This is a genomic window from Micromonospora sp. NPDC005163 (assembly GCF_053599835.1).
On sequence record NZ_JBSFYP010000035.1, the window covers coordinates 1 to 55394 of the forward strand.

63 protein-coding genes, 4 tRNA genes and 1 pseudogene (1 of these 68 running past the window's edge) are annotated in these 55394 nt (G+C 69.7%); 63 read left to right on the plus strand and 5 right to left on the minus strand.

Features of this window, described 5'->3' with window-relative positions:
• Window positions 1-250 (plus strand): annotated as a pseudogene (locus ACWD6N_RS22780) (NADH-quinone oxidoreductase subunit C); the annotation flags it as partial.
• Entirely contained in the window at window positions 250-1212 is a 963-nt protein-coding gene (locus ACWD6N_RS22785) for a complex I subunit 1/NuoH family protein (protein WP_121656084.1), read from the plus strand. The pseudogene ACWD6N_RS22780 and the gene ACWD6N_RS22785, both read left to right, overlap by 1 nt.
• A gap of 90 nt (window positions 1213-1302) precedes the next feature.
• On the opposite strand, the gene ACWD6N_RS22790 is transcribed toward ACWD6N_RS22785, so the two are convergent.
• A complete protein-coding gene (locus ACWD6N_RS22790) occupies window positions 1303-2322 on the minus strand; it encodes a glutathione S-transferase family protein (RefSeq protein WP_354964826.1) in 1020 nt (339 codons plus the stop codon).
• A gap of 174 nt (window positions 2323-2496) precedes the next feature.
• Here ACWD6N_RS22790 and ACWD6N_RS22795 point away from each other — a divergent pair, with 174 nt between their 5' ends.
• Window positions 2497-2925 carry an ester cyclase gene (locus ACWD6N_RS22795; RefSeq protein WP_354964825.1) on the plus strand — a complete coding sequence of 143 codons (429 nt, stop codon included), beginning with the start codon at window positions 2497-2499 and terminating at the stop codon, window positions 2923-2925.
• Here the strand turns inward: ACWD6N_RS22795 and ACWD6N_RS22800 are convergent.
• Complete coding sequence (locus ACWD6N_RS22800) at window positions 2906-3481, minus strand: Uma2 family endonuclease (RefSeq protein ID WP_354964824.1); 576 nt, start codon at window positions 3479-3481, stop codon at window positions 2906-2908. The two genes, ACWD6N_RS22795 and ACWD6N_RS22800, sit on opposite strands and share 20 nt — an antisense overlap.
• 96 nt (window positions 3482-3577) lie before the next feature.
• Between ACWD6N_RS22800 and ACWD6N_RS22805 the strand changes: the two genes are divergently transcribed.
• The 8 genes from ACWD6N_RS22805 to ACWD6N_RS22840 all read left to right on the plus strand — a co-directional run bounded on the left by ACWD6N_RS22805 (window position 3578) and on the right by ACWD6N_RS22840 (window position 12606).
• Window positions 3578-4186: a NuoI/complex I 23 kDa subunit family protein gene (locus tag ACWD6N_RS22805; protein ID WP_354964823.1), complete on the plus strand. Its 609-nt coding sequence runs from the start codon at window positions 3578-3580 to the stop codon at window positions 4184-4186.
• A 40-nt stretch (window positions 4187-4226) separates the two neighbouring features.
• A complete protein-coding gene (locus tag ACWD6N_RS22810; protein WP_450005162.1) occupies window positions 4227-4790 on the plus strand; it encodes an NADH-quinone oxidoreductase subunit J family protein in 564 nt (187 codons plus the stop codon).
• Window positions 4787-5173 (plus strand): NADH-quinone oxidoreductase subunit NuoK, encoded by a 387-nt coding sequence (nuoK, locus tag ACWD6N_RS22815; protein ID WP_354964821.1) that lies wholly within the window; start codon window positions 4787-4789, stop codon window positions 5171-5173. Before ACWD6N_RS22810 ends, nuoK begins: the two co-directional genes overlap by 4 nt.
• Complete coding sequence (locus ACWD6N_RS22820) at window positions 5170-7107, plus strand: NADH-quinone oxidoreductase subunit 5 family protein (RefSeq protein WP_387324545.1); 1938 nt, start codon at window positions 5170-5172, stop codon at window positions 7105-7107. The genes nuoK and ACWD6N_RS22820 overlap by 4 nt, the downstream gene beginning before the upstream one ends.
• A gap of 114 nt (window positions 7108-7221) precedes the next feature.
• A complete protein-coding gene (locus ACWD6N_RS22825) occupies window positions 7222-8730 on the plus strand; it encodes a complex I subunit 4 family protein (RefSeq protein ID WP_354964819.1) in 1509 nt (502 codons plus the stop codon).
• Complete coding sequence (locus tag ACWD6N_RS22830; protein WP_354964818.1) at window positions 8727-10217, plus strand: NADH-quinone oxidoreductase subunit N; 1491 nt, start codon at window positions 8727-8729, stop codon at window positions 10215-10217. Before ACWD6N_RS22825 ends, ACWD6N_RS22830 begins: the two co-directional genes overlap by 4 nt.
• 112 nt (window positions 10218-10329) lie before the next feature.
• Window positions 10330-11205 (plus strand): zinc metalloprotease HtpX, encoded by an 876-nt coding sequence (htpX, locus tag ACWD6N_RS22835; protein WP_354964817.1) that lies wholly within the window; start codon window positions 10330-10332, stop codon window positions 11203-11205.
• A 141-nt stretch (window positions 11206-11346) separates the two neighbouring features.
• Window positions 11347-12606, plus strand: a complete 1260-nt coding sequence (locus ACWD6N_RS22840) for an MFS transporter (protein WP_354964816.1) — start codon at window positions 11347-11349, stop codon at window positions 12604-12606.
• Between the two features lie 19 nt (window positions 12607-12625).
• Here the strand turns inward: ACWD6N_RS22840 and ACWD6N_RS22845 are convergent, their stop codons facing one another.
• Window positions 12626-13393 carry a MerR family transcriptional regulator gene (locus ACWD6N_RS22845; protein WP_354964815.1) on the minus strand — a complete coding sequence of 256 codons (768 nt, stop codon included), beginning with the start codon at window positions 13391-13393 and terminating at the stop codon, window positions 12626-12628.
• 93 nt (window positions 13394-13486) lie between these two features.
• On the opposite strand from ACWD6N_RS22845, the gene ACWD6N_RS22850 reads away from it, so the two are divergent.
• Window positions 13487-14014 (plus strand): dihydrofolate reductase family protein, encoded by a 528-nt coding sequence (locus ACWD6N_RS22850; RefSeq protein WP_387324553.1) that lies wholly within the window; start codon window positions 13487-13489, stop codon window positions 14012-14014.
• Window positions 14015-14122: 108 nt separating this feature from the next.
• Here ACWD6N_RS22850 and ACWD6N_RS22855 read toward each other — a convergent pair whose 3' ends face one another.
• Complete coding sequence (locus tag ACWD6N_RS22855) at window positions 14123-14557, minus strand: hypothetical protein (RefSeq protein WP_354964813.1); 435 nt, start codon at window positions 14555-14557, stop codon at window positions 14123-14125.
• Between the two features lie 182 nt (window positions 14558-14739).
• Window positions 14740-15234, minus strand: a complete 495-nt coding sequence (locus ACWD6N_RS22860; protein WP_354964812.1) for a YajQ family cyclic di-GMP-binding protein — start codon at window positions 15232-15234, stop codon at window positions 14740-14742.
• A gap of 147 nt (window positions 15235-15381) precedes the next feature.
• Between ACWD6N_RS22860 and ACWD6N_RS22865 the strand changes: the two genes are divergently transcribed.
• From ACWD6N_RS22865 to ACWD6N_RS23115, 51 genes are all read left to right on the plus strand, one after another.
• Window positions 15382-15465: transfer RNA gene (locus ACWD6N_RS22865), tRNA-Tyr, on the plus strand.
• Window positions 15466-15648: 183 nt separating this feature from the next.
• The gene (locus ACWD6N_RS22870; protein WP_354964811.1) at window positions 15649-16845 is read left to right on the plus strand and encodes an epoxide hydrolase family protein; all 1197 of its coding nucleotides are present in this window, start codon (window positions 15649-15651) and stop codon (window positions 16843-16845) included.
• A gap of 573 nt (window positions 16846-17418) precedes the next feature.
• A complete protein-coding gene (locus ACWD6N_RS22875) occupies window positions 17419-17610 on the plus strand; it encodes a hypothetical protein (RefSeq protein ID WP_354964810.1) in 192 nt (63 codons plus the stop codon).
• A 115-nt stretch (window positions 17611-17725) separates the two neighbouring features.
• The gene (locus tag ACWD6N_RS22880) at window positions 17726-20254 is read left to right on the plus strand and encodes a putative bifunctional diguanylate cyclase/phosphodiesterase (protein WP_354964809.1); all 2529 of its coding nucleotides are present in this window, start codon (window positions 17726-17728) and stop codon (window positions 20252-20254) included.
• Between the two features lie 93 nt (window positions 20255-20347).
• Window positions 20348-20420 (plus strand) — tRNA-Thr (locus ACWD6N_RS22885).
• A gap of 24 nt (window positions 20421-20444) precedes the next feature.
• Window positions 20445-20517, plus strand: a tRNA-Met gene (locus tag ACWD6N_RS22890).
• 132 nt (window positions 20518-20649) lie between these two features.
• Entirely contained in the window at window positions 20650-20817 is a 168-nt protein-coding gene (rpmG, locus tag ACWD6N_RS22895) for a 50S ribosomal protein L33 (protein ID WP_007073056.1), read from the plus strand.
• 126 nt (window positions 20818-20943) lie between these two features.
• Window positions 20944-21390 carry a MaoC family dehydratase N-terminal domain-containing protein gene (locus ACWD6N_RS22900; RefSeq protein WP_074314636.1) on the plus strand — a complete coding sequence of 149 codons (447 nt, stop codon included), beginning with the start codon at window positions 20944-20946 and terminating at the stop codon, window positions 21388-21390.
• Window position 21391: 1 nt separating this feature from the next.
• Window positions 21392-21784 carry a MaoC family dehydratase gene (locus ACWD6N_RS22905; RefSeq protein ID WP_354964808.1) on the plus strand — a complete coding sequence of 131 codons (393 nt, stop codon included), beginning with the start codon at window positions 21392-21394 and terminating at the stop codon, window positions 21782-21784.
• Window positions 21785-21912: 128 nt separating this feature from the next.
• Window positions 21913-21985: transfer RNA gene (locus ACWD6N_RS22910), tRNA-Trp, on the plus strand.
• A gap of 210 nt (window positions 21986-22195) precedes the next feature.
• The gene (secE, locus tag ACWD6N_RS22915) at window positions 22196-22588 is read left to right on the plus strand and encodes a preprotein translocase subunit SecE (protein WP_089018931.1); all 393 of its coding nucleotides are present in this window, start codon (window positions 22196-22198) and stop codon (window positions 22586-22588) included.
• Window positions 22589-22629: 41 nt separating this feature from the next.
• Window positions 22630-23352 (plus strand): transcription termination/antitermination protein NusG, encoded by a 723-nt coding sequence (gene nusG / locus ACWD6N_RS22920; RefSeq protein WP_354964807.1) that lies wholly within the window; start codon window positions 22630-22632, stop codon window positions 23350-23352.
• Between the two features lie 187 nt (window positions 23353-23539).
• Window positions 23540-23971 (plus strand): 50S ribosomal protein L11, encoded by a 432-nt coding sequence (rplK, locus tag ACWD6N_RS22925; RefSeq protein ID WP_053653970.1) that lies wholly within the window; start codon window positions 23540-23542, stop codon window positions 23969-23971.
• 73 nt (window positions 23972-24044) lie between these two features.
• Window positions 24045-24761 carry a 50S ribosomal protein L1 gene (gene rplA / locus ACWD6N_RS22930; RefSeq protein ID WP_354964805.1) on the plus strand — a complete coding sequence of 239 codons (717 nt, stop codon included), beginning with the start codon at window positions 24045-24047 and terminating at the stop codon, window positions 24759-24761.
• 85 nt (window positions 24762-24846) lie between these two features.
• Complete coding sequence (locus ACWD6N_RS22935; RefSeq protein ID WP_387324561.1) at window positions 24847-25692, plus strand: ABC transporter ATP-binding protein; 846 nt, start codon at window positions 24847-24849, stop codon at window positions 25690-25692.
• Window positions 25689-26378, plus strand: a complete 690-nt coding sequence (locus ACWD6N_RS22940; protein ID WP_387324564.1) for a hypothetical protein — start codon at window positions 25689-25691, stop codon at window positions 26376-26378. Before ACWD6N_RS22935 ends, ACWD6N_RS22940 begins: the two co-directional genes overlap by 4 nt.
• 347 nt (window positions 26379-26725) lie before the next feature.
• Window positions 26726-27271, plus strand: coding sequence for a 50S ribosomal protein L10 (gene rplJ, locus ACWD6N_RS22945; protein WP_354964802.1), 546 nt, complete (start codon window positions 26726-26728; stop codon window positions 27269-27271).
• 54 nt (window positions 27272-27325) lie between these two features.
• Window positions 27326-27709, plus strand: coding sequence for a 50S ribosomal protein L7/L12 (gene rplL, locus ACWD6N_RS22950; protein WP_354964801.1), 384 nt, complete (start codon window positions 27326-27328; stop codon window positions 27707-27709).
• 571 nt (window positions 27710-28280) lie between these two features.
• Complete coding sequence (rpoB, locus tag ACWD6N_RS22955; protein ID WP_387324568.1) at window positions 28281-31712, plus strand: DNA-directed RNA polymerase subunit beta; 3432 nt, start codon at window positions 28281-28283, stop codon at window positions 31710-31712.
• Window positions 31713-31793: 81 nt separating this feature from the next.
• Complete coding sequence (locus ACWD6N_RS22960) at window positions 31794-35684, plus strand: DNA-directed RNA polymerase subunit beta' (RefSeq protein WP_387324571.1); 3891 nt, start codon at window positions 31794-31796, stop codon at window positions 35682-35684.
• Window positions 35685-35778: 94 nt separating this feature from the next.
• Window positions 35779-36147 carry a hypothetical protein gene (locus tag ACWD6N_RS22965; protein ID WP_387324573.1) on the plus strand — a complete coding sequence of 123 codons (369 nt, stop codon included), beginning with the start codon at window positions 35779-35781 and terminating at the stop codon, window positions 36145-36147.
• 551 nt (window positions 36148-36698) lie between these two features.
• Window positions 36699-37079 carry a hypothetical protein gene (locus ACWD6N_RS22970; RefSeq protein ID WP_387324650.1) on the plus strand — a complete coding sequence of 127 codons (381 nt, stop codon included), beginning with the start codon at window positions 36699-36701 and terminating at the stop codon, window positions 37077-37079.
• Between the two features lie 522 nt (window positions 37080-37601).
• Entirely contained in the window at window positions 37602-37976 is a 375-nt protein-coding gene (rpsL, locus tag ACWD6N_RS22975) for a 30S ribosomal protein S12 (RefSeq protein WP_014440718.1), read from the plus strand.
• Window position 37977: 1 nt separating this feature from the next.
• Window positions 37978-38448: a 30S ribosomal protein S7 gene (gene rpsG / locus ACWD6N_RS22980; protein ID WP_007465317.1), complete on the plus strand. Its 471-nt coding sequence runs from the start codon at window positions 37978-37980 to the stop codon at window positions 38446-38448.
• Window positions 38449-38522: 74 nt separating this feature from the next.
• A complete protein-coding gene (fusA, locus tag ACWD6N_RS22985; RefSeq protein ID WP_387324576.1) occupies window positions 38523-40619 on the plus strand; it encodes an elongation factor G in 2097 nt (698 codons plus the stop codon).
• Between the two features lie 213 nt (window positions 40620-40832).
• Window positions 40833-42026 (plus strand): elongation factor Tu, encoded by a 1194-nt coding sequence (tuf, locus tag ACWD6N_RS22990; RefSeq protein ID WP_354964796.1) that lies wholly within the window; start codon window positions 40833-40835, stop codon window positions 42024-42026.
• 351 nt (window positions 42027-42377) lie between these two features.
• Window positions 42378-42686: a 30S ribosomal protein S10 gene (gene rpsJ, locus ACWD6N_RS22995; protein WP_007073037.1), complete on the plus strand. Its 309-nt coding sequence runs from the start codon at window positions 42378-42380 to the stop codon at window positions 42684-42686.
• 11 nt (window positions 42687-42697) lie between these two features.
• Window positions 42698-43363, plus strand: a complete 666-nt coding sequence (rplC, locus tag ACWD6N_RS23000) for a 50S ribosomal protein L3 (RefSeq protein ID WP_354964795.1) — start codon at window positions 42698-42700, stop codon at window positions 43361-43363.
• Window positions 43360-44010, plus strand: coding sequence for a 50S ribosomal protein L4 (rplD, locus tag ACWD6N_RS23005; RefSeq protein ID WP_053653946.1), 651 nt, complete (start codon window positions 43360-43362; stop codon window positions 44008-44010). The genes rplC and rplD overlap by 4 nt, the downstream gene beginning before the upstream one ends.
• The gene (rplW, locus tag ACWD6N_RS23010) at window positions 44007-44309 is read left to right on the plus strand and encodes a 50S ribosomal protein L23 (RefSeq protein WP_007465304.1); all 303 of its coding nucleotides are present in this window, start codon (window positions 44007-44009) and stop codon (window positions 44307-44309) included. Before rplD ends, rplW begins: the two co-directional genes overlap by 4 nt.
• A gap of 12 nt (window positions 44310-44321) precedes the next feature.
• Complete coding sequence (gene rplB, locus ACWD6N_RS23015; protein ID WP_088950237.1) at window positions 44322-45161, plus strand: 50S ribosomal protein L2; 840 nt, start codon at window positions 44322-44324, stop codon at window positions 45159-45161.
• A 12-nt stretch (window positions 45162-45173) separates the two neighbouring features.
• Entirely contained in the window at window positions 45174-45455 is a 282-nt protein-coding gene (gene rpsS / locus ACWD6N_RS23020) for a 30S ribosomal protein S19 (protein WP_007465299.1), read from the plus strand.
• A 41-nt stretch (window positions 45456-45496) separates the two neighbouring features.
• On the plus strand, window positions 45497-45955 hold the full coding sequence (gene rplV / locus ACWD6N_RS23025) for a 50S ribosomal protein L22 (protein WP_007465297.1): 459 nt from the start codon (window positions 45497-45499) through the stop codon (window positions 45953-45955).
• Window positions 45955-46824 carry a 30S ribosomal protein S3 gene (gene rpsC, locus ACWD6N_RS23030; RefSeq protein WP_007465294.1) on the plus strand — a complete coding sequence of 290 codons (870 nt, stop codon included), beginning with the start codon at window positions 45955-45957 and terminating at the stop codon, window positions 46822-46824. Before rplV ends, rpsC begins: the two co-directional genes overlap by 1 nt.
• Window positions 46825-46827: 3 nt before the next feature.
• Entirely contained in the window at window positions 46828-47253 is a 426-nt protein-coding gene (rplP, locus tag ACWD6N_RS23035) for a 50S ribosomal protein L16 (RefSeq protein ID WP_007465292.1), read from the plus strand.
• Window positions 47253-47489, plus strand: a complete 237-nt coding sequence (rpmC, locus tag ACWD6N_RS23040) for a 50S ribosomal protein L29 (protein WP_007465283.1) — start codon at window positions 47253-47255, stop codon at window positions 47487-47489. Before rplP ends, rpmC begins: the two co-directional genes overlap by 1 nt.
• On the plus strand, window positions 47486-47764 hold the full coding sequence (gene rpsQ, locus ACWD6N_RS23045) for a 30S ribosomal protein S17 (RefSeq protein ID WP_089018945.1): 279 nt from the start codon (window positions 47486-47488) through the stop codon (window positions 47762-47764). Before rpmC ends, rpsQ begins: the two co-directional genes overlap by 4 nt.
• Before the next feature lie 98 nt (window positions 47765-47862).
• Complete coding sequence (rplN, locus tag ACWD6N_RS23050; protein WP_015619002.1) at window positions 47863-48231, plus strand: 50S ribosomal protein L14; 369 nt, start codon at window positions 47863-47865, stop codon at window positions 48229-48231.
• Window positions 48228-48548 (plus strand): 50S ribosomal protein L24, encoded by a 321-nt coding sequence (gene rplX / locus ACWD6N_RS23055; RefSeq protein ID WP_007465276.1) that lies wholly within the window; start codon window positions 48228-48230, stop codon window positions 48546-48548. Before rplN ends, rplX begins: the two co-directional genes overlap by 4 nt.
• A complete protein-coding gene (gene rplE / locus ACWD6N_RS23060; RefSeq protein ID WP_074314595.1) occupies window positions 48548-49114 on the plus strand; it encodes a 50S ribosomal protein L5 in 567 nt (188 codons plus the stop codon). The genes rplX and rplE overlap by 1 nt, the downstream gene beginning before the upstream one ends.
• Before the next feature lies 1 nt (window position 49115).
• Window positions 49116-49301 carry a type Z 30S ribosomal protein S14 gene (locus ACWD6N_RS23065; protein ID WP_074314593.1) on the plus strand — a complete coding sequence of 62 codons (186 nt, stop codon included), beginning with the start codon at window positions 49116-49118 and terminating at the stop codon, window positions 49299-49301.
• A gap of 116 nt (window positions 49302-49417) precedes the next feature.
• Complete coding sequence (gene rpsH, locus ACWD6N_RS23070) at window positions 49418-49825, plus strand: 30S ribosomal protein S8 (protein WP_007465270.1); 408 nt, start codon at window positions 49418-49420, stop codon at window positions 49823-49825.
• A gap of 16 nt (window positions 49826-49841) precedes the next feature.
• Window positions 49842-50384, plus strand: a complete 543-nt coding sequence (rplF, locus tag ACWD6N_RS23075) for a 50S ribosomal protein L6 (RefSeq protein ID WP_074314591.1) — start codon at window positions 49842-49844, stop codon at window positions 50382-50384.
• The gene (gene rplR, locus ACWD6N_RS23080; RefSeq protein ID WP_354964793.1) at window positions 50381-50770 is read left to right on the plus strand and encodes a 50S ribosomal protein L18; all 390 of its coding nucleotides are present in this window, start codon (window positions 50381-50383) and stop codon (window positions 50768-50770) included. Before rplF ends, rplR begins: the two co-directional genes overlap by 4 nt.
• A gap of 33 nt (window positions 50771-50803) precedes the next feature.
• Window positions 50804-51418: a 30S ribosomal protein S5 gene (rpsE, locus tag ACWD6N_RS23085; protein ID WP_354964792.1), complete on the plus strand. Its 615-nt coding sequence runs from the start codon at window positions 50804-50806 to the stop codon at window positions 51416-51418.
• A complete protein-coding gene (gene rpmD / locus ACWD6N_RS23090) occupies window positions 51418-51600 on the plus strand; it encodes a 50S ribosomal protein L30 (RefSeq protein ID WP_030329904.1) in 183 nt (60 codons plus the stop codon). Before rpsE ends, rpmD begins: the two co-directional genes overlap by 1 nt.
• Window positions 51600-52043: a 50S ribosomal protein L15 gene (gene rplO, locus ACWD6N_RS23095; RefSeq protein WP_030329906.1), complete on the plus strand. Its 444-nt coding sequence runs from the start codon at window positions 51600-51602 to the stop codon at window positions 52041-52043. Before rpmD ends, rplO begins: the two co-directional genes overlap by 1 nt.
• Before the next feature lie 233 nt (window positions 52044-52276).
• Window positions 52277-53605, plus strand: a complete 1329-nt coding sequence (secY, locus tag ACWD6N_RS23100; protein WP_354964791.1) for a preprotein translocase subunit SecY — start codon at window positions 52277-52279, stop codon at window positions 53603-53605.
• Entirely contained in the window at window positions 53606-54259 is a 654-nt protein-coding gene (locus tag ACWD6N_RS23105; RefSeq protein WP_007465256.1) for an adenylate kinase, read from the plus strand.
• Between the two features lie 87 nt (window positions 54260-54346).
• Window positions 54347-55198, plus strand: coding sequence for a type I methionyl aminopeptidase (gene map, locus ACWD6N_RS23110; protein ID WP_354964790.1), 852 nt, complete (start codon window positions 54347-54349; stop codon window positions 55196-55198).
• A 100-nt stretch (window positions 55199-55298) separates the two neighbouring features.
• Window positions 55299-55394, plus strand: partial view of a DUF1707 SHOCT-like domain-containing protein gene (locus tag ACWD6N_RS23115; RefSeq protein WP_354964789.1) — the 5' portion only. Its footprint extends 486 nt past the window's final position; the window shows 96 of its 582 coding nt (coding positions 1-96); it begins with the start codon at window positions 55299-55301; the stop codon falls past the right edge of the window.

Sequence of the window (55394 nt, forward strand, 5' to 3'; positions counted from 1 at the left end):
CTCCCCCGCCCCGCCCGCCCCGGCCGGGGCGGGGGAGGGTCCGCGCGGCGGCACCCCGGCCAGACCGGCCGGTGAGCGGCCGGCGCGGCCTGCCCCGGGGGCCCGTCCGGCGCGTACTCCCCGACCCGCCGGCACCGCCGACGGCCCGGCCGCGCCCGACCAGGCCGCGCCCGGCGGGAGCCCGGGCGGTCCGGTCGCGGACCCGCCGGCCCGCGGCGACCGGACCGACGACGACGGGGGTACGGCCTGATGCCGCTCTGGGTGGAGCTGGTGCTGCGGGTGGGCGGCGTGCTGGTCGCGTTCCTCACCCTGCCGTTGCTGGTGGGGCAGGCCGAACACAAGGTGATGGCGCACATGCAGGGCCGGCTCGGCCCGATGTACGCGGGCGGCTTCCACGGCTGGGCGCAGCTCGTGGCCGACGGGGTCAAGTTCGTGCAGAAGGAGGACATCACCCCGCGCGAGGCGGACCGGGCCGTGTTCCGGCTGGCGCCGGCGGTGGCCCTGGTGCCCTACCTGCTGGTGCTGCTGGTCATCCCGCTCGGCCCGAACGACCTGGTCGGGCAGCCACTGGACATCGGCCTGTTCTTCGTGCTGGCCGTGGTCGGCGTCGGGGTGGTGGCGGTGCTCATGTCGGCTTGGGCGTCGGCCAACAAGTACAGCCTGCTCGGCGGGCTGCGCGGGGCCGCCCAGCTGCTCGGCTACGAGCTGCCGCTGGTGCTGGCCGCCGCCTCGGTGGCGATGGCGGCGGGCACGCTCAGCCTCTCCGGCATCGTCGCGGCGTGGCAGCCGTGGTGGCTGCTCTGGCAGGCACCCGCGATGATCATTTTCTTCGTCGCCGGCCTGGCCGAGATCCGCCGGCCCCCGTTCGACATGCCGGTGGCCGACTCGGAGCTGGTCTTCGGGTACATGACCGAGTACACGGGCCTCCGCTTCGCGTTCTTCCTGCTCGCCGAGTACGTCGGCATCGTGGTGATCGCCGCGCTGACCACGGTGCTGTTCCTCGGCGGCTGGCAGGGCCCGTTCGCCGACGACCAGCTGGGCTGGCTCTGGACCCTGCTCAAGGTCTTCGCCGTGGCGTTCGTGATCATCTGGCTCCGGGTGTCCTACCCGCGGCTGCGCGAGGACCAGCTCCAGCGGCTCTGCTGGCTGGTGCTGGTGCCGGCCTCCCTCGCGCAGCTGGTCCTCACCGCGGCCGTCCGCATCGCCCTCTGACCGCGAAGGAAGGGCACCTTGTTAACGCCTGCGGTAGAGCAGGGGCCCCTTCTTAACGGTTGAGGAAGGGCCGCAGCTGAGGCAGAGCGGTCAGCGCAGCGGGGTGTGCGCGGGGTCGACGGGCTCGGCCGGCGGCGGTGGCGGCGTGCCGTCGCCGAAGGGACGGCCACCCAGCGCTTCCCGGCCGTGCGGGGTGATCCAGTTGGACAGGTCGGGGCCGAGGGGGACGATCCCGGTCGGGTTGATGTCCCGGTGCACCTCGTAGTAGTGCCGCTTGATGTGGTCGAAGTCGATGGTGTCCCCGAACCCCGGAGTCTGGAACAGGTCCCGGGCGTACGCCCAGAGCACCGGCATCTCGCTCAACTTCTGCCGGTTGCACTTGAAGTGGCCGTGGTAGACCGGGTCGAAGCGGACCAGCGTGGTGAAGAGCCGCACGTCGGCCTCGGTGATGGTGTCGCCGACCAGGTAGCGCTGGTTGGTCAGCCGCCCGGACAACCAGTCCAGCCGGTCGAACAGCCGGTGGTACGCCTTGTCGTACGCCTCCTGGCTGCCGGCGAAGCCGCACCGGTAGACGCCGTTGTTGACGTCCCGGAACACCACGTCGTTGACCTCGTCGATCTGCGCCCGGAGGTGGTCGGGGTAGAGCTGCGGCGCGCCCTCGCGGTGGTACGGGCCCCACTGCGTGGACAGGTCGAGGCTCATCTGCGCGTAGTCGTTGGTCACCACCTGCCCGGTCGGCACGTCGACGATCGCCGGCACGGTGATGCCCCGCTCGTAGCCGGGGAAGCGCTTGAAGTACGCCTCCTGGATGCGCTCGATGCCGAGCACCGGGTCCCGGCCGTCCGGGTCGAGGTCGAAGGTCCAGCTGCGAGCGTCGTGGGTGGGGCCGGCCACCGCCATCGAGATGGCGTCCTCCAGACCGAGCAGCCGCCGCACGATGATCAGGCGGTTGGCCCACGGGCAGGCGCGGCTGACCGCCAGCCGGTACCGGCCCGGCTCCACCGGGTAACCGTCCCGCCCGTCCGCCGTGATCCGGGTGGCTATGTACCGCTGGTCCCGGGTGAACTCACCGCCCGGCTCGACGTACTTCCCGCCTGTTTCCTCGCCCACGTCGCCCTCCCGGTCCGGAATCGTCTTCGGTTCCCATCCTCGCTGATCTCCGGCCCGCCGGCTCGCAGCTGCCCAACCTGACCGCCGGTCCCACGTCCCGATCCGACCGCGGCTGCGGTCCCGCGTCCCGGCCGGGACCGGGCCCGGTGCGACGGCGCCGGTTAACCTGCCGGCATGACGGATGTGGAGGCGGCGGCCCGGCGTTTCATCGCCGATGTGTGGAACGCCCGCCGGGAGGAGTCCGCGTACGAGCTGATCGCCGAGGAATGCCCAGGGCTGGGCGGCACCGGGCCGGAGGCGACGCTGGCCTGGCACCGGGAGCGGCGGGCGGCCTTCCCGGACCTGCGCTACAAGATCGTGGACGTGGTGGCCGCCGGCGAGCGGGTGGCCGTGCACTGGCGGGCGGCCGGCACCCAGGCGGGGCAGTTCGGGCCGGTGCCGCCGACCGGGCAGGTGGTCAGCTACTCCGGGGCGACGTTCCTGCGCTTCGACGCGGCGGGCCGGATCGTCGAGGTGTGGAGCTGCAACGAGCTGTTCCAGCTGCTCCAGCAGCTGGGCGTCGAGATGCTCCCACCGACCGTCGTCAGCGGGCCCGGGGCGTGATTCGCTCCAGCGGGATGTCCATCTCCCACGGCTCCGGCACCAGAATGCCGTCAGTGAGTTGTGCCTGCTCGACGTAGACCTGCTTCATCGCGTCGAGCTTGTGGGTGTGTACGACGATGCCGGCCTCGGTCTCTATCCGCCAGAGGTAGGGGATGTCCGCCTCGGCGTAGAGGGCCGGTTTGAGTACCCGATCGATGCTGCGGGACCCTTCCGAGACGATTTCAACCACCAGAAGAACCTGGTCCGGTAGATAGTGCGACGGATTCCGCTCTGCGGCGTCGAGGTAGGTGACCAGCAGATCAGGGATGAAGGAACGCTTCCGTGAGATGCGTACCTCGACGCCCTGGGTGACGTCGAAATCGCGTGGGCAGCTCTCCAGCATGGCCGAGCCCAGCATGAGCGCGATGGACTGATGGAGTCGCGTGGGGGAGGGCGACATGAGCAGGTTTCCGTCCAGAATCTCGGGGCGAGGCCTGCCGTCGTTGGGCAGGGCGTCCAAGGCGTCGGTTGTCCACTCGCCCGGCGGCGGAACGTCGTCGTGCAGCGCGGCGGTCATCGACGGGTCCTTTCCAGTGCGTTCGTTCTCCCCGCGACCACGGTACCGCCGCAGACCCACGGGTGGTGGTCGCGCGCGCGGGGGCCACAGGGCAGGATGGTCGACATGAGCGACCCCAGCGAGCACGGCGGCACCGAGCGTGGCCTCCCCGGCGCGGGCCTGGTGAAGGGGCTGGCGGTCACTCTCAAGACGATGACCAGCCGCTCGACCACCCAGCAGTACCCGGACGTCGCCCCCGAGCTGCCGCCCCGCTCGCGCGGCGTGATCGCGCTGTCCGAGGAGAACTGCACGGTCTGCATGCTGTGCGCCCGCGAGTGTCCGGACTGGTGCATCTACATCGACTCGCACAAGGAGGAGGTGGCGGTGCCCGGCGCCGCCCGCCCCCGCCAGCGCAACGTGCTCGACAAGTTCGACATCGACTTCTCGCTCTGCATGTACTGCGGCATCTGCATCGAGGTCTGCCCGTTCGACGCGCTCTACTGGTCGCCCGAGTTCGAGTACGCCGAGTACGACATCAAGGACCTGCTGCACGACAAGGACCACCTGGGCCAGTGGATGGCCACGGTTCCGCCGCCGCCGGCGCACGACCCGAACGGCGAGCCGGCCAAGGAGGAGACCGCCGCCGCGCGCAAGGCGGCCGCCGCACGTCCGACCCCGCCGGCGGTACGCCCCGAGCCCGGCGCCGACCCGGGTGCCGCGTCGTGACCGCGCGACAGTCGGCGCCCCGAGCCCGGAGGGCGGCCCGGTGACCGGCGCGGATCTGCTGCTGCTCGCCCTCGGCGCGGTGGCGGTCGGTGCCGGTGCGCTGGTGGTGACCACGAAACACCTGGTCCGGGCGGGGCTCTACCTGGTGGTCTGCCTGGGCGCGCTGGCCGGCGACTATCTCGTGCTCAGCGCTGAGCTGGTGGCCTGGGTGCAGGTGCTGATCTACGTGGGCGCGGTGGTGGTGCTGCTGCTGTTCGCGGTGATGCTGACCCGGGCGCCGATCGGCGCCTCCGACGACCTTGACCGGCCCGGCTGGCCGGCGGCGCTGATCGGCGGCGGCGCCGGGCTGGGGCTGACCGTCCTGCTGGTCGACGCCTACCGGTGGAGCACGGTCGCGCTGCCCGACGCGGGTACCGCGGAACGGTTGGGGGAGCAGATCTTCCGGTCGTGGGTGCTGCCGTTCGAGGTGCTCTCCGTACTGCTGCTGTCGGCGCTGGTGGGCGCGGTGGTGCTGTCCCGGCCGGATATCGGCCGGTCCGGCGCGGGAGCGGACGGCGCGGCAGCGCCGGACGGGGTGGACGTGATCTCCGGGGGGCGCCGGTGAGACCGGTCATCCCGTACGTGACCGCCGCGTTGCTGTTCGGCCTCGGCGTCTACGGCGTACTGCGCCGGCGTAACGCGGTGCTGGTGCTGATGGCGGTGGAGCTGATGCTCAACGCGGTGAACCTGATCCTGGTCACCGCGGACACCACCGCCCGCTCGGTGCTGCCGCACTCCGGTCAGGTCTTCGCGCTCTTCGTCATCGTCCTCGCCGCCGCCGAGATCGGGGTGGGGTTGGCGATCGTCCTTCAGCTCTACCGGCTGCGCGCCAGCGTGGCGGTGGACGAGGTGCAGTTGACCGAACCCGCCGAGTCGCCGCGGACCGCCGGTACGCCGGAGCCAGCCGCCGCCGGCACCGCCGGCCGGGACGCGGAGGCGGGCCGGTGACCGGGGTGCTGGGCGCGCTGCTGCCCGCCGTACCGCTGGCCGCCGGGCTCCTCGGCCTGCTGCTGCCGCCGGCCCCGCGTCACCCGACCACCGGTGTGGGCGGTGACGATCGGGCCCGGCGGGTGGCCGTCGCGCTCGGGGTGACCGGCGCGGCCGGCGCGCTCGCGCTGGCCGTCGCGCTGCTGGTCACGGTCGACGGACCCCGGGAGACGTCGACCACCTGGGTCGACCTCGGTGGGCTGACGGTGACCCTCGGCGTGCGGCTGGACGGCGCCGCCGCGCTGGTCGCGGTGGCGGTCGCCGCGGTCGCCCTGGCCGTGCAGGTCTACTCGATCGGCTACCTGCGGCGCGGCCCGCACGACGACGTCGACGTCGACCACCGCTACCCGCCGTACGCGGCGCAGATCAGTCTCTTCACCGCCGCGATGCTGCTGGTGGTGGTCGCCGGCGACCTGATCATGCTGCTGGTCGGCTGGGAGGTGATGGGCCTCTGCTCGTACCTGCTCATCGCCCATGACCGCCGGCTGCCCGGTGCGCCCGCCGCCGCGATGAAGGCGTTCCTGGTCACGCGGGTCGGCGACGTCGGGTTCCTGCTCGGCATCGCGCTGCTCGGCGTGTCGACGGGCAGCTTCCGGATCGCCGACGTGCTCGCCCACGACCACTCCACCGCGACCCTGACCGCGGCCGGTCTGCTGCTGCTGGCCGGGGTGGCCGGCAAGAGCGCGCAGTTCCCGCTGCACACCTGGCTGCCGGACGCGATGGCCGGCCCGACGCCGATCTCGGCGCTGATCCACGCCGCGACGATGGTCGCCGCCGGGGTGTACGCGGTGACCCGCCTCTATCCGCTGTTCACGGCCGCGCCGGTGACGCTGACCGTGCTCGGGGTGATCGGGTCGATCACCCTGCTGCTCGGTGCGCTCGCCGCCACCGCGCAGGACGACATCAAGCGTGTGCTGGCCTGGTCGACCGTGTCCCAACTGGGTTACATGACCGGCGCGCTGGCGGTCGGCTCGCCGTCGGCGGCGCTGTTCCACCTGTTGACCCACGCCGCGTTCAAGGCGTTGCTGTTCCTCGCCGCCGGCGCGGTGATCCACGCGGTGGGCACCACGCAGATGTCGGAGATGGGCGGGCTGCGCCGCAGCATGCCGGTGACCTTCTGGTGCACGGTGGTGGGCCTGGGCGCACTGGCCGGGGTGCCGCCGCTGGCTGGCTTCTGGAGCAAGGACGGCGTGCTGACGGTCGCCGAAGCCGCCGCCCGGGAGGGCACCGGCCCGGCGCCGTCCTGGGTGGGCTGGCTGGTCTGGCTGGCCGGGCTGGCCGGCGTCGCGATCACCGCCTGGTACGCCGGCCGGCTGCTGCTGCGGACCTTCTTCGGCGAGCCCCGGCTGCCGCTGCTCCGGCCGCACGATCCGCCGGCGGTGCTGCGCTGGCCGGTGCTGCTCCTGGCCGTGCCAGCCGCGCTGCTCGGCCTGGCCGGGTTCGTCGGGGCGTTCGCCGACCGGCTGCGGTTCGCCACCGTGCCGGTGGCGGGCGCGGAGGACGGCCTGGTCCACCTCGGGCCGGGGCTGCTGCTGCCGCTCGCGCTGCTGCTGGTCGGGGCGGGGCTGGTGCTGCTGGGCTGGCGCCAGGCCCCGGCCGCCGACCCGGCGGCCGCGCTGGGTCCGCTGCGGCCGGTCTTCGCCCGCGCGTTCCGGCTCGACGACGTCCAGCACGCCCTGGTGGTACGTCCCGTCCGCGCGCTGGCCCGGGCCGCGCGCACCGGCGACGAGGTGTTCGTGGACGGTGCTGTCGAGGGCAGCGGGCGGGCCGCGTCCGGCCTGGGCGCCGGGCTCGCCGCGCTGCACCGGGCGGCGCTGCCACGGGCCGCCGCCGGGGTGCTGGCCGGCGCGCTGTTGATCGGGCTGGCCGCCGCTCTGATCGGAGGGGTGCGGTGAGCGCGAGGAGTGAGCCGGTGTTGCGAGCCCCGCAGTCGCGAGCAGAGGCGGTCCGGTGAGCGCGAGGAGTGAGCCGGTGTTGCGAGCCCCGCAGTCGCGAACAGAGGCGGTCCGATGAGTGTCGGGCAGGTGTTGCTGGTCGCCGTCCTGGCGCTGCCGGCGCTCGGCGCGGTTGCGGTGGCGGCGACACCGCGGGACCGGACGGCCCGACTGGTCGGCACGGTGGCGGCGGCGTTGACCCTGCTGGCCGCGGTGCCGCTGGTGTTCGGCGGCCGGAGCTGGGTCGCCTGGTCGGCCGGCGCGCCGGCGGTGCGGCCCTGGCACCAACTGGACCTGCCCTGGGTGCCCGGCCTGGATCTGCGTTTCCACCTCGGCGTCGACGGCATCTCCTGGCCGCTGGTGGTGCTGACCGCGCTGCTCACGCTGTTGTGCTGCGGGTACACGCTGTGGCGGGTGCCGGCCGGCGGCAGTGGCCGAGCCCTGGTCGCGTTGCTGCTGGTGGTCGAGGTGGGCATCCTGGGCACCTTCCTCGCCCTGGACCTGGTGCTGTTCTTCCTCTTCTTCGAGGTCGTCCTGCTGCCGATGTACGCGATCATCGCCGGCTGGGGCGGCGCGGACCGGCGTCGGGCGGCCCGCAAGTTCGCGCTCTACACCCTGCTCGGCTCGGTGCTGCTGCTGGTCGGCGTGTACGTCGTGGTCGCCGCCGCGGGCACCGCCGACGTGGTGGCGCTGACCGGTGGCGGCGGATTGTCCCGGGGCACCCAGCTCGCCGCGTTCACCCTGCTCGCGCTCGCCTTCGCGGTGAAGAGCCCACTCTGGCCGCTGCACTCCTGGCTGCCCGACGCGCACACCCAGGCCCCCACGGTGGGCAGTGTGGTGCTGGCCGGGGTGCTGCTCAAGATGGGCACCTACGGCCTGATCCGGGTGGCGGTGGGGGTGGCGCCGGAGGGTGCCCGCTGGGCGGCGCCGGTGCTCGGCGTGCTGGCCGTCGCCGCGATCCTGGTCGGCTCGCTGGTCTGCCTCGCGCAGGACGAGGTCAAGCGGCTGATCGCGTACTCCAGCGTCGGCCACATGGGCTTCGTGCTGCTGGGCGTCGCCACGTTGACCACCACCGGCATCCAGGCGGCGCTGATCGGCAACGTCGCGCACGGCGTGATCACCGGCCTGCTGTTCTTCCTGGCCGGCGCGGTGAAGGACCGTACCGGCACGGGCAGCCTGTCCGAGCTGTCCGGGCTGCGGGAGACCGCGCCCCGGCTGGCCGGTCTGCTCGCGTTCGCGGCGATCGCGTCGCTCGGCCTGCCTGGGCTGGCCGGCTTCTGGGGGGAGGCGTTCGCGGTGATCGCGGCGATCCAGGTGGGCGGCCCGCTCTGGACCACCCTCGGTGTGCTGGCCGCGCTCGGCGGCGCGCTCACCGCCGCGTATTTCCTGCGGCTGCTGCGCCGTGTCACCCACGGCCGGCCGACCACCGCCGTCGGCGGGGTCGGTCCCACCCTGGCCGGGGCCGAGCTGACCGCGTGGGCGCCGCTGGTGCTGCTCGCCCTGGCCATCGGGCTGGCCCCGGCGCTGGTCCTCGGGGTCGCCGAGGCCCCGGTCGACGCCCTGGTGGGGGTGGTCCTCCGATGAACACGGTGCAGAGCGTGGACAGCGTGGCGCTGCTGCCGGCCTACCTGGCCGCCGGTACCGCCGTGCTCGTGCTGGTCACCGACCTGCTGCTGGCCCGCCCGCGGGCCACGGTCGTGGTGGCCGCGCTCGGGGCGCTCAGCACCGCCGTCGGTGCCGCCCTGGTCGGGGCGGGTGGCGAGCGGCGGACGTTCTGCGTCGGCGCCGACTGCTCCTGGATCTTCGGCGGCCGGGCCGCCCTGGTCGGCGCGGTGGTGGCGCTGCTCACCCTGGGCGTGCTCGGGTTGTCCGTGCCCGCGCTGCGGGCCGGGCGGTCACCGGTGGGGGAGTACTGCTTCCTGCTTGCCTGCTCGATGACCGGCGGCGTCGTGCTCGGCGCGGCCGGTGACCTCATCACCCTGATCGTCGCCCTGGAGACGCTTACCCTGCCGCTGTACGTGCTGGTCGGCCTGCGCCGGGGGAGTCTGGCCAGCGCCGAGGCGGCGGTCACCTTCTTCGTGGTCAGCGTCGTGGCCACCACGGTCGCCCTGCTCGGCGCGGCGCTGCTGTACGCGGTGACCGGCTCGCTGCACCTGGACCGGCTCGGCACGCTGCTCGCCGAGCGGCCGGAGCTGCGGGACCTGCCGCTGACCACCGCCGCGGTGGCGTTGCTGCTGCTCGGGCTGGCCTTCAAGGTGGCGGCGGTGCCGTTCCACGCCTGGGCCCCGGCCACCTACGACGGCGCACCCCTGCCGGTGGCCGCGTACCTGTCCACGGCGTCGAAGGTCGGCGGCGTGGTCGCGTTGCTCGCCGTGGTGCAGCGGTCGCTGCCGGCCGACCAGACCGGTCCGGTGCTGGCCCTGCTCGCGGTGCTCACCATGACCGTCGGCAACCTCGTGGCCCTGCGCCAACGGCGTACCGTCCGGCTGCTCGCCTGGTCCTCGGTCGCGCAGGCCGGTTACATCCTCGCCCCGCTGGGCGCGTTGGCGCTGGCCGCCGGCCGTACGGGCGAGGCACGGGATGCCGCGTACGCGGCCGCGGTGGCGTACACCGTCTTCTTCGTGGTCCTGGAGCTGGCCGCGTTCGCCGGGGTGACCGCCCTGCGCCCGACGGGTGCGGACGGCGGCACCCTGGACGACCTGCGCGGTGCGGCCCGCCGGCACCCGTGGCGGGGTGCGGCGCTCGGTCTCGCGCTGGTCGGCCTGGCCGGTCTGCCGCCCGGGTTGGCCGGGTTGTTCGCGAAGGTGACCGTGGTCCGGGCGCTGCTGGACGGTGGCGCCGCCTGGCTGGCGCTGGTGGTGGCGGTCAACGCGGTGATCGGGCTGGCCTACTACCTACGCATGACCGCCGCCCTGTGGGCGCCGACGGCGACGCCGGGCGTGGCGGTTCCCGGCGGTGCGGCGGCCGTACCTCTGGTGGGTGTGGTGGCGGTGGTGCTCGCGGTGGCCACGGTGGCTGCCGTGGTGCTGGGAGTCGCCCCGCAGTTGGTGCTCGACCTGGCCGGCCGTTGATCGCACCGGGCAGGTCTCAGTGAATTCTCAGCGTTGAGACGGATGGTTGGTGGGTACCGGGTTGTTGCACCGGTCAGCGGATCCCGGCGATCCGTGCACCGAAGGAGACATTGTGCACCACAACCGTCTGAAGACCGCCGCGCTGCTCGGCCTGCTCACCGCCCTGATCCTGGCGGTCGGCTACGGGTTCGGCGGCAGTGGCGGCCTGGTCATCGCCGTCCTCGTGTCTCTGGTCATGAACGGCATTTCCTACTTCTACTCCGACAAGCTCGCACTGCGCTCGATGCGGGCGCAACCGGTCAGCGAGGCGGAGTTTCCCGAGCTGTACCGGATGGTGCGGGAGTTGGCGGCCGAGGCCCGGCAGCCGATGCCGCGGCTCTACGTCAGCCCGACCGCGCAGCCCAACGCGTTCGCCACGGGTCGTAACCCACAGCACGCGGCGGTCTGCGTGACCCAGGGCATCACCGAGATCCTCGACTACCGCGAGCTGCGCGGTGTGATCGGGCACGAACTGTCGCACGTCTACAACCGCGACATCCTGATCTCCAGCGTGGCGGCCGGCCTGGCCGGCATCATCACCTTCCTGGCGAACATCGCCTTCTTCATCCCGCTGGGCGGTGGCGACGACGAGGACCGGCCGAACCCGGCCGTGCTGCTGTTGACCCTGATCCTGGGGCCGATCGCGGCCACCGTGATCCAGCTGGCGATCAGCCGGAGCCGCGAGTTCCAGGCGGACGCCTCGGGCGCCGAGTTGAGTCGTGACCCGCTTGCCCTCGCGAGCGCACTTCGCAAGATCGACGCCGTGGCGCGACGCCGGCCGTTGCCGGCACAGGGCCAGCTCACCAGCACCGCGCACCTCATGATCGCCAACCCGTTCCGGGGCGGCGGCGTGGCCGCGCTCTTCTCCACCCACCCGAAGATGGAGGACCGGGTCGCCCGGCTGGAGCAGATGGCCGCCAACTCGGGGCCTGTGCAGTTCCAGCGCTGACCCGCTGATCCAAGCCTCCGCCCGCACCCGTACCGGGTGCGGGCGGAGTGCTGTGTCACCCGCGATATCCGATACCTCGCACTGACCGGCGGCGTTAGGGTCGGAACGGCTCACGCTCATTACATTCTCTGGAGGTTCACGGTGGCCGCACTGCGCCAGTACCTGGGTGTCTGGCGGATCCCCGGCGCGCCGATGCTGCTGATCACCGGCATCATCGGGCGACTCGGGATCGGCATGACCCCGCTGGCGCTGCTGCTGGTGGTCGAGCAGGTGACCGGGCGGTACGCTCTCGCCGCCGTCGCCGGCGGGATCTACGCCGTCGCCGGTGCCGCGCTCAGCCCGGTGGCCGGCCGGATCGCCGACCGGGTCGGCCCGAGCCCGGTCCTGCTGGTCACCGCGGTGGCCCACCCGCTGGCGCTGATCGGGCTGCTGCTGGCCAGCCGGTCGGGCGACGACGCCCTTCCCGCCATCTACCTGGCCGCCGGCATCGCCGGAGCGACCTACCCGCCGCTCACCGCCGCGATCCGTGGTGCGTGGAACGACCTCACCGGCCCCGGCTCCGACCGGTACCACCTGCGCAACACCGCCCTGGCCGCGGAGACCTCGCTGTTCGAGATCGTCTTCGTGCTCGGCCCGCTGCTCGTCGCCGGCTTCGTGCTGTTCGCCGACGCCGCGGCCGCGCTGATCGGGGCGGCCGTGGTCACCCTGGTCGGCACCACCGCCGTCGCCCTCGGCCGTGTGATGCGTGGCTGGCGTCCGCACTCGCGTGAGCACCACGCCCGGGGGCTCGGCCCGCTGCGGGTGGGGGGCTTCCCGGCCCTGCTGGTCTGCGTGGCCAGCCTCGGCATCGCGTTCGGCGCGGCCGGCGTGATTGTCCCGGCGTACGCCGGCAACTACACCGCCGACGACCCGGAGAGCCTGGCCGGGATCCTGCTGGCGGTCTGGGGGATCGGCAGCGCGGCCGGAGGCTTCTGGTTCGGTGTCCGCCGGCCGTCCCCGAACATGACCCGGCAGTTCGCCATGCTGCTCGCCGCGCTCGCCGGCACCTTCGTGGTGTTCGCGGTCATGCCCACGCCGCTGGCGCTGGGTGTCGCGCTGGTCGTCGGCGGGGCCACCATCGCTCCCGCGCTGACCCTGGAGAACACCCTGGTCGGCCGGATCGCGCCGACCGGCATGCTGAACGAGGCGTACACCTGGGTGGTGACCATGTCGGTGGCGGCGAGCGCCGCCGGCGGCGCGGTGGCCGGCCTGATCGTGGACCACGCCGGCGGTGTGCCGTGGGCGTTCCTGTTCGCGGGGGCGTCGGTCGCCGTCGGGGCCGCGGTCGCCGCGCTGCCCGCCGGGCCGATCGCCCGCGCGGAGATTTCGACGGTACGCACCGACGAGCCCGTCGCCGCCTGACCCACCTGCCGCCGCGCGGTCAGGCTTGATCGAACGGGAGCGGGCAGCCGGAGCTGCCGGCGCAGGCCACCAGGTCGTCGCAGCCGGCGGAGATCGCCGCTCGCAGGGTGTCTCGGACGGCCGTCAGGTCGGCCAGCCTCCGCTCCACCTCGGCCAGCTTGGCCGTGGCCTGAGCCGGTAGGCCCGTGCTCGGGCGGTGATGCCGCTGGCCGGCGTGGAGCAGGTCGGCGACCTCGCCGAGCGTGAAGCCGAGACGCTGCGCGGTCTTGATGACCCGCAGCCGGGTGACCGACTCCGCCGGGTACAGCCGGTGCCCTCCGGGCGAGCGCCGTGGCGCGGCCAGCAGGCCACGACGTTCGTAGTAGCGCAGCGTCTGCGGGTTCACCCCCGCCGCGTCGGCCAGTTGACCGCTGCGCAACCACGACCCGGCCGACCCGGGTACGCCGACGGGCCGCGCCCGCTCCGCCAGGCCGTCGAGAACGCCGACGTGCGAGGCCGGCACCCGTACGTCGAGCGTCACCGCGTCCCGGCCGGTCCGCGTGACCTCGAAGGTGAAGAACGAGCAGCACGCCGACTCACGGGCGGTCAGGTCCCGGGCGGCGCGCTCGGCCTCCGCCGTGCCGACCAGGTGCAGCCGCAGGAGCTGCGCGGACGGCCGATCGAGCCGTCGGACGGCGTCGGCGAAGAAGCGGTCGAACTCGGCGAGGCGCACGGGCTGCTCGGCGGTGGGCAGGTCACAGGAGTCGGGGACCCACGTATCGTCCGTCCCAGGGTGTCGGTCGCTCACCACCCGACGGTAAGCCCGTACCCAGGTACCGGATGCAAGCCCGCACCCTTCCGGCTCTAGGCGGTCTTCGGACCGACCAGTGGAAGGAGACCCATGGCAAAGCTGCTGTACTCCGCGACAGCGTCACTCGACGGCTACATCGCCGGCTCGGGTGGTGACATGTCCTGGCTGACCGAGCACCTCGTCGGCGAGAACCCGACGGCGGACCACCTGTTGGCCAACATCGGCGCGATCCTGGCCGGCAACAGCACCTTCGGCGGCGACGACCCGAACCGCGGCACCGACAGCGAAGGGGCCTTCGGCGGTCGGTACCACGGACCGGTGGTCGTGCTCACCCACCGGCCGCCGGTCGAGCCAGCCCCGGGCGTCACCTTCGCCGGCGACCTGCACAGCGCCGTCGCGCAGGCCAAGGAGGCCGCCGGGGACAGGTACGTGAACGTCCTCGGCGCGAACGTCGCCAGACAGTGCATCCAGGCCGGGCTGCTCGACGAGATCCTGATGCTCTTCGCCCCGGTGCTGCTCGGCGACGGGGTACGCATGTTCGACCAGCCGGGCGGAACCAGGGTGCGATTGGCACCGATTCCCGGCGAGACCGCCCACTGGTACAGCGTCATCTATTGAGCCGTGTGTGGCGTCGCCGGAAACCGCTTCAGGCGGCGGGTGAGGTTGGCGGCGGGTACCTGTTGCTCAGCGGGTTCTTGTAGCTGAGGGGTTGCGCCGAGTCCAGAACTACGCCCAAGGTGGGGTGTATCGGCTCACGTAGTCGCGAGCACGGGGGAGCGGGTCCTGCCAGTACTGGTGCGGCATGCGGGAGTGGTGCGCCTCGCAGAATTCGGCGAGACTGTCCACGATCTTGACGCGCTCCAGCGGCCGGCATTCGAAGGCTGTGTTGGCCGTCAGCAATTCCGGCTCGGGGTTCCACCCCGAATGGTCGAACGCCCAGCCATCCCAGAGCGCGTAGGCGTGGAAGACCTGCCAGCCGTCTGCCAAGCGCACCCCTGCGATCTCAATCGGCCGATCCGGGTAGGAATCCCGGCACACCCAGGCCAGGATGTGACACGCTCCGGCAGCGAAGAAGGCCTGGTCCGTCCGGTCCCAGGCGATTCGCTGATCCGATCGCTCAATCGCAGTCCGACGAAATGCCCCCGCTGCTTCGGCCGCCACCAGCCAGACGTTAGCGAATGGTCCGACCCATCGCTCATGCCGCGATGCATCGCAGTCGCGGCCGTAAAGGCCACCAGAAGAGGTACGCCGGCTTCGGGCGGGCCGACGAGGACCAGCCCCAGGCCGTCGTCTGCCCAGGTGACAAGGCGTGATCGGCCCCATGGCCGGGCCCCGAAGCCGCCTTACCTGTAGTTGGTGAACTGGAGCGCGACGCCGAAGTCCTCGCCCTTGAGCAGCGAGATGACCGCCTGGAGGTCGTCCCTCTTCTTGCCGGTGACGCGCAGCTGGTCGCCCTGGATCTGGGCCTGGACGCCCTTGGGGCCCTCGTCGCGGATCTTCTTGCTGATCGCCTTGGCCTTGTCCGTCTCGATGCCCTGGATCACCTTGCAGTCGATCTTGAATACCTTGCCGGACGGGCGCGGATCGCCGGCGTCCAACGACTTCAGCGAGATGTTCCGCTTGACCAACTTCTCCTTGAAAACGTCCAGCGCGGCGCGCACCCGCTCCTCGGTCTCCGCCTGGAGGCCGATCGCCTCCTCGCCCGACCAGGAGATCTCCGCGCCGGTGCCACGAAAGTCGAACCGCGTCGAGAACTCCTTCTCCGCCTGGCGGAGGGCGTTGTCGACCTCCTGGCGGTCGACCTTGCTCACGATGTCGAACGACGGGTTCGCTGCCATGCTTCTGCTCCTGCTGTCCGGCGGACTGGGCCTGCCGTCGGCCGCCGACCGGCAGCACGACCCCCTGACCGTACCCGGTTGCGCCGGTGCCGGGGTGAGCCGCTATCCTTGCTTCCGCCGCCGCGTTACGACGCGGTGGGGTGCCCTGGCGGGTTGCCCGAGCGGCCAATGGGAGCGGACTGTAAATCCGTCGCGAAAGCTACAGAGGTTCGAATCCTCTACCCGCCACCAGGTGCAGAGATGACCCCGTGAGCTGCGGAAACGCGCTCCGGGGTCTTTCTCGTGGAGGCCACGGGCTGGACCCAGGCGCGAATTCGCGTTTCGGTGCGCCGGTTGCGGGTCCGCTGCGAGACTGGGCGCGTGCCAGCTCGCCGGCGCCCGGTGCCGGTCGATCCGACCCGGTAGGTGGAGAACATGTCTGACGACAACGAGATCCGCCCCTTTCGGCTCGACACGCCGGAAGAAGTGATCGACGACATGCGGCGCCGGATCGCGGCCACGCGCTGGCCCACCCGAGAGCTGGTCACCGATCGCTCCCAGGGCGTGCAGTTGGCGACGGTCCAGGAGCTGGCCCGCTACTGGACGACCGACTACGACTGGCGTGCGTGTGAGGCGAAGCTGAACGCCATGCCGCAGTACACGACCGTCATCGACGGCGTCGAGATCCACTTCATCCACGTACGGTCGCAGCACGAGGACGCCCTGCCGCTGATCATGACGCACGGCTGGCCAGGGTCGGTCGTCGAACTGCTCGGGACCGTCGGGCCGCTCACCGACCCGACCGCGCACGGCGCCGCCGCCGAGGACGCCTTCCATCTGGTGCTGCCGTCCCTGCCTGGCTACGGCTTCTCGGGTGAGCCGACCGAGCTCGGCTGGGACTCCAACCGCATGGCCGGCGCGTGGGCGCAGCTGATGGCCCGCCTCGGCTACACGCGCTACGTCGCCCAGGGTGGTGACGTGGGTGCCGCCGTCACGGACGCGATGGGCCGCCAGGGACCCGATGGCCTGGTCGGCATCCACGTCAATCTGCTCGCCGGGGCGATCGGTATCAAGGACAAACTGCCGGCGAAGTCCGAGCAGGAGCGCGTGGCGCTCGACGCGCTCAACACGTTCACAATGGACGGCTTCGGCTACTTCCTGGAGCAGTCCACCCGGCCGCAGACGATCGGCTACTCCCTGCTGGATTCACCCGTCGGGCTGGCGGCCTGGATGCTCGACCACGACACGGACAGCTATTACAAGATCTCCCGCGCGTTCGTCGACGGCAAGCCGGTGGGCAACCTGACCCGTGACAGCATCGTCGACAACATCACGCTGTACTGGCTGACGGGCACCGGCGCCTCGGCCGCCCGGTGGTACTGGGAATTTGGACGGACCATCGCCGCAGCCACCGCGTCCGGCCAGGCGCCTCCGCCGGTCTCGGTTCCGGTCGGCTTCACGACGTTCCCCGACGAGATCTGGGCTGCCCCGCGTAGCTGGGCCGAGACGGTCTACCCCGACCTCGCGTACTTCAACGAGGTCGACCGCGGCGGCCACTTCGCCGCCTGGGAGGAACCGGAGCTCTTCTCCACCGAGGTGCGGGCCGTGTTCCGGCCGCTTCGGAGCTCCTGAGCTCGTACGTCCGAGGTCGCCAAAGCGTAGGCAGTTCACCGTCGGGCGCGACGGTGGCTCGGCCTGGCGAGGAAGGCCATCCAGACGGGATCTCACCTCGGCCTGTCCTTGGGCTGGTGCAGCGTTCTTCGAGCCGCCAGCCGTGGATCCGGAAGGGATCCGTCGAGGTGCTGGCGCGCTGGCGAAGACCCGGTATGGTGGTCGATGGCTGGACACGGAGCGCAAGCGCGTCCTACCCTTGAGGCCCGTCACTGACAGTGACCGGCTCGCCAGATTTGATCGCCCCAGCACGGCTGAGCCGAATTGTGTTGAAGGTCGTATTCAATGCTGTACGAAGCGGTGAGCTGCCCTGCGGGCTCGTGATCAGGCCCGGCGTGATGAGGGCGGTGGGCCGAACGGCGGGAAGTCACAGACGGTGGGGCCATTCGGGCCGCCCACCACTTCTCTGGCTGCGCTCACTGTGGCACGATCGTGGAACCTCCACTACCCCCACGATACTTTCCGACAGGAGCAATCATGTCTGGTCGTAGGTTGGGCCGGCTGTTTGGCTCACTTCTAGTCCTCGCCGCACTCGTGAGCGGCATCGGCGGTGTCAGTCTCGGCGGCAGCGCAGGGGGCGGCGCGCAGGCTGGCGACATTGTCTGGCAGAGCGTGCAGGCTGGCGACATTGTGTGGCAGAGCGTGCAGGCTGGCGACATTGTCTGGCAGGTGCGGGGTGACCACGTCAGGCCGACCGCGCAGACGGCAGACATCGTCTGGCAGTGAGCGGCTGGGCGCCCTGGGTCCGTCATCCAATTGGGCTGTTCGGGGCGCCACGCGCCAATGGCGGAGTGCTCCGTGACGGTGTCGTGACCGCTCGGCGTCATTCCGAAGGAGCGCCATGATCGGTCGCGGTCAACCCCGGCGCAGGTCGTCCGAGGACGCATGGATCATCACCGCGCCTCTCGCTTTGATCGCGGTCACCTGCGCCACCATCACGGGGTTGGTCGCGAAGGAGCCATTCGGCGACTGGCCGGAGGCAGCTCTTCTTCTCGTCCTGATGATCGTGGCGGGGTTGCCGCTGCTCAGCCTGGTTGTTCGGCGGCAGACGATCGGTGTCACGCTCACCGAGCTGCCAATGGTCCTCGCGCTCTACTTTCTGCCGCCGCTGACGGTGGTGGTCATCTACACGTTGAGTTCGCTCATCACCCACACTCGGCAGCGGTTTTCGGCGCCCAAAGTGTGGTTCAACGTGGCGCGGGCCGCTGCGGGGACGTCACTGGCCGTCTTGGTCCTCCAGGCATTCCCGCCCATCAAGGGGGTGGGGCCAAGCACTTGGGTCAGCATCTTCGCCGCCGTAAGCATGGTGATCCTGATCAGTTACGCCAGCGTGGCCGCGGTGCACACGCTGCTGCACGGCTGGCAGACCGGGCGCGGGACATTGCGTACCGCCACGCCGGCGGTGCTCACCGCGGCGATCAACGTGTCGGTTGGCCTGATTGTGCTGATCATGGTCCGGAGCACGTGGTGGTCGCTGCTCCTGCTCGCCGCCCTCGGCGCCGGCCTTGTCCTGGTCTATCGGGCCTACGCCCAGTTCTTCCGTCAGCACCGCACCCTCACCGACCTGTACGACCTGACCCGCGCGGTGGTCGAGAGCGGGCACAGCGGCAGGCTGGCGGACGCGCTGCTCGGCCGGGTCCGCGCTCTGATGCAGGTGGAGTACGCGACGCTGTGGCTCCCGGCCCAGGGGCGGCACCCCGAGACCTTGTTGACTGCCCGGGTGGACGACCCCGGTCTGCTCGACCTGGCGCTCACCCCGCCGACGATCCGGGAGCGGGTCCGCGACACCCGGCGCACGATTGCCGTCGGCCGCGGTGTGACCACCGACGGAGAGTTCCGCGCCGATCTGGCCGAACGGCGGATCAAGGACGTGGTAGTGGTGCCGCTGCGGTCTGGTCAGGTCGTCATCGGCACCCTCGAGGTGGCCAATCGCCTCGGTGATGGCAACAACTTCACGCCCGCGGACATCGCCGTCTTCGAGACGGTGGCCGCGCACGCCGCGGTGGCCCTGGAGAATTCTCGGCTGGTCGATCGGTTGCGACACGACGCGTACCACGACGCCCTGACCAAGCTGCCCAATCGGCGGCGGATCACCGGCGCACTGGAGGAGTCGGTCAAGATCCGCACCGACGGCGAGGTGGTGGCCTTGCTGCTCTTCGACGTCGACGGGTTGCGGCAGGTCAACGAGTCGCTCGGCCACGCGGCGGGTGACAAGGTCCTCGCCGAGGTCGCCAACCGGTTGCGGGCCAGCGCGCCGTCGTCGGCCCTGGTCGGCCGGGCCGGTGGGGACGAGTTCCTGGTGACGCTGCGGTTGGAGAGCGCCGACGCGGCACTGGAGCTGGCCGGCCAGTTGCGCGACCAGATCCGCGACGAGATGGTCTTCGACGCGCTCACCCTCGACGTGAACACCGCCGTCGGGGTGGCCGTACACCCGGATCATGGCAGCGACGCGGCGACCCTGCTGCTCCGGGTCGACCTCGCCGCCACGGCCGCCAAGTCGGTGCCGGGCAGCGTACAGCTGTTCAACCCTGCGCTGGAGTCCCGATCGCTGCGCCGGCTGGGTCTCGCCGGCGATCTGCGCCGAGCACTGGACCATGACGAGCTGGAGGTCTACTTCCAGCCCAAGGTCACTCTGCGGGACCGCCACCTGGTCGGTGTCGAGTGCCTGGCCCGGTGGGAGCACCCGACGCACGGCACCGTGGCCCCCGAAGACTTCGTGGCGGTGGCCGAACACACCGGCCAGTTGAGCCGGCTCACCGAGGTGGTGCTCCGCGAGGGGCTGCGCCGCAGCCGGGACTGGGCACTGGCCGAACAGCCGCTGTCCATCGCGGTCAACCTCTCGGCCCGTACGCTCACCGACCAGCATTTCCCGGACCGGGTGCAGGAGCTGTTGACGGAGTACGGGGTGCCGGCGCAACGCCTCACCCTGGAGATCACCGAGGCGGGGGTGCTGGACGGCACCGACCGGCCCATTCCGACCCTGCGCCGACTGCGCGACCTCGGCGTCCGGCTGTCGGTGGACGACTTCGGCACCGGCGACTCGTCCCTGGCCCACCTCCGTCGGCTGCCGGTGCACGAGGTGAAGGTGGACCGCTCCTTCGTGCAGGGCATGGCGACCGACCCGGGTGACCTGGCGATCGTCAACGCGGTGGTGACCCTGTCCCAGCAGTTCGGCCTGGCCGTGGTCGCCGAGGGTGTGGAGAGTGAGCTGACCCTGGAGCTCCTCCAGGACATCGGCTGCGAGATCGGTCAGGGCTTCCTGTTCAGCCGACCGCTGCCGTACGAGCGTCTGGCCGCCTGGTTCGGCGCCCAGGCCGACCCGGAAACGATCTCCGGCGGGGAGCTCCCACGCCTTCGTGTCGTGCCCTGAGCTGGGCGCGGACGATCATCGGGGATCCGATTTCACCTGTCGAGCCGGGCCGTGTACTCTTACTTCTGCGCGCCTCCAGGGGAGATCGCGCAGGCCCCCTTAGCTCAGTCGGCAGAGCGTCTCCATGGTAAGGAGAAGGTCTACGGTTCGATTCCGTAAGGGGGCTCGAGGGTTCAGCTGGACCCACCGCGGCGGTGTAGCTCAGATGGCAGAGCAAGCGGCTCATAATCGCTGTGTCGCCGGTTCAAGTCCGGCCACCGCTACTCTCGTCTTCCGGGCACGGTCCCGGTGGCCGTGGGGATGGGCGCCACTGGCGCTCACTTTGCATGTCCGCGCAGTCAGCGACTAGGCTGACGCGTCGTAGTTGTTTCCGTTAGCGAGGAAGGCACTCCGCCGTGGCGAAGGCTACCGATGTCCGGCCGAAGATCACTTTGGCGTGTGTGGAGTGCAAGGAGCGCAACTACATCACGCGCAAGAACCGTCGTAACGACCCCGACCGCATCGAGCTGAAGAAGTTCTGCCCGCGCGACGGTCGGCACACGGTCCACCGCGAGACCCGCTGACCTGCGGCCGGCCCCACGCCGGCCATTGTTGAAGCTTTCCCGATCGCCGATCTGGCCGGGCCGGCGCGGCTCCGCCGCCGCCGACCGAGCAGATCGGCGATTGTGTTCTCCGTGTAGGTTCGCGGCATGTCTCTGGACCCTTCCTTCGTCGGCCGGACCTATCCGCCGACCGCCCCCTACCAGGTGGGCCGAGAAAAGATCCGTGAGTTCGCCACCGCCATCGGCGCCACCGACCCGGCCCACCACGACCCGGAGGCGGCCCGGGCGCTGGGCCACCCGGACGTGGTCGCCCCGCCGACCTTTCCGGTGGTCGTCACGATGGCCGCGAGCCGCCAGATCGTCGAGGACCCGGCGCTCGGCGTCGACTACAGCCGCGTGGTGCACGGCGACCAGCGGTTCGCGTACACCCGGCCGGTGGTCGCCGGCGATGAGCTGGTGTGCGCGAGCACCATCGAGGACGTCACCACCCGGGGCGGGCACGGCTTCCTGACCACCCGCACCGACGTGAGCACGGTCGCCGGCGAGCCGGTGGTCGCCGTCTGGTCCAAGATCGTCGTACGTGGGGAGGCGTGAGATGGAGCTGCCAGCCAAGACGTTCCAGGTGACCCGCGCGGACCTGGTCCGCTACGCCGGCGCCTCGGGCGACTTCAACCCGATCCACTGGAGCGACCGGTTCGCCACCAAGGTGGGTCTGCCCGGGGTGATCGCGCACGGCATGTTCACCATGGCGCTGGTCGGCCGGGCCGTCACCGAGTGGGCCGGGTCGCCCGACGCGGTGGTCGACTACGGCGTCCGGTTCACCCGGCCGGTCGTGGTCCCCGACGACGACCAGGGGACCGAGATCGAGGTCACCGCGGTGGTCCGTGAGGTGACCGAGGACGGCCTGACCCGGCTCGACGTGACCGCCACCTGCCTGGGTGAAAAGGTGCTCTCGCAGGCGCGGGCCACCATCCGGACGGCACGCTGAATCTTCCCGCCACGCGAGGCGGGGAGACCGGTTGGGAAAGTCGGGCGGCTACCCGTACACTGGTCCGCCGTGGGGCAAGTGACCCCTGCTCGGCCGTCTGTGGCCGCGTGGGGCGAGAGTTGCCGCACAGGGGTGTAGCTCAATTGGCAGAGCAGCGGTCTCCAAAACCGCAGGCTGCAGGTTCAAGTCCTGTCACCCCTGCGCCTCAGGCCTGACCGTTCCCGTGGGTCGCGCCGCCGAGATGGCGGCGTCCGGCCCGTGGTGGTGGCATTGGCGGGGTGGTTCCGAGGCATCGGGCCCCCCGGTTGATCCACCGGCCGCGGCCCGTCGCGGGACGGTTGGTCCGGCCGGCGTGACAGCGCCGCGCACGCCGTCCGGCGTGCGACCCGAGATTCCGCGACGGAGGGCGAAGTGGCCGACAACAAGCGGCGCGGCGAGGACGCCGGCGACGATCGTCTGGACGACGAGGTCGTCGACGACGTAGCCGACGACGACGCCACCAGCGCGGACGAGCCGGTCTCCCGGGGAGGCACCGCGACGCGGTCCCGCGCCCGGGCGGAGTCGGCGGACAGCCGGCCGACCACCCGGTCGGAGACCGGTCGGGTGGGCGTGTTCGGCCGCATCGCCCGGTTTTTCCGCGAGGTAGTGGCCGAGCTGCGTAAGGTCATCTGGCCGACGCGCAAGGAGTTGCTGACATACACCGCCGTGGTGGTGGCGTTCGTCGCAGTGATGCTGACGATCGTGGGTGTGCTGGACTACGGCTTCGCCAAGGTCGTGCTGTTTGTCTTCGGCAACTCGAGCTGACCGGCTGCCTCCAGAGCCGATAGTGACGGAAGTGAGCGAGCGTGCCTGAGTACGACGAGACCGCCGGACCGGTGGACGAGCAGTCCACGGTCGCGACGGCGGCTGGTGACGAGTCGGTTGAGGCCGCCAGCGAGCCGGAGTTCCCAACCACCGAGCCCGCCCCGGACGAGGAGTACGACCCGGTCGCCGAGCTGCGGCAGAAGCTGCGCTACGCGCCGGGTGACTGGTACGTGGTGCACTCCTACGCCGGCTACGAGAACAAGGTCAAGACCAACCTCGAGACCCGGATCACGAGCCTCGACATGGAGGACTTCATTTACCAGGTCGAGGTGCCGACCCGGGAAGAGGTCGAGGTCAAGAACGGCAAGCGTTCGCAGATCCAGGCCAAGGTCTTCCCGGGCTACATCCTGGTTCGGATGGAGCTGACCGCCGAGTCCTACTCCTGTGTCCGTAACACCCCGGGCGTGACCGGCTTCGTCGGCGCGACCGACCGGGCCGACCGGCCCGCGCCGCTCTCCCTCGACGAGGTGCTGAAGTGGCTGGCGCCGGCGATCGAGACCGAGCAGAAGAAGGCGAAGCCCGAGATCAAGGTCCTCGACTTCGAGGTGGGCGACTCGGTCACCGTCACCGACGGCGCGTTCGCGTCGCTGCCGGCCACGATCAGCGAGATCAACGCCGACCAGCAGAAGCTCAAGGTGCTGGTGTCGATCTTCGGCCGGGAGACCCCGGTGGAGCTCAACTTCAACCAGGTCGCCAAGATCTGACCGGTCGTCGGCGGCGGGCCCGGCCCGCCGCTGACGTCGGCGTACGCCCTCCCGCTCGACCTCGGCGGACGAGTGGGCTGCGGCCTGCGCTACTCTTGAACGTCGCCGCTGTCGCACCGCGCTGACCGTGCGCGCCCCGAGGGCGGTGTCAGCCGCATTTTCCCAGCTCCAAGCCCCAGGAAGTGACATGCCTCCGAAGAAGAAGCTCGTCAAGACGTTCACGCTTCAGCTGCCGGCGGGCCAGGCCACGCCGGCGCCGCCGGTCGGCCCCGCGCTCGGCCAGCACGGCGTGAACATCATGGAGTTCTGCAAGTCCTACAACGCGCAGACCGAATCCCAGCGGGGCGACATCGTCCCCGCCGAGATCAGCGTGTACGAGGACCGGTCCTTCACCTTCGTGCTGAAGACCCCGCCCGCTGCCCGGCTGCTGATCAAGGCCGCCGGTGTGCAGAAGGGCTCGGGCGTTCCGCAGAGCGAGAAGGTCGGCTCGGTCAGCCGCGCCCAGCTGCGTGAGATCGCCGAGAAGAAGATGGCCGACCTCAACGCCAACGACCTGGACCAGGCCGAGAAGATCATCGCCGGCACCGCCCGGTCGATGGGCATCACCGTCAACGACTGACCTCGGCCTAGGCCGACCACCGTGGGAGGGCCCGCGCCGAGCGGCCCGCCAGAGACCACAGGAGTATTCAGCAATGCAGCGCAGCAAGAGCTACCGCAAGGCCGCCGATGTCATCGACCGGTCCAAGCTCTACACCCCCTCCGAGGCCGTGAAGCTGGCCAAGGAGACCACCAACGTCAAGTTCGACGCCACGGTCGAGGTCGCCATGCGCCTCGGCGTCGACCCCCGCAAGGCGGACCAGATGGTCCGCGGCACGGTCAACCTGCCGCACGGCACCGGTAAGACCGCCCGCGTGATCGTCTTCGCCGCCGGCGCGAAGGCCGATGAGGCCACCGCGGCGGGTGCGGACGAGGTGGGCACCGACGAGCTGGTCGCCCGGATCCAGGGCGGTTGGCTCGACTTCGACGCGGCGATCGCCACGCCGGACCAGATGGCCAAGATCGGCCGGATCGCGCGGATCCTGGGCCCGCGCGGTCTCATGCCGAACCCGAAGACCGGCACGGTGACCATGGACGTCACCAAGGCCGTGCAGGACATTAAGGGCGGCAAGATCACCTTCCGGGTGGACAAGCACTCCAACCTGCACCTGATCATCGGCAAGGCCTCCTTCTCGGAGAGCCAGCTGGTGGACAACTACGCCGCGGTGCTCGACGAGGTGCTGCGCGCCAAGCCGTCCGCGGCGAAGGGCAAGTACCTCCGCAAGGTCATCCTGACCACCACGATGGGCCCGGGTGTCCCGGTCGACCCCAACCTGGTGAAGAACCTGCGCGAGGACTCGGCCGAGGCCTGAGCCGAGCCGACACTTCGCTCCACCGGGGCGCCGCCACCACCGTGGCGGCGCCCCGGCGCGTCTGAGGTGTGACAGGCTCGACCGCATGCGGCTGGAGAACGTCTGGTTTCGGTACCACCGGCGTGGTCCGTGGGTGCTGCGGAGCGTGGATGTGCGGATCGGTCCGGGTGAGGTGGCGGTCGTGCTGGGCCGTAACGGGGTGGGCAAGTCCACCCTGCTCCAGGTGGCCGCCGGGGTGCTCCGGCCGGCTCGGGGCCGGGTCACCGACCGGCCCGGGCGGGTGGGCTGGGTGCCGGAGCGCTTCCCGGCCGACCAGCCCTTCACGGTGGCGCGCTACCTGACCGGGATGGCCCGGGCGGCCGGGCTGGGCCGGGCCGCGGCCGACGCGGCCGTGACGGCCTGGACCGACCGGCTGGGGCTGGTCGCGTTCCGCGCGGTCCGGCTTCCGGAGCTGTCGAAGGGCACCGCGCAGAAGGTCGGCCTCGCCCAGGCCATGCTGCGCCCGCCGGGCCTGCTGGTGCTCGACGAGCCGTGGGAGGGGCTGGACGCCACCACCCGGGCCCTGGTTCCCGAGCTGATCGACGAGGTTCTGGCCGTCGGCGGGGCGGTCCTGGTCAGCGACCACCGTGGCGAGACGGTTCGGCTGCCGGGCGCGCGCCACTGGGCGGTGGCCGACGGCACGGTGGTCGAGGAGACCCCGGCGCCGGACGGGACGGTCGCGGTGATCGAGGTCGCGGTGCCGACCGCGCGGGTCGCCGGCACCGTCGCCCGGTTGCGCGCCGAGGGCCACCAGGTGCTGCGGGTACGCGCCGACGCCCGGCCCGCCCCGCCGCCGGCCCGACCAGGCGGTGACGACCCGGCACCGGACGAGCCGGTGACGGTGGACGGCGTCGGCGTGGCCGTCGATCACGCCGCGGGGGAGGCCCGATGATCGCCCTGGTCCGGCTGCGACTGGCCGGTTTCCTGCGGACCGGGCGGGCGGTCGCGCCGCTGCTCGCCGGCCTCGTCGCGCTCGGCATCCTGTACGGCGGCGGCCGGTCCCAGCCGGCGGAGGCGTACGGCGTCTCCGCGGTGGTGCTGTTCCCGTTGCTCGCCTGGCAGACCAAGATCCTGCTGGACGTCGAACCGGACGTGCAGCGCCGGCTCGCCCAGGTGACGGTGGGGGTGGCCCGGGAGCGGCTGGCGGGGCTGTTCGCCGCCGGCGTGGCGGCGCTGGTCGCGGTGGCCGTCGCGCTGGCCTTCCCGTGGTTGGTGGGCGGGGTCAACGGTCCGGTCGACCCGACGGACCGATCGGTGCCGGTCGGTGTCGCGCTGGGGCTGTGGGCGCATCTGTTGGTCGTACCCGCCGCGGTGGCCCTCGGCGCGCTGGCCAGCCGGCCCTCCGTGGGCGGCGCCGGGTACGGCGTCGCGGTGCTGGCCCTCGGCGGCGTCGGCGCGGTCGTGCTCGGCCTGACCGGGTCGGTGGCCCCCTGGCTGGCGCCGCCGATCATGGCGATAGCCCGGACCACGGCGGGCGACGCCGCCGTCCTCACCCTGCTCGGGCTCACCGCCTGGGCGCTGGCCTGGAGCGCCGCGGCGGTCGGCGGCTACCTGTGGCGGCGGCGAGCCCGGGGTTGAGGCGCCCGGAGTCGAGGCAGCGGTGGCCTGGCTCACACCGGGCGATTTGGTGCTGGTCACGGGGTCGCGTACTCTTCAAACGTCATCCGTGTTCTCATGGATGAGGAACCACCCAGAGACCGCTGGTCACCGTGCTTCGGCACGGTCGAAGGTCCCGCGACAACGGGCGACCCGCGTAGGGCGGCAAGCGTAACTCGGCAGTGAGCATGGTCCGCCGACCGTGACGATCCGCCGGCCCTCGCCCCGTGCGCCCTGCGCCGGGGCTTTTTCGTTGTCGTGCTGCCTCCGCCCCCGCTCCGGCTTCGGCCGTGACGGGGACCAGCCTCGAGTAACGAGAGAGGAGGGACATGGCGGACAAGCCGATCCGGGCCGACAAGGCCACGGCCGTCGCAGAGCTGACCGAGAACTTCCGCAACGCGGGCGCCACCGTGCTGACCGAGTACCGCGGTCTGACGGTCTCCCAGCTCACCCAGCTGCGGCGCTCGCTCGGCGCCGACACCAGCTACACGGTCGCGAAGAACACGCTGGCGAAGCGTGCTGCGACGGACGCGGGCATCAACGGCCTCGACGAGCTGTTCACCGGTCCTACCGCGCTGACTTTCGTTTCGGGCGACGTCGTCGAGGCGGCGAAGGGGCTTCGCGACTTCGCGAAGGCCAACCCGAAGCTCGTCATCAAGGGCGGTGTCTTCGAGGGCAAGGCCATCACCGCGGCCGAGGTCACGAAGCTCGCCGACCTGGAGTCCCGCGAGGTGCTGCTGGCCAAGCTGGCCGGCGCGATGAAGGGCAACCTGAGCAAGGCCGCGGCCCTGTTCCAGGCCCCGCTGTCGAAGACCGCCCGTCTGGCGGCTGCCCTGCAGGACAAGCGCGAGAAGGAGGGCGCCGAGGCGGCCTGACGGCCTCCCGGCGCACCAGTTCTTACTTAACAGATCCAGGAAAGGACGCCAGACATGGCGAAGCTCAGCACCGACGAGCTGCTCGACGCGTTCAAGGAGATGACGCTGATCGAGCTCTCCGAGTTCGTGAAGCAGTTCGAGACGACCTTCGAGGTCACCGCCGCGGCCCCGGTCGCCGTGGCCGCCGCGGGTGGGGCTCCGGCCGCCGCCGAGGCCGAGCCGGAGAAGGACGAGTTCGACGTCGTCCTCGAGGCTGACGGTGGCAAGAAGATCCAGGTCATCAAGGTCGTGCGTGAGCTGACCGGCCTGGGCCTCAAGGAGGCCAAGGACGCGGTCGAGTCCGCGCCGAAGGCCATCCTGGAGAAGGTCAACAAGGAGACCGCCGAGAAGGCGAAGGCCAAGCTCGAGGGCGAGGGCGCCAAGGTCACCCTCAAGTGACCTGACGTTCCACCTGCGCGTGCCCGGCTCGGCGAGCGGGGACACGATCGCGTCGCGACGGGCGGCGATCCGACACGGATCGCCGCCCGCCGTGTTGGTGAACCCGGCGACAGCCGTCCTGAGCTGGGCGCCGACGCCCTCTCGGGAGGACCCGAACGAGCGCGGCGGGTCGCCCTTCGGTGGGAAAGACGGCGCGACCCGGATTCCGGCCCTTGACGCGGCCCCGGGCTGCCAGGCACGCTGACACCAGCAAGACACCGCGCTTGCGACGGCCACGACGTGGGTAATGAAAGCGGCGGCACCATCGGCCGCAGCAACCCGAGCGGCCCAGCGGGAACGTTGCGTTCCGAGCGGCCCGGCAGACCCCCGGTTCACGGGGGCCGAGGCACGTTCCGCAACGACCTGCGGGGTGGGCTGGACAGCGGTTAGCCTCTCGGCTACACTGCTAGTTTGCGCTGCCTTCCGACTTGACCCCTGCTCGGAAATGTCCGTTTACGGATATTTCTGGTGGGGTCATTGGAGTGCACGCGTACCAGCCGTTCTGCAGCACCGGTCCTCGGAAGGACGCATCTTGGCAGCTTCCCGCCCTGCGAAGACCAGTCGTACGTCGAGCGCATTCGCGCCCCGTCGAGTTTCATTCGGCAGGATCACCGAACACCTCGAGGTCCCCAACCTCCTTGCCATCCAGAACGAGTCCTTCGACTGGCTCGTCGGCAACGAGGGTTGGCAGGGCCGGTCGGCGGACGACCCGCACGCACGCTCGGGTCTCGCGGAGATCCTCGAAGAGATCAGTCCCATTGAGGACTTCTCCGGCACCATGTCGCTCTCTTTCTCGGCGCCGCGCTTCGACGAGGTCAAGGCCTCGATCGAGGAGTGCAAGGAGAAGGACCTGACCTACTGCGCTCCGCTCTTCGTGACCGCGGAGTTCACCAACAACACCACTGGCGAGATCAAGAGCCAGACGGTGTTCATGGGTGACTTCCCGATGATGACGCCCAAGGGCACCTTCGTCATCAACGGCACCGAGCGCGTCGTGGTCAGCCAGCTCGTCCGGTCCCCGGGCGTGTATTTCGACAAGCAGCCGGACAAGACCTCCGACCGCGACCTCTCCAGCGTCAAGGTCATCCCGAGTCGGGGTGCCTGGCTGGAGTTTGACATCGACAAGCGCGACACGGTCGGCGTACGCATCGACCGCAAGCGTCGGCAGGCCGTCACGGTCCTGCTCAAGGCCATCGGATGGTCGGCCGAGCGGATCCGTGAGCGGTTCGGCTGGTCCGAGCTGATGATGACCACGCTCGAGAAGGACCACATCGCCGGCCAGGACGAGGCCCTGCTCGACATCTACCGCAAGCTGCGCCCTGGCGAGCCGCCGACGCGCGAGAACGCCCAGACCCTGCTCGACAACCTCTTCTTCAACCCGAAGAGGTACGACGTCGCCAAGGTCGGGCGCTACAAGTTCAACAAGAAGCTCGAAGTCGACGTGCCGATCACCACCGGCACGCTCACCGAGGACGACATCGTCGCCACCGTGGAATACCTCTGCCGGCTGCACGCCGGTGAGGAGGGCTACGAGGCCGACGACATCGACCACTTCGGCAACCGCCGCCTGCGCACCGTGGGCGAGCTGATCCAGAACCAGGTTCGGGTCGGCCTGTCCCGGATGGAGCGGGTCGTCCGCGAGCGGATGACCACGCAGGACGTCGAGGCGATCACCCCGCAGACCCTGATCAACATCCGCCCGGTGGTGGCGGCGATCAAGGAGTTCTTCGGGACGTCGCAGCTGTCCCAGTTCATGGACCAGACCAACCCGCTGGCGGGCCTGACCCACCGGCGCCGGCTGAGCGCGCTCGGCCCGGGTGGTCTGTCCCGGGAGCGGGCCGGCTTCGAGGTCCGCGACGTGCACCCGTCCCACTACGGCCGGATGTGCCCGATCGAGACGCCGGAAGGCCCGAACATCGGCCTGATCGGCGCGCTGTCCACCTTCGCCCGGGTCAACCCGTTCGGCTTCATCGAGACGCCGTACCGGAAGGTCGTCGAGGGTCGGGTCACCGACCAGATCGACTACCTGACCGCGGACGAGGAGGACCGGTTCGTCAAGGCCCAGGCCAACGCGCCGCTGAAGGCTGACGGCACGTTCGCCGAGGACCGGGTCCTGTGTCGTCGTAAGGGTGGCGAGACCGAGGACGTGGTCCCCGCCGCCGTCGACTACATGGACGTGTCGCCGCGGCAGATGGTCTCGGTCGCGACCGCCATGATCCCGTTCCTCGAGCACGACGACGCCAACCGGGCACTGATGGGCGCGAACATGCAGCGCCAGGCGGTGCCGCTGGTCAAGGCCGAGGCGCCGCTGGTGGGTACGGGCATGGAGTACCGGGCCGCGGTCGACGCTGGCGACGTGGTGGTCGCCGAGGTCGGCGGTGTGATCGAGGATCTCTGCGCCGACTACGTCACCATCCACCAGGACGACGGTCACCGCCGGACGTACCTGCTGCACAAGTTCCGCCGCTCCAACGCCGGCTCCTGCGTCAACCAGAAGCCGGTCGTCTTCGAGGGCGACCGCGTCGAGGCCGGTCAGGTCATCGCCGACGGTCCCTGCACCGACGAGGGCGAGATGGCGCTCGGGCGCAACCTGCTCGTGGCGTTCATGTGCTGGGAGGGTCACAACTACGAGGACGCGATCATCCTGTCGCAGCGCCTCGTGCAGCAGGACGTGCTCACCTCGATCCACATCGAGGAGCACGAGGTCGACGCCCGGGACACCAAGCTCGGCCCGGAGGAGATCACCCGCGACATCCCGAACGTCAGCGAGGAAATGCTCGCCGACCTCGACGAGCGCGGCATCATCCGGATCGGTGCCGAGGTCGTCCCCGGCGACATCCTGGTCGGCAAGGTCACGCCGAAGGGCGAGACCGAGCTGACCCCGGAGGAGCGGCTGCTCCGCGCGATCTTCGGTGAGAAGGCGCGCGAGGTTCGGGACACCTCGCTGAAGGTGCCGCACGGCGAGACCGGCACGGTCATCGGTGTGCGTACCTTCTCCCGCGAGGACGGCGACGAGCTGCCTCCGGGTGTCAACGAGCTGGTCCGGGTCTACGTCGCCCAGAAGCGGAAGATCCAGGACGGCGACAAGCTCGCCGGCCGGCACGGTAACAAGGGCGTCATCTCCAAGATCCTGCCGATCGAGGACATGCCGTTCCTTGAGGATGGCACCCCCGTCGACATCGTGCTCAACCCGCTGGGTGTGCCGAGCCGGATGAACATCGGCCAGGTGCTCGAAACCCACCTCGGCTGGGTCGCCAAGACCGGCTGGAAGGTCGAGGGCGACGACGCGTCCTGGAAGAAGCAGCTGCGCTCGATCGGCGCCGACGAGTCCGAGGGGGACACCAACGTGGCCACCCCGGTCTTCGACGGTGCCCGCGAGGAGGAGATCGCCGGTCTGCTCTCGTCGACCCTGCCCAACCGGGACGGCAACCAGCTGATCGGCGCCAGCGGCAAGGCGCAGCTGTTCGACGGCCGCTCCGGCGAGCCGCTGCCGGACCCGATCGCGGTCGGCTACATCTACATCCTGAAGCTCAACCACCTGGTCGACGACAAGATCCACGCACGGTCGACCGGCCCGTACTCGATGATCACGCAGCAGCCGCTGGGTGGTAAGGCGCAGTTCGGTGGTCAGCGCTTCGGTGAGATGGAGTGCTGGGCGATGCAGGCGTACGGCGCCGCGTACGCCCTGCAGGAGCTGCTCACGATCAAGTCCGACGACGTGCTCGGCCGGGTGAAGGTCTACGAGGCCATCGTCAAGGGCGAGAACATCCCGGAGCCGGGCATCCCGGAGTCCTTCAAGGTGCTGCTCAAGGAGCTGCAGTCGCTGTGCCTCAACGTTGAGGTGCTGTCCAGCGACGGCGTGGCCCTGGAGATGCGCGAGACCGACGACGAGGTGTTCCGGGCCGCCGAGGAGCTGGGGATCGACCTGTCCCGGCGCGAGCCGAGCTCGGTCGAAGAGGTCTGAGGTGAGCGGTCCGGGGGCCGGCTTGCCGGCCCCCGACCTCGCCCGAGTATTAGCAGTACAGACGACGACATAGGGGACATAGTGCTCGACGTCAACTTCTTCGACGAGCTGCGCATTGGTCTCGCCACCGCCGACGACATCCGTCAGTGGTCGCACGGCGAGGTCAAGAAGCCTGAGACGATCAACTACCGCACCCTGAAGCCGGAGAAGGACGGGCTCTTCTGCGAGAAGATCTTCGGTCCGCAGCGGGACTGGGAGTGCTACTGCGGTAAGTACAAGCGCGTCCGGTTCAAGGGCATCATCTGTGAGCGCTGCGGCGTCGAGGTGACCCGTTCCAAGGTCCGTCGTGAGCGGATGGGGCACATCGAGCTCGCCGCTCCGGTGACCCACATCTGGTACTTCAAGGGCGTGCCGAGCCGGCTGGGCTACCTGCTGGACCTCGCCCCCAAGGACCTCGAGAAGATCATCTACTTCGCCTCGTACGTCGTGACGAGCGTGGACGCGGAGTCGCGTCACCGTGACCTCTCGACGATCGAGAACGAGATCCTGGCCGAGAAGCGGCAGTCCGAGAACAGCCGCGACTCGGAGATCGAGAAGCGGGCCGCCAAGCTCGAGGCCGACCTGGCCGAGCTGGAGGCCGAGGGTGCCAAGGCGGACGTCCGGCGCAAGGTCAAGGAGGGCGGAGAGCGCGAGATGCGCCAGATCCGCGACCGGGCCCAGCGCGAGATCGACCGCCTGGACGAGGTGCTGGACACCTTCCGCAAGCTGGAGCCGAAGCAGCTGGTCACCGACGAGCTGCTCTACCGCGAGCTGCGCGACCGGTTCGGTGAGTACTTCACCGGTTCCATGGGCGCCGAGGCGATCAAGGCGCTGGTCCAGAACATGGACCTCGACGCCGAGGCCGACAGCCTGCGGGAGACCATCCGGTCCGGCAAGGGCCAGCGGAAGATCCGGGCGCTCAAGCGGCTCAAGGTCGTGGCGGCGTTCCTGAACACCCGCAACTCGCCGCTCGGCATGGTGCTGGACTGCGTCCCGGTCATCCCGCCGGACCTGCGCCCGATGGTCCAGCTCGACGGTGGCCGTTTCGCCACCTCGGACCTGAACGACCTGTACCGCCGCGTGATCAACCGGAACAACCGCCTCAAGCGGCTGATCGACCTCGGCGCGCCCGAGATCATCGTCAACAACGAGAAGCGGATGCTCCAGGAGGCCGTCGACGCGCTGTTCGACAACGGCCGCCGTGGCCGGCCGGTCACCGGTCCGGGTAACCGCCCGCTCAAGTCGCTGTCCGACATGCTCAAGGGCAAGCAGGGCCGGTTCCGGCAGAACCTGCTGGGCAAGCGCGTCGACTACTCCGGCCGTTCGGTCATCGTGGTCGGCCCGAAGCTCAAGCTGCACCAGTGCGGCCTGCCCAAGCAGATGGCGCTGGAGCTGTTCAAGCCGTTCGTGATGAAGCGGCTGGTCGACCTCAACCACGCGCAGAACATCAAGTCCGCCAAGCGGATGGTCGAGCGGCAGCGCCCGGTCGTCTGGGACGTGCTGGAAGAGGTCATCGGCGAGCACCCGGTGCTGCTCAACCGGGCACCGACCCTGCACCGCCTGGGCATCCAGGCCTTCGAGCCGCAGCTGGTCGAGGGCAAGGCGATCCAGATCCACCCGCTGGTCTGCACCGCGTTCAACGCCGACTTCGACGGTGACCAGATGGCGGTGCACGTGCCGCTGTCCGCCGAGGCCCAGGCCGAGGCACGGATCCTGATGCTGTCGTCGAACAACATCCTCAAGCCGGCCGACGGCAAGCCGGTCACCATGCCCACCCAGGACATGGTCATCGGTCTCTACCACCTCACCCACCTCACCCTCGGTGAGAAGGGCGAGGGCCGGGCGTTCAGCTCGGACGCCGAGGCGCGGATGGCGTTCGACAACGGCGAGCTGCACCTGCAGGCGCCGGTGCGGATCCGGCTGCGTGACGTGATCGGGGTCGACAACGGCGCCGGCGCCGAGCCGTGGACCGCTCCGGAGGGCTGGGTCGAGGGTGAGCCGCTGACCGTGGAGACCACCCTCGGTCGGGTGCTGTTCAACGAGACGCTGCCGCAGGGCTACCGCTTCGTGAACTACGAGATCCGCAAGGGTCAGCTCTCCGCGATCGTCAACGATCTGGCCGAGCGCTTCCCCAAGGTGGCGCTGGCCGCCACCCTGGACGGGCTCAAGGAGGCCGGTTTCCACTGGGCCACCTGGTCCGGCGTGACGATCGGCATGGAGGACGTCATCGCTCCGCCGCGCAAGGCGGAGATCCTGGCGAAGTACGAGAAGGAAGCCGACCGGATCGACAAGCAGTACCAGCGTGGTCTGATGACCGCCGAGGAGCGTCGCGGCGAGCTCATCGAGATCTGGACCAAGGCGACCAACGAGGTCGCCAAGGAGATGGACACCGCGCTTCCGCAGGAGAACCCACTGTGGAAGATGATCAACTCGGGTGCCCGCGGTAACCTGCTCCAGCTCCGGCAGATCGCGGCGATCCGTGGTCTGGTGGCCAACCCGAAGGGCGAGATCATCCCGCGGCCGATCAAGGCCAGCTACCGGGAGGGTCTGTCCGTGCTGGAGTACTTCATCTCCACGCACGGTGCGCGTAAGGGTCTCGCCGACACCGCGCTGCGTACCGCCGACTCGGGTTACCTGACCCGTCGTCTGGTGGACGTCTCGCAGGACGTGATCATCCGCGAGGAGGACTGCGGCACCGACCGGGCGATCCCGATGCAGATCGGCGAGCGCCTGGAGGACGGCAGGCTGGTCGTGCACGAGCACGCCGAGACCAGCGTGCACGCCCGTACGCTGGCCGACGACATCAAGGGGCCGGACGGCACCGTCGTCGCCGAGCGGGGTCAGGACATCAACTCCATCGGGGTCGACAAGATCGTCGCCGCCGGCGTGGAGACGGTCCGGGTGCGCAGCGTGCTCACCTGCGAGTCGAAGCTGGGTGTCTGCGGTGCCTGCTACGGGCGCTCGCTGCCGACCGGCAAGACCGTGGACGTCGGCGAGGCGGTCGGCATCATCGCCGCCCAGTCGATCGGTGAGCCGGGTACGCAGCTGACGATGCGTACCTTCCACACCGGTGGTGTCGCGGGTGAGGACATCACCCAGGGTCTGCCGCGTGTCCAGGAAATCTTCGAGGCCCGGGTCCCGAAGGGTAAGGCGCCCATCGCCGACACCCCCGGCCGGATCCGGATCGAGGACGGCGAGCGCTCGCGGAAGATCATCGTGGTGCCGGACGACGGCAGCGAGGAGATCGTCTACGACAAGATCTCCAAGCGGGTTCGGCTGCGGACCCACGACGGCGGTCACGTCGCGGTCGGCGAGAAGCTCACCGAGGGCACCATCGACCCGCACGAGCTTCTGCGGATCATGGGTCCGCGGGCGGTCCAGGTCCACCTGACCAGTGAGGTCCAGGAGGTCTACCGCTCGCAGGGCGTGCTCATCCACGACAAGCACATCGAGATCATCATCCGTCAGATGCTCAAGCGGGTGACGGTCATCGACTCCGGCTCGACCGAGTTCCTGCCGGGTGTGCTGGTCGACCGGGCGCTGTTCGAGTCGGAGAACCGCCGGCTCGTCTCGGAGGGTGGCGAGCCCGCCGCCGGTCGTCCGGTGCTGATGGGTATCACCAAGGCCTCGCTGGCCACCGACTCCTGGCTCTCGGCGGCCTCCTTCCAGGAGACCACCCGGGTGCTGACCGACGCTGCGATCAACTCGCGCAGCGACTCGCTGGTCGGCCTCAAGGAGAACGTGATCATCGGCAAGCTCATCCCGGCGGGTACCGGCATCAGCAAGTACCGCAACGTCCGGGTGGAGCCGACCGAGGAGGCCAAGGCCAAGGTCTACTCGATGACCGGGTACCCGGAGACCGACTACGGCTTCGGGCCGGCCAGCGGGCAGGCTGTGCCGCTGGACGACTTCGACTTCGGGTCGTACCGCTAAGCACCAACCGCACGACGAGGCCCCCGGCATCCGCCGGGGGCCTCGTCGCGTCCGGAGCTGCCCACCCAAGGACCGGGTTCGGCATGATGGAGGCATGACGACCGCACCCGAGCAGGTGTCCGTCGCGCAGCAGGGCCTGCGCCACCCGCTCGATCCCGACCCGGTCCGCTCCACCAAGGCGCGGGCGGTCTTCGCGCTGGGGCTGCTCGGCATGCTGACCGGCCTGTTCATCGGCGGGGTGGTGCCCGCGACGGTGGCACTCCACCTGGCGCGGCAGGCGCGCCGGGAGGCGTACGCCTCGGGGGGCTTTCTGACCGGTGGCGTCTGGCTGCGGCGAGGGGAGCGGCTGGCCTGGGCCGGTCTGGCGCTGGCCGCGGTCAGCATGGTGGCCGCGGTGGTGATCGGGGTGGTCCGGTTGGCCGGCGCGCCGTTCGGCCACGACTACCCCGCGAACATGGACTGAGCCGCCCGCGGCCGCGCCCGTCGGGGCGGCGGCGCCCCGGCGGTAGCCTGACGGGTGTCCGCCGTGCGGCGGTGGCGGCCCTGTGACAGGAGGACCTCGTGACGGAACCGGCGCGGCCCCCGGCGGACGATCCGGCCGGGCACCCTGGCGCGTCGGCCCCCGGCCCGGGCGGGTCCGAGCCGAGCGGCTGGGCGCGACCCGACCCGAGCGGGCAGCCGGGATCGCCCGCAGCCTCACCCGGCCCGGGTACGCCGCCCGACTGGGGCAACCCACCCCCGACCGTGCCCGGTTGGGGTGCGCCGGCCCATCCCGCGTCGGCCCCCGGTTGGGGGGCGCCGCCGCCCGGTTGGGGTGCGACCCCGCCTGGTTCCGGTCACCCGTACCCGGTGCCGCCCGGTTGGGGGCAGCCGTCGTCCGGCCCGGCGGGCGGGCACGGTGCGCCGGCGGGATGGGGGCAGGCGATGCCGGGTCACGGCCCCGGCTGGGTCCCGACGCCGGGTCGGCCGGTGCCACCGCCGCCCACCGACGACCAGCGCCGGCCGCCGAAGCGGGTGGAGTCGGTGTCGGGCACCCCGTTCGGTGTCGTCTACCTGGATGTGCCCCCGGTCACCTCGGGGCTGGCCGTCGGGGCGCTGCTGGCCGGGATCGCGTCGATCCTGGTCTCGCTGCTGGTGATCTGTTTCGGGGCGCTCGGCGCAAACGCCGGCGGGGTCTGGGCGTCCGGGGCGTTCACCGTGCTCGGCGTGCTGGCCGGGGTGGCGGCGACCGGCGCCGGCCTGCTCGGTCAGCGGCAGATCCGCCGGCCGGCCCAACCGCCGGCGGTCCGCTTCACCGGCCGGGGCCTGGCCGTCGCGGGGATCAGCTGCGGGGCGGCGGGGGCACTGCTGAGCCTGCTGGGTCTGGGCCTGGCGCTGGCGATCTCCCTGGCGTGAGGCCGGTCACCCTCCGATCGGGCGCCCGGCCTGGTTGACGCGGGTCGCGCGTCGGGTCGTCGGTGCCCGCCTCGGGGGCGACGGGTGGTTCCTCCGGAGAAGCCGGTACACTTGTGCCTGTAGGTGCCCATCGCGGGCGACGGGGCAGGACGAGATCCGGTCGGCGGGTGTGAGACGTTCGCCGGGCCATTCCGTTTTGACCTGGGCGGCTGTGGTAGGTACTCTTTCCCCTTGTGCCCGGGCGTGCCCGGGCAACTCGTGCGTGCGCTGGATCCGGAGTCCGGACGGCGGCACGACAAGCCAAAGATCCGGGGCGGGGCGACTCGCGTGCCGGTGACAGAACCCGGTACGTCCGCGCCAGCGTCCGCACCGGGACCGTGAGTTGGGCGACACGCCCGACCGCGGGTGCCGGGACCTCCGCAAGGTGGCCCTGGCCGGAATGTAGGAGAGCCGGTCATCAGGCCGGCTAACGAGCAGACGGCGCGGCCGCAACACTGCGGCCGAAGGGAGCGGAGAAACCCGGTGCCCACGATCCAGCAGCTGGTCCGAAAGGGCCGCCAGGCAAAGACGAGCAAGACCAAGACCCCGGCGCTGAAGGGTTCCCCTCAGCGGCGCGGCGTGTGCACCCGCGTGTACACCACCACCCCGAAGAAGCCGAACTCAGCGCTGCGCAAGGTCGCTCGTGTGAAGCTCAGCAGCCAGATCGAGGTGACCGCCTACATCCCGGGCGTCGGTCACAACCTGCAGGAGCACTCGATCGTGCTCGTTCGCGGCGGCCGGGTGAAGGACCTCCCCGGCGTGCGTTACAAGATCGTCCGCGGCTCGCTGGACACCCAGGGTGTCCGCAACCGCAAGCAGGCGCGCAGCCGTTACGGCGCGAAGAAGGAGAAGAGCTGACATGCCGCGTAAGGGACCCGCTCCGCGGCGGCCGCTGGTCGCTGACCCGGTGTACAACTCGCCGCTGGTCACCCAGCTGGTGAACAAGATCCTGCTCCGTGGCAAGCGCCAGCTCGCCGAATCCATCGTGTACGCGGCCCTCGAGGGCTGCCGCGAGAAGTCCGGCACCGACCCGGTCGTCACCCTCAAGCGGGCGATGGACAACGTCAAGCCGACCCTCGAGGTGCGTAGCCGTCGTGTCGGTGGCGCCACCTACCAGGTTCCGGTCGAGGTTCGCCCCACGCGGGCGACCACGCTGGGCCTGCGCTGGCTGGTCACGTACTCCCGCGCTCGGCGTGAGAAGACCATGGTCGAGCGGCTGATGAACGAGCTGCTGGACGCGAGCAACGGCCTCGGTGCCGCCGTCAAGCGGCGCGAGGACACGCACAAGATGGCCGAGTCCAACAAGGCCTTCGCGCACTACCGCTGGTAACACCCTGGTTCCGGCGCCCTCGGGCGCCGGAACCGCCACCAGTTGAGTCGAGACGACGATAAGTAGGGATTGAAGTGGCCGCCGCAGACGCGCTCGCCAACGTACGCAACATCGGCATCATGGCGCACATCGATGCCGGTAAGACCACGACCACCGAGCGGATCCTGTTCTACACCGGCATCACGTACAAGATCGGTGAGGTCCACGAGGGCGCTGCCGTCATGGACTGGATGGAGCAGGAGCAGGAGCGTGGTATCACCATCACCTCCGCTGCTACCAAGTGTGAGTGGAAGGGCCACACGATCCAGATCATCGACACGCCTGGCCACGTCGACTTCACGGTCGAGGTCGAGCGGTCGCTGCGCGTGCTGGATGGTGCGGTCGCGGTCTACGACGGTGTCGCCGGCGTGGAGCCGCAGACGGAGAACGTCTGGCGGCAGGCCGACAAGTACAACGTCCCGCGGATGTGCTTCGTCAACAAGCTCGACCGGACCGGCGCCGACTTCTTCCGCTGCGTGCAGATGATGATCGACCGGCTCAACGCCACCCCGCTGGTGCTCCAGATCCCGATCGGGCTCGAGGGCGACCACATCGGCGTCGTCGACCTGATCGGCATGCGCGCGCTCACCTGGCGTGGGGAGACCCAGAAGGGTGACGACTACGCGGTCGAGGAGATCCCGGCCGAGCTGGCCGACTCCGCGGCCGAGTGGCGCGAGAAGCTGATGGAGACCCTGGCCGACGTCGACGACACGGTGATGGAGAAGTACCTGGAAGGCGAAGAGGTCTCCGTCGAGGAGATCAAGGCCGCCATCCGGCGCGCCACCATCGGCGGCAAGGCCAACCCGGTGCTCTGCGGCTCGGCGTTCAAGAACAAGGGCGTCCAGCCGATGCTTGACGCCGTGGTCGACTTCCTGCCGTCGCCGCTGGACGTTCCGGCGATCGAGGGTACGGCCACCGACGGCGAGACCCCGCTGATTCGGAAGCCGTCCAAGTCGGAGCCGTTCTCCGGGCTGGCCTTCAAGATCCAGACAGACAAGCACCTGGGCAAGCTCACCTACGTCCGGGTCTACTCCGGCCTGCTCGAATCCGGCTCCCAGGTGGTCAACTCCACCAAGGACCGCAAGGAGCGGATCGGCAAGATCTACCAGATGCACGCCAACAAGCGGGAAGAGCGTCCGTCGGCGCAGGCCGGCGACATCATCGCGGTGCAGGGCCTCAAGCAGACCACCACCGGCGACACGCTCTCCGACCCGGCGAACCCGGTGATCCTGGAGTCGATGACCTTCCCGGAGCCGGTCATCTCGGTGGCGATCGAGCCGAAGACCAAGTCCGACCAGGAGAAGCTGGGCGCGGCCATCCAGCGGCTGGCCGAGGAGGACCCGACCTTCCGCGTCCGGCTGGACGAGGAGACCGGTCAGACGGTCATCTCCGGCATGGGCGAGCTGCACCTGGACATCCTGGTCGACCGGATGCGGCGTGAGTTCAACGTCGAGGCCAATGTCGGCAAGCCGCAGGTGGCGTACCGCGAGACCATCCGCCGCAAGGTGGACAAGGTCGAGTACACCCACAAGAAGCAGACCGGTGGTTCCGGCCAGTACGCGCGGGTCATCGTGAGCATCGAGCCGCTGCCGCTGGACAACGACTCGCCGACCTACGAGTTCGCGAACGCCGTTAGCGGTGGCCGCATCCCCCGGGAGTTCATCCCGTCAGTGGACGCGGGCGCGCAGGACGCCATGCAGTACGGCATCCTTGCCGGCTTCCCGCTGGTCGGTGTGAAGCTGACCCTGCTGGACGGCCAGTACCACGAGGTCGACTCGTCGGAAATGGCATTCAAGATCGCAGGCTCGATGGTGATGAAGGACGCGGCCCGCAAGGCCGACCCGGCGTTGCTCGAGCCGATGATGGCCGTTGAGGTCACCACTCCTGAGGAGAACATGGGTGACGTCATCGGCGACCTCAACTCCCGCCGCGGCCTGATCCAGGCGATGGAGGAGCGCAGTGGCGCCCGCATCGTGAGGGCTCTGGTGCCGTTGTCGGAGATGTTCGGCTACGTCGGCGACCTGCGGTCGAAGACCCAGGGCCGGGCTAGCTACAGCATGCAGTTCGACTCCTACGCGGAGGTTCCGCAGAACGTCGCGAAGGAGATCATCGCCAAGGCAACGGGCGAGTAACGTCCCCGAGCAGCTGATTCGTGGTCGGTCGCGGGAGCGTTCACCCGCCCGCGGCCACCACGATCGGGTTGCGTGAGACCGGGCCTGTAGGCTTCATCGCCGCAGAACCCACAAAAGCTCTCCGGCCATCAGGCCGGAAAGGCTGTCGACAGAGTCCTAAGCGCCGACCGGCGCGCCGGGCGTACGAACCAAGAAGTCCACAGGAGGACACCAGTGGCGAAGGCGAAGTTCGAGCGGACTAAGCCGCACGTCAACATCGGCACCATTGGTCACATCGACCACGGTAAGACGACGCTGACGGCGGCCATCACCAAGGTCCTGCACGACCAGTACCCCGACCTGAACCCTTACACGCCGTTCGACGAGATCGACAAGGCGCCGGAGGAGAAGGCCCGCGGCATCACGATCTCGATCGCGCACGTCGAGTACCAGACCGAGGCGCGGCACTACGCGCACGTCGACTGCCCCGGCCACGCGGACTACATCAAGAACATGATCACCGGTGCCGCGCAGATGGACGGCGCGATCCTGGTGGTCGCGGCGACCGACGGCCCGATGCCGCAGACCCGCGAGCACGTGCTGCTGGCCCGTCAGGTTGGCGTTCCGTACATCGTCGTGGCGCTCAACAAGAGCGACATGGTCGACGACGAGGAGCTCCTGGAGCTCGTCGAGCTCGAGGTGCGCGAGCTGCTCTCCTCGCAGGAGTACCCGGGTGACGACCTGCCGGTCGTCCGTGTCTCGGCGCTGAAGGCCCTCGAGGGTGACCCCGAGTGGACCGGCAAGCTGCTGGACCTGATGACCGCGGTCGACACCTCGATCCCCCAGCCGGAGCGGGATGTCGACAAGCCGTTCCTGATGCCCGTCGAGGATGTGTTCACGATCACCGGTCGTGGCACCGTCGTCACCGGGCGGGTGGAGCGCGGCGTGCTGCTGCCGAACGAGGACGTTGAGCTCGTCGGCATCAGGGAGAAGAGCTTCAAGACCAAGGTCACCGCGATCGAGATGTTCCGGAAGACCCTGGACGACGCCCGCGCAGGTGAGAACGTCGGCCTGCTGCTGCGTGGCACCAAGCGCGACGAGGTCGAGCGCGGCATGGTCGTCGTGAAGCCGGGCTCGAACACCCCGCACACGGAGTTCGAGGCGACGGTCTACATCCTCTCCAAGGAGGAGGGCGGCCGGCACACCCCGTTCTTCCAGAACTACCGTCCGCAGTTCTACTTCCGCACCACGGACGTCACCGGTGTCGTCACTCTCCCCGAGGGCACCGAGATGGTCATGCCGGGTGACAACACCACCATGTCGGTGAAGCTGATCCAGCCCATCGCCATGGAGGAGAACCTCAAGTTCGCGATCCGCGAGGGCGGCCGCACCGTCGGCGCCGGGTTCGTCACCAAGATCATGAAGTGAACTAGGTAACCCCGATTAGACCCGCCGCCGGTCGTGCGGCATACTAGTCAGGTTGCGTAACGACAGTTCGTCGCCTGTGTTCGGCTCTCGCTGAACCTCCGGGTGACGGGACAGTCGAGCGTAGGGTGGTTGGCGGCCTCGCCGCCAACCACCCTCGCACGGCGTTCAGGTCGCGGTAATTGCGATCGGCGCCTTGACCCACCGCGCGGTCAGCACCGCTCTGGAGTCCCAGGGCGGAGCCCGGCCCGAGGGCGCGACACGCCCGACCGCGGGGGTCGGCGAAGTGGGCCTGTGCCAGCCGGCACAGGCGCCCGCAACACAGCGGCATCGAGAGAAGGAACAGAAGCCACCATGGCGGGACAGAAGATCCGCATCCGGCTCAAGGCCTATGACCACGAGGTCGTCGACTCCTCGGCTCGGAAGATCGTCGAGACGGTGACGCGCACCGGGGCGCAGGTCGCGGGCCCGGTGCCGCTGCCCACGGAGATCAACCGTTTCTGCGTTATCCGCTCGCCGCACAAGTACAAGGACTCGCGCGAGCACTTCGAGATGCGCACGCACAAGCGGCTGATCGACATCATCGACCCGACCCCGAAGACGGTCGACTCGCTCATGCGCCTCGACCTGCCGGCTGGCGTCGACATCGAGATCAAGCTGTAGGGACCGGACAAATGGACAGGCAAGTCAAGGGGATCCTGGGCGCCAAGCTCGGCATGACCCAGGTCTGGGAGAACAACCGTGTTGTTCCCGTGACCGTGGTCGAGGCCGGCCCGTGCGTCATCAGCCAGGTTCGTAGCGCCGAGAAGGACGGTTACTCCGCGGTCCAGCTGGCGTACGGCATCATCGACCCGCGCAAGGTCAAGAAGCCGATCAGCGGCCACTACGCCAAGGCGGACGTGGCGCCGCGCCGGCACATCGTCGAGCTGCGCACCGCGGACGCTGGGGAATACTCGCTCGGCCAGGAAGTCACGGTCGAGGAGTTCCCGGCCGGCGTCACCATCGACGTCACCGGCAAGACCAAGGGCAAGGGCTACGCCGGCCCGATGAAGCGGCACGGCTTCCACGGCCTGGGTGCCGGTCACGGTGTCGAGCGGAAGCACCGCTCGCCCGGCTCCATCGGCGCCTGCGCCACTCCGGGTCGTGTCTTCAAGGGCACCCGGATGGCCGGCCGGATGGGTGGCGTTCGCTACACCGTGCAGAACCTCACCGTCCAGGCGGTCGACACCGAGAACAACCTGCTGCTCGTCCGGGGTGCCATCCCTGGTCCCAAGGGCGCGCTGGTTCTGGTCCGTACCGCGGCCAAGAGCAAGGTGAAGAAGGGCGGTGCGGCCAAGTGACCACCGTTGACGTGCGCACCGTCGAAGGCAGCACCAGCGGCTCCGTCGAGCTGCCGGCTGACATCTTCGACGTGCAGGCCAACGTCGCGCTGATGCACCAGGTCGTGGTGGCCCAGCTCGCGGCGGCCCGACAGGGCACGCACAAGACCAAGACCCGCGGCGAGGTCGCCGGTGGCGGCAAGAAGCCGTACAAGCAGAAGGGCACCGGTCGCGCCCGGCAGGGCTCGATCCGCGCGCCGCAGTTCGCCGGCGGTGGCGTGGTGCACGGTCCCGTGCCGCGCGACTACAGCCAGCGGACCCCGAAGAAGATGAAGGCCGCCGCGCTGCGGGGTGCCCTCTCCGACCGGGCCCGCGCCGGGCAGGTGCATGTCGTCGAGGCGTTCGTCTCGGGCGAGAAGCCGTCGACCAAGGCGGCCCTTGCCACGCTGACCAAGCTCACCGAGGCCCGTCGGGTCCTGGTCGTGCTGAGCAGCACCGACGAACTGAACTGGGTGTCGCTGCGCAACGAGCCGCGGGTGCACCTGATCGAGTCCGGCCAGCTCAACACGTATGACGTGCTGGTGGCCGACGATGTGGTCTTCACCAAGGACGCCCTGGACGAGTTCCTGGGCGTGCCCGCCGAGACCACCGAGGAGGGTGGCAAGTGAGCACGATCGCCGACCCGCGCGACATCATCGTGGCGCCGGTCGTCTCGGAGAAGAGCTACAGCGAGCTGAACCGGAACTGGTACACCTTCCTGGTGCACCCGGACGCGAACAAGACCGAGATCAAGATCGCTATCCAGCAGATCTTCAACGTCCGCGTCCTGACGGTCAACACGCTCAACCGCCAGGGTAAGCGCAAGCGCACCAAGACCGGCTTCGGTCAGCGCAAGGCGACCAAGCGGGCGATCGTGAAGCTGGCTGACGGTGACCGCATCGAGGCCTTCGGCGGCCCGGTCAGCTGAGGGGTGTAGACAATGGCTATCCGTAAGTACAAGCCGACGACGCCGGGCCGACGTGGTTCCAGTGTCGCCGACTTCGCCGAGATCACCCGGTCCACGCCGGAGAAGTCGCTGCTGGCTCCGCTGCCGAAGAAGGGCGGGCGTAACGCCCACGGCCGGATCACCACGCGGCACCACGGTGGCGGTCACAAGCGCCAGTACCGTCTGATCGACTTCAAGCGGGTCGACAAGGACGGCGTGCCGGCGAAGGTCGCTCACATCGAGTACGACCCGAACCGCACCGCGCGCATCGCGCTGCTGCACTACGCCGACGGCGAGAAGCGGTACATCATCGCGCCGAAGGACATGAAGCAGGGCGACCGCGTCGAGTCCGGCCCGGGCGCCGACATCAAGCCGGGTAACAACCTGCCGCTGCGCAACATCCCGGTCGGTACCACCATCCACAACGTGGAGCTGCGTCCGGGTGGCGGGGCCAAGCTGGCCCGTTCCGCCGGCGTGGGCATCCAGCTGCTCGGCCGTGAGGGCGCGTACGCGACCCTGCGTATGCCGTCCGGCGAGATCCGGCGGGTGGACGTGCGTTGCCGCGCCAGCGTCGGCGAGATCGGCAACGCCGATCAGTCGAACATCAACTGGGGCAAGGCCGGCCGGATGCGGTGGAAGGGCAAGCGCCCGACCGTCCGTGGTGTCGCCATGAACCCGGTCGACCACCCGCACGGTGGTGGTGAGGGTAAGACCTCCGGTGGTCGCCACCCGGTCAACCCGCAGGGTAAGCCCGAGGGCCGCACCCGCCGTAAGGGCCAGCCGAGTGACCGGCTGATCGTCCGCCGTCGCTACGCCACGCGTAAGCGCGGCTGAGGGAGATAAGACATGCCTCGCAGCCTGAAGAAGGGCCCGTTCGTAGACGACCACCTGCTCAAGAAGGTGGAAGTTCAGAACGACAAGGGCTCCAAGAACGTGATCAAGACCTGGTCGCGGCGCTCGACGATCATCCCGGAGATGCTCGGGCACACGATCGCGGTGCACGACGGACGCAAGCACGTCCCGGTGTTCGTGACCGAGGCGATGGTCGGGCACAAGCTCGGCGAGTTCGCGCTGACCCGCACGTTCAAGGGTCACGAGAAGGACGACCGGAAGAGCCGTCGGCGCTGACGCCGCGGGCATACGGATAGAGGGAACAAGGGGTTACAGCGATGCCAGGAAAGGGCGACGCTCCGGTGCTTCCGGGCGCGCGGGCGGTTGCGCGGCACGTGCGCATCTCGCCGATGAAGGCGCGCCGGGTGGTCAACCTCGTCCGCGGCCTGCCCGCGAAGGAGGCTCTCACGGTGCTGCAGTTCGCGCCGCAGGCTGCGAGCGAGCAGGTGTACAAGGTGCTCGCTAGCGCGATCGCCAACGCGGAGAACAACGAGCGGCTGGACCCCGACGCGCTGCTCGTGAGCGAGGCGTTCGTGGACGAGGGCCCGACGATGAAGCGGTTCCAGCCGCGGGCGCAGGGCCGGGCGTACCGGATCCGCAAGCGCACCTGCCACATCACCGTGGCGGTCGAAGCGGTCGCGCCGGCAGCGCCGAGGAAGGCCGCGGCGAAGAAGGCCGCCCCGGCCACGGAGGCCGCACCGGCCGAAGCGCAGAGCAAGACGGAGGACGCCGAGTAATGGGTCAGAAGGTTCACCCCACTGGGTTCCGGCTCGGCATCTCGACCGACTGGAAGTCCCGCTGGTTCGCGGACAAGCTCTACAAGGACTACATCGGCGAGGATGTCAAGATCCGCCGGATGATGTCCAAGGGCCTCGAGCGCGCCGGCATCTCCAAGGTCGACATCGAGCGCACCCGCGACCGGGTCCGGGTCGACATCCACACCGCCCGGCCGGGCATCGTCATCGGCCGTAAGGGTGCGGAGGCCGACCGGATCCGCGGCGAGCTCGAGAAGCTCACCGGCAAGCAGGTGCAGCTGAACATCATCGAGGTGAAGAACCCCGAGTCGGACGCTCAGCTCGTCGCGCAGGGCGTGGCCGAGCAGCTGTCCAGCCGGGTCAGCTTCCGTCGGGCGATGCGCAAGGCCATGCAGTCGGCGATGAAGAACCCGGTCTGCAAGGGCATCCGTGTTCAGGTCTCGGGTCGCCTCGGCGGCGCCGAGATGAGCCGGACCGAGTTCTACCGTGAGGGCCGGGTTCCGCTGCACACGCTGCGGGCCAACATCGAGTACGGCTTCTTCGAGGCCCGTACCACGTTCGGTCGGATCGGTGTGAAGGTCTGGATCTACAAGGGCGACGCCGTCCCGGGCCGGGAGGCTCCGGCCGAGGCCGGTCCGTCCCGCCCGCGTCGTGGTGAGCGCGGCGACCGTCCCGAGCGTCCGCGCCGTGGCCGGTCGGGTTCGTCCGGCACGACGGCTGGTGGCACCGAGGCTGGCCGTGCTGCTGCGACCACCATCGCGCAGCAGGCCGAGACGCCGAGCGGCGAGCCGGTGGACAGCGCAGCTGTCGCCGCCGCGGCTGCTCCGGCAGAAACGCAGCAGGAGGGCTGACAGATGCTGATGCCGCGCAAGCCCCCGAAGGGCTTCCGCAAGCCGCACCACCCGGACCGCAGTGGCGCGTCCAAGGGTGGTAACCGGGTGGTGTTCGGCGAGTTCGGGATCCAGGCTCTCGAGCCGGCGTACGTGACCAACCGCCAGATCGAGTCGGCGCGTATCGCGATGACCCGTCACATCAAGCGTGGTGGCAAGGTCTGGATCACGATCTTCCCGGACCAGGCCCTCACCAAGAAGCCTGCCGAGACCCGGATGGGTTCCGGTAAGGGCTCGCCCGAGTGGTGGGTCGCCAACGTCAAGCCGGGGCGGGTTCTCTTCGAGATGTCCTTCCCCAACGAGCAGATCGCGCGAGAGGCCATGCGTCGCGCGATCCACAAGCTCCCGATGAAGTGCCGCATTGTTACGCGCGAAGTGGGTGAATCCTGATGGCAGCGGGCGTTAAGGCGACCGAGCTGCGTGAGCTCTCCGAAGAGGAGCTGGTCACGAAGCTGCGGGAGGCCAAGGCGGAGCTGTTCAACCTCCGCGTGCAGGCCGCAACCGGGCAGCTGGACAACAACCGGCGGCTGCAGGTCATCCGTCGGGAGATCGCCCGGATCTACACGATCATGCGTGAGCGTGAGCTGGGGCTCTCGGCCGCGCCGACTGAGGTGACTGCATCATGACCGACGAGAACACGACCGCCACCGTGCGGGCTCGCCGCAAGGTCCGTGAGGGCCTCGTGGTGAGCGACAAGATGGACAAGACCGTCGTGGTCGAGGTCGAGGACCGGGTTCGGCACGCGCTGTACGGCAAGATCATGCGCCGGACGAGCAAGCTGAAGGTCCACGACGAGCAGAACGCTGCCGGCACCGGCGACCGGGTCCTGATCATGGAGACCCGGCCGCTGAGCGCCACCAAGCGTTGGCGGATCGTGGAGATCCTGGAAAAGGCCAAGTAGCGAAGGCTCGAGCTCGCCCGGCGTTGCGTCGGGCGTTGGTTCCGCCAGGCTCCGGCCGTCCTCGGCGGCCGGAGAACCGGCAGACATAGGAGATAGACGTGATTCAGCAGGAGTCGCGACTGCGCGTCGCCGACAACACGGGTGCTCGGGAGATCCTGTGCATCCGGGTTCTCGGTGGCTCCGGTCGGCGCTACGCGAGCATCGGCGACGTCATCGTGGCCACCGTCAAGGACGCGATCCCGGGTGCCGGTGTGAAGAAGGGCGACGTCGTCAAGGCGGTCATCGTCCGCACGGCCAAGGAGAAGCGGCGGCCGGACGGCTCATACATCCGCTTCGACGAGAACGCCGCCGTCATCATCAAGGACGGCGGGGACCCGCGCGGTACCCGCATCTTCGGCCCGGTGGGCCGGGAGCTGCGGGACAAGCGGTTCATGAAGATTATTTCCCTCGCGCCGGAGGTGTTGTGACCGTGAAGGTCAAGAAGGGCGACACGGTCGTCGTCATCGCCGGCAAGGACAAGGGTGCCAAGGGCAAGGTCATTGCGGCCTACCCGCGGCAGGACAAGGTCCTGGTCGAGGGCGTGAACCGGGTCAAGAAGCACACCCGCATCAGCACCACCCAGCGTGGCGCCAAGACCGGCGGCATCGTCACCCAGGAGGCCCCGATCCACGTCTCGAACGTGCAGGTCCTGGACTCCGACGGCAAGCCGACGCGCGTCGGTTACCGGATCGACGACAACGGCCAGAAGGTCCGCATCGCGCGTAGCACCGGTAAGGACCTGTGATGACCACGGCTACCGAAAAGACCATGCCGCGCCTCAAGGAGCGGTACCGCAACGAGATCGTGGCCCAGCTGCGTGAGCAGCACAGCTACGGCAACCCCATGCAGGTGCCGCGGCTGGTCAAGATCGTCGTCAACATGGGTGTCGGCGAGGCTGCTCGCGACGCCAAGCTGATCGACGGCGCGGTCCGCGACCTCGCCACGATCACCGGCCAGAAGCCGCAGGTGCGGCGGGCGACCAAGTCCATCGCGCAGTTCAAGCTCCGCGAGGGCATGCCGATCGGCGCGAAGGTGACCCTTCGCGGTGACCGGATGTGGGAGTTCCTGGACCGGCTGCTGTCCATCGCGCTGCCGCGTATCCGCGACTTCCGCGGTCTGGACGGGCGCAAGCTCGACGGGCACGGCAACTACACGTTCGGTCTGACCGAGCAGTCGGTGTTCCACGAGATCGACCAGGACCGGATCGATCGCCAGCGGGGCATGGACATCACGGTGGTCACCACCGCCACGACCGACGACGAGGGCCGGGCGCTGCTCAAGCTCCTGGGCTTCCCGTTCAAGGAGAACTGAGATGGCCAAGAAGGCGCTGATCATCAAGGCGGCCGCGAAGCCGAAGTTCTCGGTTCGCGCGTACACCCGGTGCCAGCGGTGCGGGCGCCCGAAGGCGGTCTACCGCAAGTTCGGGCTCTGCCGGGTGTGCCTCCGGGAGATGGCCCACCGCGGTGAGCTGCCGGGTGTGTCCAAGGCTTCCTGGTAAGGGCGACCGCGTCCCGGCTGTCGGCCGGGAACTCCTGCACCGATTAGGTATTGCTCTTCGCCGTAGGCCCGGGGCCGATGCCCCGGGAACCCCGGCGAGAAAGGCTGACGAAATCCATGACGATGACCGACCCGATCGCAGACATGCTCACGCGTCTGCGTAACGCCAACCAGGCGTACCACGATCAGGTGAAGATGCCCTACTCCAAGATCAAGGCGAACATCGCCGAGGTCCTGAAGGCCGAGGGTTACATCGCCACCTGGTCGGTCGAGGAGCCCGAGGAGGGTGCCGTCGGCAAGCGACTGGTCGTCGAGCTGAAGTACGGCCAGAACCGCGAGCGGAGCCTGGCCGGCATCAAGCGCGTGTCCAAGCCCGGTCTCCGGGTGTACGCCAAGTCGGACGGGCTCCCCCGGGTGCTCGGTGGGCTGGGCGTGGCGATCATTTCGACGTCCCAGGGGCTGCTCACCGACCGGCAGGCCCGCAAGCGGAGTGTTGGCGGGGAAGTCCTCGCCTTCGTCTGGTAACGGGAGACAGGTAGAAATGTCGCGAATTGGACGTAAGTCGATCCCGGTACCAGCCGGCGTCGACATCACGATCGACGGGCAGACCGTCAAGGTCAAGGGCCCGAAGGGCCAGCTCCAGCACACCCTCGCCGAGCCGATCACGATCGAGCGGGCCGAGGACGGGCAGCTGAGCGTCAACCGCCCCAACGACGAGCGCAAGGCCAAGGAACTGCACGGCCTGAGCCGTACGCTGGTAGCCAACATGATCGTCGGCGTGACCGAGGGCTACCGCAAGAGCCTGGAGATCGCCGGCACCGGTTACCGGGTCACCGCCAAGGGCACGGACCTCGAGTTCGCGCTCGGGTTCTCGCACCCGGTGCTGGTTCCCGCACCGGCGGGCATCACCTTCACGGTGGAGCGGCCGACCCTGTTCCACGTGGCCGGCATCGACAAGCAGCAGGTCGGTGAGGTCGCCGCCAACATCCGGAAGATCCGCCCGCCGGAGCCCTACAAGGGCAAGGGTGTCAAGTACCAGGGCGAGGTCATCCGCCGCAAGGCCGGAAAGGCAGGTAAGAAGTGAGCGCCACGCTGCTCAAGCGCCGCCGCGGTGTCGCCGCCAAGCGCGCCGTTGGGCGTGCGCGTCGGCACTTCCGCGTCCGCAAGAACGTCAGCGGTACGGCCGAGCGTCCGCGCCTGGTCGTCACCCGTTCGCTGCGGCACATGGTCGCCCAGATCGTCGACGACACCAAGGGTCACACCCTGGTGTCGGCGTCGAGCCTGGACGCCTCGCTGCGCGGTGCCGAGGGCGACAAGAGCGCCCTCGCCGGCAAGGTGGGCGCGCTGCTCGCCGAGCGGGCCAAGGCCGCCGGCGTCTCCAAGGTCGTCTTCGACCGCGGTGGCAACCGGTACGCGGGGCGAGTCGCCGCGCTTGCCGACGCTGCCCGCGAAGCCGGGCTCGAGTTCTAACAACCCCGTCACGAGAGATAAGGAAGGCTGCTGATGCCAGGTCAACAGCGCCGTGGCGGCGGGTCCGGTGGCAACGAGGGTGGTCGCCGCGACAACCGCCGTGAGGGCGGCCGCGGAAACGCGCCCGTCGAGAAGACCCCGCACCTCGAGCGGGTCGTCGCGATCAACCGCGTCGCCAAGGTCGTGAAGGGTGGTCGTCGCTTCAGCTTCACCGCCCTGGTGATCGTTGGTGACGGCGACGGCACGGTCGGCGTGGGCTACGGAAAGGCCAAGGAGGTGCCCGCGGCGATCGCCAAGGGTGTCGAGGAGGCCAAGAAGCACTTCTTCAAGGTCCCGCGGATCGGCAAGTCGATCCCGCACCCGGTGACGGGTGAGGACGCCGCTGGTGTGGTGCTGCTCAAGCCGGCCTCGGCCGGTACGGGTGTCATCGCCGGTGGTCCGGTGCGCGCCGTGCTGGAGTGCGCCGGTATCCACGACGTGCTCTCGAAGAGCCTCGGCTCGTCGAACCCGATCAACATCGTGCACGCCACCGTGGCGGCCCTGAAGGGGCTTGAGTCCCCCGAGCAGGTCGCGGCACGTCGTGGCCTGCCGGTGGAGGACGTCGCGCCGGCCGCCATGCTGGCGTCGCGTGCGGGGGTGGCGCACTGATGGCACGTCTGAAGGTCACCCAGCTCCGATCCGGCATCGGGACCAAGCAGAACCAGCGTGACTCGCTGCGTTCGCTCGGCCTCAAGCGGATCAACGACGTGGTGGTCAAGGAGGACCGGCCCGAGATCCGCGGCATGATCTTCACTGTGAACCACCTCGTGAAGGTCGAGGAGGTCGAGTAATGACGATCAAGGTGCACCACCTGCGCCCGGCGCCCGGTTCCAAGACCGCGAAGACCCGTGTGGGTCGCGGTGAGGGTTCCAAGGGCAAGACCGCTGGTCGCGGTACCAAGGGCTCCAAGGCCCGCAAGAACATCTCGGCGGCGTTCGAGGGTGGGCAGATGCCCATCCACATGCGCCTGCCGAAGATGAAGGGCTTCAAGAACAAGTTCAAGGTGGTCTTCCAGGTGGTCAACCTGGACCGGCTCGCCGAGCTGTTCCCGAACGGCGGCCAGGTCGGCCCGCTGGAGCTGGTCGAGTCCGGCGCGGTCCGCAAGGGTCACCCGGTCAAGGTCCTCGGCACCGGCGACCTCGGCGGAGTGGCGCTCCAGGTGTCGGCGCACGCGTTCAGTGCGTCGGCCAAGGAGAAGATCGCCGCCGCCGGTGGCTCCGTCACCGAGCTGTAAGGCGTACGACCCATGGCGCCCGTCCAGTTGTGACCAACTGGCGGGCGCCATGGTCTGCCTGGGGCGTATGCGCCCGGTAATATCGGAATCGGTTTATGTAGCCGGGCACATCTGCCCGGACCGGGATGGGGCTGTTAGAGTCCCATCCCAGCCATGGATTCCGGGCGCTCGCCCGGGATCCACCCCGACCCGCCAGGGATCACCGGCGGCCCGCCTCGCGCAGGAGGAAGAAGTTGCTGTCCGCCTTTCTCAGTGCGTTCCGTACGCCTGACCTGCGCAAGAAGCTGCTGTTCACAGTAGGCATCATCGCGGTCTACCGGCTGGGTGCAACGCTGCCCAGCCCGGGCGTCTCGTACGGCAACGTGCAGAAGTGCCTCGACACCATCCAGGGTGACACCACCGGGGTGGTGAACCTTCTCAACCTCTTCTCCGGCGGAGCGCTGCTACAGCTCTCGGTCTTCGCGCTGGGCATCATGCCCTACATCACCGCGTCGATCATCCTGCAGCTGCTGACCGTCGTGATTCCGCGTCTGGAGCAGCTCCGCAAGGAGGGCCAGGCCGGCCAGGCGAAGATCACCCAGTACACGCGGTACCTGACCCTGGGTCTCGGTGTGCTGCAGGCCTCGGCGTTCGTGGCGCTGGCCCGCTCGGGCCAGCTCTTCCAGAACCGCTGCGACCAGTTCCCGATCATCCCCACCGGCACCGGCATCCCGGACTGGCTGACCCTGGCCATCCTGGTGATGACCATGACCGCCGGCACCGGCATGGTCATGTGGCTCGGTGAGCTGATCACCGACCGGGGCGTCGGCAACGGCATGTCCGTCCTGATCTTCACCTCGATCGCCGCGCGGCTGCCCAGCGAGGGCTGGCAGATCAAGACCAGCAAGGGCTGGGACATGTTCGCCCTGGTCATCGCGCTGGTCCTGGTGGTCATCACCGCGGTCACCTTCATCGAGCAGGCGCAGCGCCGCATCCCGGTGCAGTACGCCAAGCGGATGATCGGCCGGCGGATGTACGGCGGCACCTCGACCTACATCCCGCTCAAGGTCAACCAGGCCGGTGTCATCCCGGTCATCTTCGGCTCGTCGCTGCTCTACCTGCCGCAGCTGGCCCTGCAGTTCTTCGACCAGACCGACCCGGGCAAGACCCAGGCCTGGATCCAGAACAACCTGGTCAACCCGAGCAGCCCGATCTACATCGCGGTCTACTTCCTGCTGATCATCTTCTTCACGTACTTCTACGTCTCGATCACGTTCAACCCGACCGAGGTCGCGGACAACATGAAGAAGTACGGCGGGTTCGTGCCGGGCATCCGCCCGGGCAAGCCGACGGCCGACTACCTGGACTTCATCCTCAGCCGGATCACCCTGCCGGGCGCGCTCTACCTCGGCGTGATCTCGATCCTGCCGAACTTCTTCTTCATCTGGCTGGACAACCAGCAGTACCAGAACTTCCCGTTCGGCGGCACCGCTGTGCTCATCATGGTCGGCGTCGGTCTGGAGACCGTGAAGCAGATCGAGAGCCAACTCATGCAGCGGAACTACGAAGGGTTCCTGCGGTAGATGAGACTCGTTCTGGTTGGCCCGCCGGGCGCGGGCAAGGGCACGCAGGCCGAGTTCGTGGCCGCGCACCTGTCGGTGCCCAAGATCTCGACCGGGGACATCTTCCGGTCGAACGTCACCCAGGGCACGCCGCTCGGTGTCGAGGCGAAGCGTTACATGGACGCTGGCGAGCTGGTTCCGGACGAGGTCACCATCAACATGGTCCGGGACCGGCTGGCGGAGCCCGACGCCAGCGAGGGGTTCCTGCTCGACGGCTTCCCGCGGACCACTCCGCAGGCCGCCGCGCTGGACAAGCTCCTCGCCGACCTGGGCACCGCACTGGACCTGGTCCTGGAGCTGGTGGTCGACGACGACGAGGTGATCCGGCGGCTCTCCGGCCGGCGGACCTGCCGGGGCTGCGGCAAGATCTGGCACGTCGAGTTCGACGCCACCACCCGGCCCGGCATCTGTGACCGGTGCGGCGCCGAGCTGTTCCAGCGCGACGACGACAAGCCGGAGACCATCGCCACGCGGCTGCGGGAATACAGCGAGAAGACCGCTCCACTGGTCGACTACTACGGCGCCCAGGGCAAGCTCGTCGGGATCGACGCCACCGGCCCGGTGGAGGACGTCACCACCCGGGCCATAGACGCGCTGCGGTCGTACGGCGGCTGAGGTCCGGCCGGGCCACGGCGGATAGAGTGCGATCAGCGGGGTACGTGCGACGTGCCCCGCTGATCGGCAACGAAAGGTAATCGGTCCATGCGTCGTCCCCAGCTGGACATCCAGCTGAAGACCCCTGACCAGATCGAGAAGATGCGCGCCGCCGGGCTGGTGGTGGCCGAGGCGCTGCGCCGGATGCGCGAGGCCGTGGCGCCCGGCGTCAGCACCGCCGACCTGGATGCCATCGCCGAGTCGACGATCCGCGAGGCGGGTGGCGTCCCGTCGTTCAAGGGTTACCACGGCTTCCCCGCGTCGATCTGCTCCTCGGTCAACGAGCAGATCGTGCACGCCATCCCCTCGCCGAAGCAGGTGCTGCGGGACGGCGATCTGATCTCGATCGACTGCGGTGCGGTGCTGAACGGGTGGCATGGTGACTCCGCGATCACCGTCGGCGTCGGTGACGTCGACCCGGCGCTGCTCAAGATGGCCGACGTGGCCGAGGACGCGATGTGGGCCGGCATCGCGGCCGCCGCACGCGGGGCAGCCAGCGGCAAGGGGCGGCTCACCGACATCTCGCACGCGGTCGAGACCGCGGTCCGCAAGGGTGGCCGGTACGGCATCGTCGACGGCTACGGCGGGCACGGTATCGGCACGGAGATGCACCAGGACCCGCACGTGCTCAACCACGGCCGGCCGGGCAAGGGCCCGCGGCTGGTCCCGGGCATGGCGCTGGCCATCGAGCCGATGATCACCATGGCGTCGCCGCGTACGGTCGAGCTGGCCGACGGGTGGACGGTGGTCACCCGGGACAGCTCGGTGGCGGCGCACGTCGAGCACTCGATGGCGTTGCTGCCGGACGGAGTCTGGGTGCTCACCGCGTTCGATGGCGGCCGTGCCCGACTGGGCGACCTGGTCACCGCGCGGCAGTCGGCGGCCTCGACCGCGTCCTGACCCCCTGGGGCGCCGCAGCCCCTCCATGGGCCGACCCGGGTGGATCAAGGGGGTCGGCCGGGTGGGACGCCGTTGGCGTGACGGTGGCATGCTTGCCGGCATGGACGGGCGGGACGGGATGCGAGCGGCGGACGCGGATCGTGAGGCGGTGGCCGAACGGTTGCGGGTGGCCCTCGGTGAGGGCCGACTGGACCTG

What these genes read in the sequence shown, in the direction of transcription:
- ACWD6N_RS22785 (WP_121656084.1), top strand. Translation starts at nt 250, where the DNA reads ATGCCGCTCTGGGTGGAGCTGGTGCTGCGGGTGGGCGGCGTGCTGGTC.
- ACWD6N_RS22795 (WP_354964825.1), top strand. Translation starts at nt 2,497, where the DNA reads ATGACGGATGTGGAGGCGGCGGCCCGGCGTTTCATCGCCGATGTGTGG.
- ACWD6N_RS22800 (WP_354964824.1), bottom strand. Translation starts at nt 3,481, where the DNA reads ATGACCGCCGCGCTGCACGACGACGTTCCGCCGCCGGGCGAGTGGACA.
- ACWD6N_RS22805 (WP_354964823.1), top strand. Translation starts at nt 3,578, where the DNA reads ATGGTCGACATGAGCGACCCCAGCGAGCACGGCGGCACCGAGCGTGGC.
- ACWD6N_RS22825 (WP_354964819.1), top strand. Translation starts at nt 7,222, where the DNA reads ATGAGTGTCGGGCAGGTGTTGCTGGTCGCCGTCCTGGCGCTGCCGGCG.
- ACWD6N_RS22830 (WP_354964818.1), top strand. Translation starts at nt 8,727, where the DNA reads ATGAACACGGTGCAGAGCGTGGACAGCGTGGCGCTGCTGCCGGCCTAC.
- ACWD6N_RS22850 (WP_387324553.1), top strand. Translation starts at nt 13,487, where the DNA reads ATGGCAAAGCTGCTGTACTCCGCGACAGCGTCACTCGACGGCTACATC.
- ACWD6N_RS22860 (WP_354964812.1), bottom strand. Translation starts at nt 15,234, where the DNA reads ATGGCAGCGAACCCGTCGTTCGACATCGTGAGCAAGGTCGACCGCCAG.
- ACWD6N_RS22870 (WP_354964811.1), top strand. Translation starts at nt 15,649, where the DNA reads ATGTCTGACGACAACGAGATCCGCCCCTTTCGGCTCGACACGCCGGAA.
- ACWD6N_RS22880 (WP_354964809.1), top strand. Translation starts at nt 17,726, where the DNA reads ATGATCGGTCGCGGTCAACCCCGGCGCAGGTCGTCCGAGGACGCATGG.
- ACWD6N_RS22900 (WP_074314636.1), top strand. Translation starts at nt 20,944, where the DNA reads ATGTCTCTGGACCCTTCCTTCGTCGGCCGGACCTATCCGCCGACCGCC.
- ACWD6N_RS22905 (WP_354964808.1), top strand. Translation starts at nt 21,392, where the DNA reads ATGGAGCTGCCAGCCAAGACGTTCCAGGTGACCCGCGCGGACCTGGTC.
- rplK (WP_053653970.1), top strand. Translation starts at nt 23,540, where the DNA reads ATGCCTCCGAAGAAGAAGCTCGTCAAGACGTTCACGCTTCAGCTGCCG.
- rplA (WP_354964805.1), top strand. Translation starts at nt 24,045, where the DNA reads ATGCAGCGCAGCAAGAGCTACCGCAAGGCCGCCGATGTCATCGACCGG.
- ACWD6N_RS22935 (WP_387324561.1), top strand. Translation starts at nt 24,847, where the DNA reads ATGCGGCTGGAGAACGTCTGGTTTCGGTACCACCGGCGTGGTCCGTGG.
- ACWD6N_RS22940 (WP_387324564.1), top strand. Translation starts at nt 25,689, where the DNA reads ATGATCGCCCTGGTCCGGCTGCGACTGGCCGGTTTCCTGCGGACCGGG.
- rplJ (WP_354964802.1), top strand. Translation starts at nt 26,726, where the DNA reads ATGGCGGACAAGCCGATCCGGGCCGACAAGGCCACGGCCGTCGCAGAG.
- rplL (WP_354964801.1), top strand. Translation starts at nt 27,326, where the DNA reads ATGGCGAAGCTCAGCACCGACGAGCTGCTCGACGCGTTCAAGGAGATG.
- ACWD6N_RS22965 (WP_387324573.1), top strand. Translation starts at nt 35,779, where the DNA reads ATGACGACCGCACCCGAGCAGGTGTCCGTCGCGCAGCAGGGCCTGCGC.
- rpsG (WP_007465317.1), top strand. Translation starts at nt 37,978, where the DNA reads ATGCCGCGTAAGGGACCCGCTCCGCGGCGGCCGCTGGTCGCTGACCCG.
- rpsJ (WP_007073037.1), top strand. Translation starts at nt 42,378, where the DNA reads ATGGCGGGACAGAAGATCCGCATCCGGCTCAAGGCCTATGACCACGAG.
- rplC (WP_354964795.1), top strand. Translation starts at nt 42,698, where the DNA reads ATGGACAGGCAAGTCAAGGGGATCCTGGGCGCCAAGCTCGGCATGACC.
- rplB (WP_088950237.1), top strand. Translation starts at nt 44,322, where the DNA reads ATGGCTATCCGTAAGTACAAGCCGACGACGCCGGGCCGACGTGGTTCC.
- rpsS (WP_007465299.1), top strand. Translation starts at nt 45,174, where the DNA reads ATGCCTCGCAGCCTGAAGAAGGGCCCGTTCGTAGACGACCACCTGCTC.
- rplV (WP_007465297.1), top strand. Translation starts at nt 45,497, where the DNA reads ATGCCAGGAAAGGGCGACGCTCCGGTGCTTCCGGGCGCGCGGGCGGTT.
- rpsC (WP_007465294.1), top strand. Translation starts at nt 45,955, where the DNA reads ATGGGTCAGAAGGTTCACCCCACTGGGTTCCGGCTCGGCATCTCGACC.
- rplP (WP_007465292.1), top strand. Translation starts at nt 46,828, where the DNA reads ATGCTGATGCCGCGCAAGCCCCCGAAGGGCTTCCGCAAGCCGCACCAC.
- rpmC (WP_007465283.1), top strand. Translation starts at nt 47,253, where the DNA reads ATGGCAGCGGGCGTTAAGGCGACCGAGCTGCGTGAGCTCTCCGAAGAG.
- rpsQ (WP_089018945.1), top strand. Translation starts at nt 47,486, where the DNA reads ATGACCGACGAGAACACGACCGCCACCGTGCGGGCTCGCCGCAAGGTC.
- rplE (WP_074314595.1), top strand. Translation starts at nt 48,548, where the DNA reads ATGACCACGGCTACCGAAAAGACCATGCCGCGCCTCAAGGAGCGGTAC.
- ACWD6N_RS23065 (WP_074314593.1), top strand. Translation starts at nt 49,116, where the DNA reads ATGGCCAAGAAGGCGCTGATCATCAAGGCGGCCGCGAAGCCGAAGTTC.
- rpsH (WP_007465270.1), top strand. Translation starts at nt 49,418, where the DNA reads ATGACGATGACCGACCCGATCGCAGACATGCTCACGCGTCTGCGTAAC.
- rplF (WP_074314591.1), top strand. Translation starts at nt 49,842, where the DNA reads ATGTCGCGAATTGGACGTAAGTCGATCCCGGTACCAGCCGGCGTCGAC.
- rpsE (WP_354964792.1), top strand. Translation starts at nt 50,804, where the DNA reads ATGCCAGGTCAACAGCGCCGTGGCGGCGGGTCCGGTGGCAACGAGGGT.
- rpmD (WP_030329904.1), top strand. Translation starts at nt 51,418, where the DNA reads ATGGCACGTCTGAAGGTCACCCAGCTCCGATCCGGCATCGGGACCAAG.
- rplO (WP_030329906.1), top strand. Translation starts at nt 51,600, where the DNA reads ATGACGATCAAGGTGCACCACCTGCGCCCGGCGCCCGGTTCCAAGACC.
- ACWD6N_RS23105 (WP_007465256.1), top strand. Translation starts at nt 53,606, where the DNA reads ATGAGACTCGTTCTGGTTGGCCCGCCGGGCGCGGGCAAGGGCACGCAG.
- map (WP_354964790.1), top strand. Translation starts at nt 54,347, where the DNA reads ATGCGTCGTCCCCAGCTGGACATCCAGCTGAAGACCCCTGACCAGATC.